Origin of the sequence: Pseudomonas sp. HR96 (genome assembly GCF_034059295.1) — a bacterium.
In the GTDB taxonomy this organism is placed as follows: Bacteria; Pseudomonadota; Gammaproteobacteria; order Pseudomonadales; family Pseudomonadaceae; genus Aquipseudomonas.
Map to the genome: position 1 here is coordinate 57,100 of NZ_CP139142.1, position 56,229 is coordinate 113,328.

Consider the following 56,229-nt stretch of genomic DNA (forward strand, 5'->3'; position numbering starts at 1 on the left):
CGTTTTTCATGTTTCCAATTCTGCCATTTGGCGAGCCAGTTCTTGTTCCAGGTGACGGAATTCAGCGAGACAAGACATATAGCACCTCAGAGGTAGAAGGCTGATTATAAGCGAGAAATCTTTAGAAAAACTGCTGTACAGCTGGTATCAACCTTTGGGCTAATAGATGTAAGAAGCTGGCAGTCAGCCTTTGGATAAGCTCAACAGGTAGGTAACGATGACGAGCGGCGCCATGACCATTGCAACCGTGAAAAGCATGGTGCTCCAGATGGCAATAATCGTTGAGGGAGAACACTCTGAACATCTGCCTATGGGAAACCCATTAAATACTGACCAGGCCGAGCACACGGCAGGAATCAGCATTACAGCAATCAGTGATATCGCAATGCAGACGAAAACTCTCGACCTTCTGACCTGGTGTGCATCCACCACGGCTGCTCTGAATCCCAGACTCGTTGCTGTGAGCAACAATCCCCACTCTATGACCGCCAGCATGGCCAGTGATAGATGCATGAGATATTCCTTCCTAGATAAGAAAATCAGCATTGTATAGCGCCACTACATAGTCATTGCATCCAGGCAGCATGGTTATTCACTTTGTTAACCTAATCTGGCGCTAATTTGCAGCAACCTGTGTAGCTCGCGATTTGGATATTTATTTTCCGGAGTCCAGGCTGGGCACTGCAGCTAGTGCATGAAAGGCCGGCGCACCTGCCACTCTTCTTGGGTTGCTCCACGTTTTCTCCAGCGAATGGTGCCGTTTTCAACCGACCACAGACGCTTCCACCGTTCTAGGGGAAGGTAGGGAATGCTCATTCTCTCACCTACAGGACTTCAATAGGCAGGTGGCTATTCTGCTCCCCTATTTTCAAGCCAGTAAACAAAGTCCAAAACGCATTCCTTTACCGAAGGCATACGGCGTCAGCCCAGTAGCTATCAATTTTTCAAGCCCGCGCGCACGCGCGCACGGTTGAGCCCTAAGAAGGCGATTTATCCGGGTCTTAGAGCCCGCAAGGTGGCCGTAGGCCAAGGCAGGGCGGCTTCATCGCCCTGGGCCGCTTAGACGGGCTTATGCGAGGTTGCACGGCGTAGTGGGTCTGCAGACTTCCAATAGCATTTGAACGATGAAGCTCTTCCAGCTGCTGCCGTTGTACAGCGTCAGTTGGCTGCAGCCTATGCTGCGGAAATTGCCTGTTTACCTGATGCATGCTTTCTATGGCGCGCTCTATGAATTCTTGACGGCCCATAATGTGTAGTCGATCTCGGCTCTTGAGAGCTGCGAGGCCGACAGCCAAATCGAAATTTTCGACATTGCCATAGTCTTCGAACGGCGGAGCTACATGGATCAGGTCGCCGGTATCCCTGACACCCAAGACACCATCGCGCAGGTAATCAATCGTGCCACTTCTTCGGAGAACAGTGGCGTGAGTAGACTCATCGAGGATGGCCGAATCGTCCGCGGTCCCACACAAGATCACCCGATCAGGCTGCTGCGCCGCTCGGCGTTGCTGACGCTTCTCGCGGTACGCAAAACCGCGCAATTGACTGACCGCAGCAACATCGCCGGCCAACGCCTGCTGCTCAACCCAGGCACGGTAAGGAAGCGCCCTGGCCTGGCCTTTGTCCGCGAGATCCTGGCGCTCGTGGCGCAGCTGAATACGCAGCTCTGCCATGGCCTTCATGCGCTCAAACTCAGCAACCCGGTACATGAGCTTGCGCACGTTCGGGTCACGATGCCTCTGACGCACAGAGGCTTTCAATGCCCGATAATGATCGGCAATTTCACGCTGCCGGCGAGCAACATTTAGATCCGGCTTTTCCCAAGCCTCGCGGTAGCGCTGATAGCGCAATTTCAGATCAAGACGGGCCTCTGCCCTCTCCTGCCGGCGCTCGAATCGAACGCCCTTATCCCGTAACTCAAACTGTGGTTTGTACTGCGACTGCATGAGGATATGACTTTCGCTGTCATCAAAATCGAGGGTCGCGAACGAGGGTCGTCCCTGGTATTTACCGATGTGCCGCTCCAGCTTCATCTTGGTTAAAGCCGGGTGGACAGACGAAGCCTTGACGACAGGGCTGGTCTGCGGACGAAGGTAGTCATAGACCACCAGTCCGTCACCCTGCTCACGCAGGCCAAGCCCACGATCGTGCAAGGTACGGTGGGCTTTTTCCCAGGAAATTTCGTTGGTCTCGAGCAGCTTGGAGATCGGGTCTCGCACCTGGTCAACGGCGTAGTGATAGAGACTTTCCGTGTTGGAATACACCTGCAGCGGCACCGCGTCACGCGGCGCACTGGTGAACCGATACGGCGCCCGGACCAGCTGATCGTTGACGCCCCACTCCCAGCTACCGTTGTCCTGGATAAAACCGTATTTGCGCTCAAGGACGCGGCAGCTCTTCTGCAGCTTATCCGCGTCATTCCACAGATTGGCCGCCTTGTAGGTCACAGGATTAACGCGGTTCACTGCCACGTGACAATGCGTATTGTCGGTGTCCTGGTGAACAGCGGTGACGTACTGGTGCCCTTCCATTCCGACCTGTCGAATGCAGTACTGCGCACACTCAAAAATCTGCGCATCGGTCGGCGCCTCGTTCTCTCTCCAGGACAAAATAAAGTGGTAGACCGGATCAACGCAGCGAGGGCTCTGCGCGGCAACCATGTTCATTTCGGCGGCAGCAGTCTCCCAGGAGAAACAATTGGTCTCGCAGGATACGCCACCACTGATGACTCGCTGACGACCGTCAGGAAAGACATCTGTAACCACGACGGCGCGCTCGTCGCCCTCGTTACGATCAACGTAGTCAACCAGTCGGTCGAACATAGCGACCTGAGTACGCGATTGGCTTGAGCGTGCGGTCGAGGTGAGTTCGTCATCATCCCTGGGTTTGTCCGTGCGATCGCTGATGTAGCTCACTAACCTGTTGAAGCTAGAGCCCTTATCACCGCGCTTGGGAGGAATGATGACGTTCATAGAATCTCGACTATTTCACTTGAGTTTGTGAAAGGTCGATCGCGAGAACGGCCTTCTTGATGGCCACCAGGACATCGGCAAACTGCTTGCTCAGCTCGGTAGTCATTCCATCCTGCATCTGATTGAACAGGTGCTTCTGCAGGCCGCCCAGCTGTAGCAACTCACCCATAAGTTTCTTGTCAGTCGGTGTCTTGATCTTGCGGCCCAGGGCAGCTCGGCGCATCAGATCGGAGACTGTCACTTCAGCCGCCTTGGCCTTTTCGCTCAGCTGTGTCTTTTCCTCCAGGGTGCACCGGACTTTGATCCACTGGTCTCTCTGACGCGCTTCGCTTTTTGACATGACTTAACTCTAACTGACGCAACAGGGGTGTCGGGGCGTAGCCCTGATCCGGGTTTTGGGGACATCGACCGCGTGCCGGCGGTGGCCACAAAACATTTCCGGTCAAATCTTTAAGATTCTCTAAAGCTGGATTATACCATCGCCTACCCGAGGGCGGCCTGAGCTCAGAGCGGAAAAGCTGCGGCGTAGGTGTGTGGTTCTGGGCTGTTGCCTGATCCCGATCCAGTGTCGCCGGTCCGCTGGATTGATTTGCCGTCAGCCCAAGATCGCTGGTATCGTCCTGCCATCACTCTGCCCTGTCATATACCTGCGAACATTCGAGATGGCCAAACAAAAGACCTTCACCCAAAAAGACTTGGAAGCAGCGCGCCAGAAACTCGCCGAACTTCCCGACCTCAGCCTCGACAAGCTGAGCCAGGTTGACGTGCTCCAGTCGCTGAAAGAACAGATTGTCGAGCTGTGCAACAAGAAGGGCTACACGCCTGCCGAGATTCGCCAGGCTTTGGCCGACGTCGGCGTGACCGTTAGCGCCAAGGATGTGGCTGATCTCTCGGCCACGCGAAAGCGTGGCCCGTCGCGCTCCAAAGCTGAAACGGCCTGACCAAATTGCAGCCAAAAAAAAGCCCCAGTTATGGGGTCTTTTTGTGGCTCACGCATTTGCGTTTAATCTGCGTAGAGGTAGTCAGCAAGATTAACTTTCTCGGACTTTCCGCCCACCATCCCCGTGACCAGAAACACACGCGCTCTCAGGTTCGCCTTCGGCGATGCGTTCCTTAAAGAAGCGCTGCGCAACCTCCTGGGCGGCGACTTTGTAATCGCCTTCCGATTCGGTGTAGATAGTCCAGGTAACAACGTAGCCGCTCATGATTCATCTTTGGTTAGGTGGATTGTTTGAGACTGGGCGCCATCGGACGCCCAGCCTTGAGGGGTTAAGAAGCTTTCTTGTGGCCGCCCATGGCCTGTGCAAGAACCCACAGCGCGCGATTCAGTTTCACATCCTGGCCAATACCGATGACGGCGCGGCTTGTGGTACGACGGCCCTGCTTGTTGCGGCCTGTCAACCCGCCCCTTGATGGTGTTTTCCTGGACACGGTTAAACGAAGGCTCGCCGCACTAGGACTCGATTTTTTGAATGAAACCGTCTCGCCGTGCGGTTGTGATCAGCGCGGCTATGACGTCATCCGAATCGCCCATTTCAAAGCAGTTATCGAAGGCCCGCTCGCTCAAACCTTCGAAACCGTGACTCCATAGTTCGTAACCGACGATCGCCTCCACCAGGTCATGTTGAAATGCGAGGGTGACGAACTCGACTCGCGCTTTGAACTGGTGGACCTGTCGACTTAGTTTCAGCAGTCGTTTGCAGATCTCGACCTGACCGCTTGTGAAGCGCTTCATCCGCTGTTGCTTTGCTTGACTGTTCGTCTCGCCTCGCTGTCGGCTTTGCCCAGTGCCTTTTGCCGTTGCGCTTTACGGTAGCTCGAGCGCTAAGGCAGAAGGTACTGGGTAAAGCCGGGGTAACACGGGGGAATGGACGCATTGTTTGCCACTTCGACGCGCTGTTTCGGATCTTCTGCATGATCGGCCTTTTCCGCCTCTGTTCTTCCAGCCCTTTTTGCCTGGCTTACCCCATCCTGCAAGCCAAGGGTCGACCCGGATGTCAGGGTACTGATCCTTGACCGCTTTCCAGCTTGCCTCACGCGCTGGAGCGTCGCTTCGACATAGAGCTCCCAGCCGACCTAACTAGTCGCATCCATAAGCTCTATGAACAGCTCACGCGCATCAATCGGTGACTGGAGGCCGTGCTCGTCGACAATACGGAAGTCGCCAAATAATCAGGTCTGCTGGTGCAACTCGACCGCCATGAACACTTCCCAGTCGGTCGTATCTTTATCCGGGCCTGGATAGGACACCCAAGCCTCACCGATCTGCAACGGCCCGTACCGCGTCTGGAACGTCACCGTTACATGGCCACGGGCGTAGTGCACCCGCGGATTGCCGGTGCCGCGCACTTTTTGATGACTGACGCGACGCTCATAGGCGGAAGGTCTTTCTCCGGAGCGTGAGCAAGGTGCTCGAGTAACTCCACAAATCGTCATAGCGGACATCCATCGTCTCAGGTCCATGACGGGTACAGCGATACCTTGGCACCCATTCCTGAGAATGCAAGGGTGATCCGGCCTGAACGCAAACCGTGGAAAAGTTGCATTCCTGGGGGAATGGGAGATCCTGCAGAGGTTCTTCCAACTGTGGATCTCCCCATGCCTGCCATCGCCCGAACTGCTGAAGTCGATGCCCTCCTCTCCCGTGATGCCGTGATCGCCAGTGGCGTCAGCGGCGGCAAAGGCTCGGACGCCTATGCACTGGCAACGGCCGCCTACCTCGACCAGTTCGGCCACCGTGGTCCCCGGCTGATGATTTATGCCGATCTTGGCTGGTGGAGTAGGAGCAGAGCCTCTCCAAGTGCCAGGAACTAGCGAGAGCGATCGGCTGGGAGCTCGTCGTCGTTCACCGAGAGGCGGGCCGGATGATGGAGCGTTGGGAGGGCCGTTGGGAGAACAATGTTCGTCGCTACGACGACTTTTCGTGCGTCAGCCTGATGCTGCCCTGGAGCACCCGTCGATGCGTTTCTCAACGTCACTGGCGTCAGTCGCCAGAAAAGCTCCAGCCGCAGCAAGATGCCGGTATCCAAGGTAGACAGCTTACTCAGCCGGCGAGGCCTGCTGAGCCTGGTGTGGAATTCGATCGTCGAATGGACGTTGCTAGAGGTACTGGGAGAAATCGCGGCCACGGCCGGGAGCTGCATGAGGCCTACACCCGGTACGGCATGAGCCGTGTGAGCTGCTCGTTTTGCATCGTGGCTTCCAAACCTGACCTGGTCTGTTCCGCGACTTGCGTTGGCAATCAGGACACCTATCGAGGGATGGTCGCGTTGGAAGTAGCGTTCTTGTTCGCGTTTCATTCTGGCGCCTGGCTGGGCGACATTGCGCTTCACCTGCTTGACCCCAAAGCGCTGGGGATGCCCCGAAACGCGAAAGAGGTATGCCGCATACGCGAAGCCCCAGAAGCGACAATCCCTAGGCATCTGCACTACGTTTCGGGTTGGCCAACCTGTATTCCAACCGCGCAGTAAGCTTATCTTCTCGCGAACGTACGGCTGATCGTCGCGCGATCGTTGAAACTCTACGTAGAGTACATCACCAGGCCCGAGGTCAGGGCCCGCTACGTAGAGTTGTACGCGTGCAAGCGTGGTGAGGTCGTGGAGATTCCCATTCGACTGACTCATCCAGCTGCATCGCAGATCGAGTTCGAGTTCTGACCGCAACGCCGGGAGTTCACCTGCGCGGCCCAAAACCCAGGCGTGCAGTGATCGTATCGTGGCCATCAGGCCGGCATCGCCGGGTAGTGAAGTTTTGGCGTGGTCCACGTGCCCTGTCTGATCAGCTTAGCTGCGATGTTGATAGCTTTGGCTCTTGGGTGCTTGGCCAGCGCGCCATTCTGCAGGCTTTGAAAAACTTCCTTGGCCAACTGGGGTAGGCGATCACTGGCAACGCCGCTCTTCACAAGCTTTTCCATGATTGAAAAAAGCCACGACGCGTTTTGTGTTTTTTCTTTCGGAAGAGTTATTTCTTGGGGGGCAATTTTGATCCCCCCACTTTTCAGATTTGGCCCCCCCACCGCAGGCACCTGGCTAGCGGCTTCTCGTGGCGCGGCCTGCCCCTTGCGTTGTTGGCTCAGCGCCTCAAGCGCTTTTGGTTTTGTGCCGATGCTTCTGAGGGCAAGTCGCTCGATGGCAGTGAATGAGCGGCCTTCTCTCTGAGCTGCTGCCTGGATGACCATTGCAGCATCTATCTCCGTGTCGCAAGCACATTTTACGTCATCGCAAACGCTTTCTACGTCACCATCAGTAAACACGCCGTCACCGTGGTCTTCGGATGGTGTTGTAATTCGGTCTGAATGTTCTTCGGATGCGGATTGCTCACCCTGGGTAAAAGCAGTGGGCTCCGGCCCGTCCGTTCTAATAAGATCTGTCGGCTTCACACCGATCTCCCCTTCTGCTTGGTTACCTTCCCCGATACTCTCGAAAGTCTCCACTAACCCTCCGAGCGCTTCTCCTCGTTGCTTTCGATCTGGGCAGCTGACGTTCAGCTTGGCTAGGATCACCTCGCTGAGTCTGATGCGAAAGATGTTCGGCAGACTCATGCCGTTTTCTGCTCTTCGTACCTCGACCTCTAGCAGCCCTCGCTCGACCAGTCGCTTGCACAGGCGCTTGGCCGTGTTCTCTGAAAACCCAAAACGCTTCGCGAGGAAAGACCAGGTAATCTCCCGTTCCATGTTCGGATTGCTGCTGCAGAGATCGTAAAGCGATAGCCACATGCCAAAGCTATCAAGGCCAATCTCAGCAACGCGCTGAAGATGCCTCAGGTAGGTGACGGGAATCATAGTGAAGGGCTTCGATCTGCTGTGATGGTAGAGGTCGTTCACTGTGCATAGGGTAGTCATCGTGTTTTTCCTAGGTATAAAAAAACCCGCCTAGTGGCGGGTTTATTTGGCGTACTACCGATTTGGCGGCGCCGATCTATGTGAGGTGGTGGTGGACCTGTCTCTGGCGGAGCGGACGCGTAGCCCGCTGATAGGCGAGGCAGGCCAATCGTGGTTGGTGCTAATCTGCTGTTGGCCAACTCGCTGCAAGCGAAGCCATCCGGCTTGTCGTATGCATACGACAAATCCGAAGGAACCCGATCAGGCACGTGAAGGAGGTTCGAAACTATCGCAAACTTGTCGTATGCATACGACAAATCCTGAGCGACTAAGGTGAACACGGCTGGCTCGTCGAAGCGACCGACCTTTTTGTCGTATGCATACGACAAAACCGACCTGCTAAGATTGATCGCCTCGACTAGGTCCGAAGCGCTGTTGATCTTGCCATATGCATACGACAAATGAAGAGCGGCTAGGGTGAAAATGGCCGGGTTGCCGAAGCGACGGACCGGTTTGTCGTATGCATACGACATGATCGAGCCACCCAGATCAGGCACGCGGCGCTGGTCCGTGGCACTGGCCCTCCTGTCGGATGCATACGACAAAGCTGGAGGTACCGGAACGAGCGCAAGGGGCAGGATCGAGGCCATGAGCAGGCTGTCGTATACACATGATAACTTAGGACAAGCTGAACCAGGCCTTGCTGGAAAGCGATGCTGCGGGGCGAAGCTGTCGTATGCATACGGCTGACTGTTCAGGTCTGGCTTAATCAAGTGAAGATGACTAAGGAAAAAATCGGTTTTGTCGTATGCATACGACAAATTCACAGAGGATGGAGCGAAAGGATTGGTCGCCGCGCTTGAGCCAGCGAGAGGCGCGATGAACGCCTGGTGCTTCAGCGGGAGAGGGCAGAGTGTGGATGTAAGCCGCCCAGTCGCTGAGCGTTTATTCACAGCGCCTGCTGCTGCCCATTCAGCATTGAACCAGCGGTGGACGACGCAACTTATCGGCAAGCTATAAGCACGAAAGGCGAGCAACCTAAAAGGTGCTCGCCCACGTGCAGCGCCGTCCGACGGTCTAGTCTTCACTGACGCCAGCATCTCCTTGTTGCTCGAGCAAAGCAGCAAACCGCTTCGACAACTCATCCAGAGATAGGTCGCTGTTGAGCTTTGAAGACAGAGTAATCTGCACCGACCCCCGCTCCGTGCGACGGATGCTGCCCAACTTCTCACCGCCTTTACCTATGACCTCGATCGCACTGGCGGCGCCTGCAGAACCTTGGTTACTGCGGACTACCCGCTGCAGAACCTTATCGCTCATGGCACCCGAGCTGATCCGTGGGGCCAGCTCTATAAGAGTGCGCTTGTAGCGCTCCCCGTGATTCTCGTCGTTAACCAGAGCCACGATGGCTTTAGCGGTCAAGACACTGACCTTACCCATAGGTCCGATCGCATCGATCAGCTCGCGCGGAATCCGGAAGAAGGTCAGCAGGTTGTTAAGCGTTTGCCGTTGCAGGCCAAGCTCCGCAGCCAGCGACGTCTGATTCTTGTAGACGCCCTGGTCCAGGGCTCGCTGATATGACTTCGCCTTGGCCCAGCTCGACAGATTCGCGCGGTTGTTGTTCTCGTGCTCCATGGCGGCAAAGGCGGACTTGTCGTCAAAGTCCTTCACCACGCACGAGAAGGGGCGTTCGAGATCCTTTGCTACCAGCCAACGTCTTAGGCCGTAGATCAGCTCGTATTGACCTGGCTTCGCAGGATGAGGGCGAACAAGCCCGGGGACGGACTGGCCTGCCGCGCGGATCGCCTGGGTGAGCTGGTCAAGATCGCCCATCTCGTCCTCGGGGCGATCAGCGAAAGACCACGGTTCTATAAGAGACGGATCGATCTGCTGGATGAGGTTTCCCTGCCCTTCGCCATCCGAGCTTTTCTTTTGCTGCGGCGCCTTGGGTTTTTCGGGAAACCGCGCAAGCAGACTGTCACCACCTACGCTCTGAGCTTCAGGGTGAACACGTCGAGGGCCTGCGGCAGCCTGCTTTTGTTTTTCTTCAACAAGCTGGGCGGTGAACAGTCCTGCTACACCGGGCGCTCGAGGCATGTCACTCACTTATCTCTCCCCGCAGCTTGCGCCTGCTGTGCCCAGATAGTTTTCAGATCTTTAAGAATTTCATCGTTGACGCCATCGAGAATTTCGACAGCGCGGCGATAAGAGTCGCGAGTGGATCTCGACGGAACTTGGTCGTACACAGAAGAAAGTTCGGCGTTGGCGCGCTCAATCGCTGCCGTAAGATTGACTACGTTACTCAACACGTAGTCACCATAAAGATGGCGAATACGCTGTTCTATCTTCATCGCCGCTTGAAACTTGGGTCCTGGATGACGGGTGATCATCAGGCGCAAGTAATCAAATTCCTTCTCCGCCGCCTCAAACAGGCTGGCCAGAGCGGAGCAAAGCATCACGAAGGACGCGTAATCATAGGTTCCAGGCGGGATCGGCACAATAAGGCCATTTGCCGCCATCATGGCGTTCAGCGATACGCTCGCCATGTTAGGACCGCAGTCGAGAAGGATGAGGTCATATTCGTCTCTGACAACATCGACCGCGTTACGCAGGCGGAACACCGGGCTGCCTAGATTTTCCGAGTTGTTCATCTCGGGATTAGGCAATTGGATATCCAGCTCCTGCAAACTTAAGTTCGCCGGTATCAGATGAATACCTGGGAAGTAGGATTCGAAAGTGCAGCGCCGAATTGCCTGGGGATCCAACAACAGCGCCTGGTTGATGATATCTTCGCTGCTGAGCTCAATATCCGGGATATATGGGCCGAGGTTGACGGTGCTAGATGCTTGCGGGTCAAGATCGACCACTAGCACTCTAAGGCCTTCGATAGCTGCCTTCTGGGCCAGGTGAACGACAGTGGTGGTCTTGGCGACGCCGCCCTTGAAGTTCGATACGGCGATGATCATCGAGCTGGAGCCGGCGGGTCGGAGGTAGCGTGAGCCGAACCGATCGCGGTAGCGGTTGATGTCGTCCAGGGTAAACGACCACTTACCGCGTTCGTCTTTCGGGATCGGCTTGGCAGACAAATCGCCTGCCTCGAAGGCCGCCACGATTTCAGCCTCGGCTGCGCGTATCGTATTGGGCGACTTGTCGATCAGCTGAGCGGCTTCGGCCAGGGACCAAGTACGGGCACGTTTCTGCTCGTCCGGCTTGATGACGTCGGTGCGCAGCATGGCTAGCTCCGCGTTTCCCTTCTCGGAGAAACTTCGAAGCAAAGCGCCAGCGTTTTTTGCGCCCAACTGACTCGGTACGTGCTCGAACAGCTTATTCATCCCACACTCCGATTTGAATGGTCAACGGCGTAATAATGCTCTTTGAGCGTTCAAACCGCAATAGTGCATTCAGCATCTTTTGCGGGGTGCGGACGGCCGTGCTCTCGTTTTGACAAGGAAGGACGAGCCGCGCGCGGTTGTATAGAGATCATCCCTTTCCAGCCGCAAAATGCTATCAAACGGGCGGAGTGCAGTCTCAGCTATCGAATTGGAGGGGAATATCAATGCCTTAGGGGGCAGGTTCACTCAGGAGCAGAAGGCGGCCACGAGCGGCGGTAGGCTAGCTGCCGTGGCCACCTTCGGTGGCGGCACCGCCGGCGGCCATCTTCTTGCGGTTGGGTCGCTTATACGCAGGATTTGGTGCTTCAGGCGCGGCTCTCTCAGCTTGCTGTAGTGCAGGCCGTGCCTCAGGCCAATTGGCCGGTCGCTATCGGTGCCCAGATCAGCCAGTAGCGCCTCGCTCAGAGGCTTTTCGCCCTGCAGCTTTGGAATGTCGCGCCGTTTGCGGTCGCGGTACACCAGATCATCAGGGATCCCGAACCGGTGAGCCAGCTCGGCGTCCGGGGACAGACCGTGCACCCGCGGCGCTCGCTTCACCGGGGCCAGGCCCTGGCGCAGGCGCATCAGGTAGACTGCACGCCGGCTGATGATCGCGGAAGCGGCCAAAACTATCGACGATTCTGATGCGTTGTAGCTGGAAGGTTCAAGAGCGAGCTATCACCTTTTGTTTTTCCGGCAAAGGTGCGAACCAGTTTTCATCGGCGACTGCCTGGCTGATTCGCGCTACCCTTTCTTGGGTGAGCGTCTTTTTGCTAGTAGTGACCGGTAGATACGGATCGTTTACAAGGAATTGTCCTATAGGGGTCATCTGCATAAGCATGGCGTTGAATCCAGTCATCGCATGTGTAGCCAGGGGCAAATTTTTTACCCAGCACTGAAGGTCGGCCAGCCCGGGTGCCGGAGTATCCTGACCGGGTGGGCGAGGTAATGCCCCCGGCGGCGCCGATAACTCAATACACCCGTTTATATATTTTTATCAAATATGAACGAACTTGATTTGAAGGGATACGATTTCCACCAAGCCCATACGGATGTCTTGCAATAGGGAATACCGCTATTCAAGCACCCCAATCTGTGTGGCTTTGGCGAATTCGTGCCCTCTAAGGATTCTCCGAACAAGTCCCGGGTATTCGAAAATCGCCTGACCACCTGATCCGAGCCTCCCATGAGCGAGATGAGCTTTTCCGACTTCGAGTACGCCGGCAAGCGCAAGCAAACTCGCCGCGAGCGCTTCCTTGCCGAGATGGATCAGGTCGTGCCCTGGACGGGCCTGCTGGGGCTGATCGAGCCTTTCTACCCCAAGACCGGTGGCGGTCGAAAACCTTATCCACTGGAAACCATGTTGCGCATTCACCTGCTGCAAAATTGGTTGTCCCTGAGTGATCCGGGCATGGAGGAACCGCTCTACGAAATCACGCCCATGCGTCAGTTCGCGCGTCTGACACTGAGCGCGCCGATACCGGAAGACACCACGATCATGAACTTTCGACACCTGCTGGAGAGGCATCAGTTGGCGCCTTAGCTAGAGGTCGCATACCAGGCCAGGGCATTGATTCGTGGATCTTTCATCGACAGATAACCGTGCATAAGGACCACGTATGGATTCAATCATCGTTGTCGAAGACGAAGAGCTGATACTCGAGCCGATGGTCGATATCTTGGAAATATACGGGTACAAGGTCAAAGCTTTCCTCAATGCCGGTTCAGCTTGGGATTATATCGATGGCAACAGCAGCGAGCTCAAGCTGCTGATCACCGACTTGCGCATGCCGGGCGACATCAACGGTGTCGGCCTGGTGCAGCGGGTTCATGAAAAATTTCCCCAGATGCCGATTGTCGTTGCTTCGGGTTACCACAGTGAATCAGACTCGCTGCACATCAACCACGTGTTCTGGCTGCCCAAGCACTTTACCCTCGATGAACTGCACTTGACCTGCCAGCAGCTGGCTCCGCTGAAATGATCTACCTTTTCCAGTGAGCCTCTCATGAGCCTTGCTTGACCACCTATTGCAGGGCTCCTGATGCCTCACCCAACCACCAGCGTCGGCAACCAGTTCACCGGCGACATCACCGGCTGCGATCACAACATCTTTTTTGCCGCAGTCGAGACCACGCGCATGCCGATAACGGTGACCGATACCAATCGTCCCGACTATCCAATCATTTTTGCCAATCAGGCTTTTCTTGAAATGACAGGGTATGGGTCCGAAGAGATCATTGGTCCCAATTGCCGATTTCTGCAGGGGCCGGAAACAGATCTCGCAGTGATCAACCGGGTACGCGAGGGTATAGCTTTGCGCACCCAAGTGGCATCGAAAAGGTGACTTCTCCGACGCTTGCGTAATAGGATCATCCTGCTCTTGCGCTGACGGCGCGAGGGTATCCACATATTTTAAGGTACGACAATCGTCTTAGCGCATGGGCCTAGTTAGCTGGCTTCGCTAGTGGCTTACGGCTCAGCGCATCCACCACATTAAATAGATGAGGTCTGAAGGTAGACACTATCAATGTCATAGCAAAAACCTTTCAAAGGTGTATGAGGCCCGGCCGATAGACTAGGTATGAGCCACACGACTGGTCAATAAAACCGGCTCGGAATCCGGCCTGAAGCGGGACCATAGGAGCAAACGACATGCCTTCAACTCACCTGACCCATGTGCAGCAAGACCTTGAAGCGACCGCACTCCATCTGGAGGCATTGCACCGAATGCTGGAAGGTCATGCCGTTTTCCTGAAGCACAAACCTTGTGGTGACCAAACCGAAGAGCTATTGCTCGTAGAGCGCCGACTGGGCGGATTAGCGGTATCGATCCAGGACCTCAGGGGGGCTGCTCTGAACATTTCACGAGCAGCTTGATTGAGAAAACTGAGCGCGACCGTTTTGTGATGTGTAGGCCACGCGGAGCGGTCCTCACGCTGAGCTGCGACACAACGACGGAACAGGCCGGCCAGAGCTTGGAATAGGTTTTCCCTGGATTAGCCCAATGTCCCAAGGCGATAGTCTTTTACAAGCCGCGCGTATTGAGCGGTCTCGCGTAGTATTCGTTCCTGGATCTGGGGCGGTTGGGATGTGTCACGCTCAAACAACAGCGACCTCAATTTCTTGGCATATGCAGCGCCCTCGGTGAGCATCGTAAGCTTGGACGCCAGTTCCGAGACTAAATCCGCGGGGGTATGAGAGGGTGCGAACCATCCATACCAGCCGTTGAGATTTAGCCCTGCAAAACCGCTTTCCTCAAACGTCGCCAGGTTTGGCCAATCGTCCAGGCGCCGAGAATTAGTTATTGCCACAGCGCGTACACCGGCCTTGGCTAGAATGGGAACGTTGCCGTTCACGGCGAATGCAGCACTGATGGTCTGATTAGCCAGATCCTTGAAAAGCGATGTTGCCGCGCTATAGCCTACGGGCTGTACCGCGACACCGCTTTCACGTGCCAGCATCAAACACAGGAGATGGGCCTGAGAGCCGTATAGGGTGAAGCCCACCTCCCGTAGATCAGGATTCTGGCCAATCCAATCCAGGTAGCCGTGTACAGTGGTGATCTCCAGCGGTACGGCGGCACCTAGGACAAGGGAATACCCATATGTGCCCAAGATCGTCAGCGGGACAAAGTCCTTGATGGGATCGTAGGAGAGAGATTTGTAGGTGCTGGGGAAAAGGACGAACGAATAGGATTGCGCCTGCAGCAATGTCCCCCCGTCCGGGACGGCATCCTTTACCGTCTCGATGGCAGCCAAGCTGTTGCGCGCATCGTTGACGACCAGTGAATAATCAAGGTTGTAATCGTAACGCAGCTGGTCGATAGTCAACTGCGCCAAGCGGGTACCGATCGCTCCGCGAGGCGCACCGAAGATCACAGTCCTGACTTGCGGGGTTTCACCCTGGCCAGACGTCTTAGCCATGATTGCAAGACCAGCCAATCCCAACCCAGTGACTACCGTTCTCCTGAACATACCAATCTCCTAGGGGTTCATCCTCCAGAAACTGTAGTTCAATTGTAGTCACGTGCTTCCAGCTGATTCGCGGTTTTGGCTGCGGCAGTGTGCTGGTATTGCCATCACAACGGCTAGGAATCTGCCCGTACACACGACCCCATCGTCTACTCTGCAGGTCGAGTCAGCTCAATGTCTTGCACAAGCTGAGGAAGGTACTCTTTACGCACCTTGCCTGCGCTGCTTGACCCCTTACGGGCATAGATGTCCGCCACCGAAACTCACAGGCACCGAAATCTGAACTGAAATCCAGGATTCGCATCGGATGCACATAGGTCACTGCCAGGGGTAATGATGTCAAAATTGGTTGATTACCGTCAGCTCGAGTGCCAAGTGGTTCAGCAGAAAGCCTTGCTGGATTCACTTCGGGACAATCCGCAGCTGCAAAAAGAGATCGAATTCGAGGAGCGGCTGAGCGCATTGCTCAATGAGTACGGCAAAAGCCTACAGGACGTGATGGCGCTACTTGATCCAGCAGCAGGCCGTGCTGATCCAGCTTCGGTCAAAGGCAAACGCCGCGCTCGCGTCATCAAGACGTACCGAAACCCACTGACGGGCAAAATCGTGCAAACCAAAAGCGGTAACAACCTCTCGTTGCGTGCCTGGAGAGTCCAGTTCGGCGTCGAAGAAGTGGAAAGCTGGGTGCAGTTTTAGTCTTCCCTATGCTAACTCCTGCGTTTCGCTGGCCCAACGATAGACAGGCCTGTGCAAGGGATAGAGCTGCGAGCGGGACATGAGCTCAGCTCCGGCCAAGCAGCACATGGCCTTCAGCTCCTGCAGGGACAGTCCATGCTGCTCGGCAATCAAACTGGCCATGTTGATGCCGCCTTGGGTGCAGACCTGCGCGAACACCTGCTGAGGAGTACACGGAGCCACAAGGCCATCACCGTTTTTAGCCGGAATGCTCAAGGCCGGCTGCTGGTAGCCAAAGTGCTCATCAAGGATCCCGCATAGGTGGTCGTACAGCCTTGGACTGTGGCCAGCAACGCCGTAGGGCCCACGTCCTATACCCGTGTGCGGAAAGACCAGAGTACGATTTTGACCGGTTCGATACAGCCGACGCAGCGCTTCGGTGACCGCTTCAACTTCGCACGGCTGGTCGGAGAAAAGCGCGGCAGTCATTAGTCCTGGTGTTTTGCGCACAGGGAGGCCGTGAGCGTTGGGCTCATCACGAACTTTGGCTTGACCGGACCGGCCTGAGCGATCCAGCGTGTCTTCGTACACGTACACATGATCGGGATTGACCCGCAACAGGTCGACACTCAAGGCCTGGGACACTTGGATATGAAATCGTCGCTGACACACTGGGTGAGCTCGCATGAGGCTGCACATGTCCTCGCAGTATGTGGGATCATCAATTGCAGTGGCAGCCATTATCCGCACATTTAGGATCCTTGCTCAATCAGCAATCTTGGGCTCTGATAAGAGGGGATAGCGTGAAAACTAAGTTATTCACAAAACCTGTGAATCAATGTGTGGATGGACGGACTTAGGCGGGCGCCCAGGCAGCGCATATCAGAGTCGGATAATTTTTAGAGTGCTCTCACGTATACACATAGCTGCCACATTTAGCTGAAGGCCTGAGAACGCACCCATCTTTGTACTCGCTTGACCAGCTATTTCCTGACTCCAGAATGCATGAACCTATGCAGGGCCTTACGCATCCTCGATAGTTCGACAGCAGCGATCTCGTCTCAGCGCGCGGCCATCTGCAGCGGGTCAACCAGCAGCGAGCCGCGTTCACCTCTACTAGCACGGCGGGCCACAGGCCGTCCAGATCAGCATGGCAACGGCGAGGGCGCTCGGCGTATTCATCGCTGAGCTCGGGGTTAATCAACGCATCGCCACAAACATCCCCGGTCTATTCCGTACCTGCGTATCAGGCCCTGCAGCGCGCACCCTCGCGGTTACGCTAGGTCATACACCTCAATAGATCATGGGACTATGAATTCGCTGGAATAGCTTGCGCCATGCTTTAAATGGTGCATCGAAGGATGCATTCGGGCTAATGCGGCAGTCGACTGACACCCCTGCAGCGTTGGAAGCGCTGATAAAATTTAAGGAATGCAATATTCTTGTAAACGAGCATCAAGGAAAATTTTCTTTACACATGGCAAAAAGATGAGCCCTCCACTGCTCTATAGCATTTGTTTTGTCGCGCTGTTTTATATTTTTTATTAACTCGTTCACAGAGTATTCGAGGCAAGAAAAGTTTTGCTCACCTGATAAATAACTCCCTAGTAAAATTATTGACTTTTCAAGCTCATCCATTGCTATTGCACGCAAATAAGGAGAATCGGATAGGCTGTACAATGAGATACAAAAATTTCGATATGCTGATATTGAAACTTCGTATTCCAAACCACCCAAAGAAAAATGTTCCGGAAAAACCTCTTCTGCCAATAAATCAACCCTATTGATTACTCCGCCTATTATGTGGGGCTCAAGTATGATTCTTAGTGCATGAGCCTCTGCAGCCACGTCGTATATATGACCACTGACAATCGTTCCATAAAATCTAGTGGATACTATAAACCCTTCAAGCTCCAATTGCCTCATAGCTTCTCGTACCGGCATTCGGCTGACCCCAAATATTTTCGCCAGATACTCTTGGGGCAATCTAGTTCCGGGAGGCAAGCGGCCAGAATTGATGGCGGCATTTAAGAAATTAAATATATCTTCTCTGTTGTACTTGCACAGATTATAATCCACGTCGAAGGCATTTGAAATATTTAACTTACTGTCTCGCAGATTTAATATCATAAGAATCTCATTTTCAAATAATAAAGTAACCATATATTATAAATACGTCACTGACCATCGGTTAGCTTTGTTGCGGGAATTTCATTTTTTTGCTTTCAGTTTGCCATATCAATCCACATCGCGGCATCTTCTCATCTACAAAAAAAGCGTTGAGTACATGACTGGCTTTCTCCTGAAATTGGCTGAATGAATTCCGCACTGACCGGCTCATGCACGGACTGCGCTTCAGTACGCAGAGAGCCACTTTTGGTGTCGAGCTGCGCATGGCCAGCGAACGAGCTGACTATCGACAAATTTCTCATGGCCTGAGTTAGGCAAACTGTAGTACGAAGGTCACAGCCGATGCGGGTAACCCGTCCAAAAAATCGGGAAAGCCGCAGTGCTTACGCTCTCAAGCCAGCTCCGTCGCCCGGGTCATAGGCGACCATGGCCTTAAGCACCGTTGAAGCTGGCCAGTGGCTGTTGCTGTTGGCAGCCATGAGCAGGGGGGCATCGGATCGCCGGAGCTGACATATACTTCAAGGGATCGCAGAGTAAAATCTCGATGAGTTCAGCGTCCGTTGTTGATCAGGCCAAGCTTTTCCGGGTCGGTGGACTTACCCACAAAAAAAGGGGATAGCCCTGTGGATAAAGCTCCCGACAAGCCGGGTAACCCTTTGCTCAGCGAGGGCACCTGGAAATGGTCAAATATTGATCAGTGTATAGGTGCTGTGGCTTATCTTCACGCGGGCGTCTTCAGCACGGGGTGTAATTCTAGGTACGCATAATGCGTTGCGAGCTCACGCTCAGCGGGCCGGCGAAGGGGCGCCAGTCGGGATGCTGACGCAAGTATTTGGTGGGAGAAACCCAAACCGACGCCGGCTGCGGGTCGGCCGGAATGCGAGGTAGGCCCGTACGTTCATGACGCCGATCTATGACAGCTGCTTGTCGCGGGTGTGCAGGGCCCAAAGCAGGAAGCGCTCGACTTCCTTGCGCATAGCACGGCGGGTCTTGAGGTTGTCGGTGGTCGCCTCGAGCCAAATGGCAGCAGGCTCATAACGATGTCGGATGACCGCTGGGCAGATTGCAGTGGCTAAAAACCGAATGAAGCGTAGCATAATGGCTTTTGGCCATTGTCAGGCCCAGCTTACTCCTGCTGCGAGATTTCTATGTTTGACGCTAGCCTGATTAACCGAGAACTCGAAAAGAAAACCAGCGTCGCAAGTTTCTCTGAGCATCTTGAGCTTCGTTATCAAAGCGATATTCACATCGCTCGTCGACGCCATTTGATACTGTGCATGATATTGGGTGGTTTTACCTTCGGTAGCTTTTCATTCTGGACGATATTTATCAATCCGGATCAGTTCTTATCAGCTAGTCTTCAGATGTTAGGGACCTGTATACCGAGCACTCTATTCGGAGTGTTACTTTTAAGGAGGCTATCAGAGCGCTGGAGAGAATACATCTCCATGGTACCCTCATACACTGGATTTATTGTTGCCTATAATGTTGTAATCAACGGAGAACAACCTGCCTCGGGTGAGCAGTCCCTTTTCATGTTTTGCTGGCCGCTGATGCTGATCTATGTCAATACCTGTATGAAGAGCCCGTTCAAGATTGCGCTGCTTTACAACATATTTTGTCTGGCATTAACAGGCTGGGGTGTACATGCAGCGCCTATCTCCCTTAGCGCTGGGGGGTTAATAATGACCGCTATCGGCTCTTCATCGTTTTTCTCGTTGCTTGGTAACTACTGGTCCAACGCTGAAGCCAGACGAAATTATTTATACTGGCTGCGTGAGGAAACCAGGGCCTTGAGCCTGACCGACGCCAACAGTGATTTACAGCGTCTTTCAGAAACCGATGCATTGACGGGCCTAGCGAATCGTCGGCAAATACAACCGCAGCTCGATGAGCTTACGGCAAAGCACTTGAATGAAGAATCTGAAGGTGCTGTATTATTGATCGATATAGACCACTTTAAACGCTACAATGATCATTATGGACATCTTGTTGGCGATGAATGCCTAAAAACTGTCTCCGCTGCTCTAAGTGGTTGTTTGACCGCGCCTTGTTCAATTGCCCGATTCGGTGGAGAGGAATTTATTGCCGTTTTGCCAGAGACCTCCCATGACGAAGCTCGCAAGATTGCTCACCGCATCTTGCAGACCATACGTGAGCAAGAAATTGCTCACCTGGGACGTACGGACGGCCTGTCCATCATCACCGTCAGCATCGGCTTGGCGCACAGTGCCAGTAGTGAGCTGACTGATGCCACTTCACTTCTGGACCAAGCTGACAAGGCACTGTATCGAGCTAAACGAGCCGGCCGCAATCGCTTGGAGGATACGGGATTCATATTCTCGCTCAACGGCGAGGCTCTGCTCACCCCCGAAGATATACGAGAAGCCTTGGCGACAGAGCAATTCGAACTACACTACCAGCCGCTTTATCAGCTCGAACCGTATCAGCTGATCGGATATGAAAGTCTTATTCGCTGGCGGCATCCGAAGCTCGGAACTGTACCTCCGGACTTGTTCATCGCCATGGCTGAACGCAGCGGATTGATCAACGCCATAGGCGATTGGGTTTTGAATAAAGCATGTCAGCAAGCCAGCCTTTGGCATGATACGGTCCATATATCGGTGAACCTTTCACCCATACAGCTTTTGAATAATAATTTTCCGATGAAGGTAGCAGAGGCATTACTCTATCACGGTCTCGCCGGGCACCGCCTGATACTGGAACTCACCGAGGGCGCTCCCTTGCTTATTGATGACCAGATTGTAAGCACGGTGTTAGGTATCAGGAATCTTGGCGTGCGCTTGGCTTTGGATGATTTCGGCCAGGGCCATGCTAACCTCAGCTATCTTTTGAAGCTTCCATTCCAATCCCTTAAGGTTGATCGGGAGATATTGAGAATGAATGATCAAACCCAACGCGAGCAAGTTCTGGAGGCACTTCTAAAATTAGGGCATGCTCTGGGGCTCAAGGTTTTGGCTGAGGGTGTCGAAACCGCTGAAGATCTAGAATTATTGCACAGACTTGGCTATGACCAAGCTCAAGGTTATTATCTAGGACGTCCTCAACCCGACACATTTTCTTGTAGCGCATTGCCCCCTACGCAGTCGTTGGCTCCTAGTCGTCATCTCCATATGGTGACAATCAAATAACCACTACCCCTAGGGCCGATGTTTTAATGATTAACAGCCGGCCGGCGTCTTGAGAGGCTCACTAACCTGGTTGTGCATCTGGTTCGCTTCGGCATGTAAATAGCGACTCGTGGTGTCGAGCCGCGCATGCCCGGCGAGCGAGCGCACCATGACCAGATCGCCCGTGGCCTGGGCCAGATGACTGAAGCACGAATGCCGCAACCAGTGCGTGGTGGCCTCGCCCAGGCGATCGGCCAGTTCGTACTGCCGCCGTTCCCGGGCCAGCTCCGCCGCTCGGGTCATGATGTCGATCATGGCCTTGAGCACGGTGCTGTGGCTGGCTCGCTTGCCCTTGCTGTTGGCCGCCATCAGCAGGGGCGTCGACTCGCCGGGCAGGATCTCGGCGGGCAGCCCCATGGCCTGCCGGTAATACTGGAGCTCTTTGAAAAGCGCCTCGGAGATCGGCACCTCGCGCCGCTTGTTGCGCTTGCCGTCCACCATCAGCCACAGATGGCCGCTGGCTGAACGGCGCAGCGTGCCCATGTTCGAGGCGGTGGCCTCGAAGGTGCGCAAGCCCGTCATATAAAAGAGGCTCAACATGAAGTGGTCCCGCGCGCGCTTGAGCGGACTTTTGGTCGCCGCAATCGCTTCGAAGGCCAGCGCGATGCCCTCCACCGGCAGCAGCCGCTGGATCATGGGATCAACCGCTGCCTGCGGTTTTTTTACCAGGGCCACTGGATTGCCCTTGAGCCAGCCGGCCTTGACCATCCAGCTGTACAAGCTGCCCAGCTGGACCAGGGCGTAGCGCTGTGAACTGACGCCCAATGGCCCGGCGAACGGGCGCCAGTCCGGGTGTTGCCGCGGGTGTTTGGTGGGGGAGACCCACACCGAGGCCGGCTGCGGGTCGGCCAGGAATGCGAGGTAGGCGCGTACGTCCATGACGCCGATCTGCGACAGCCCCTTGTCGCGCGCGTGCCGAGCCCAAAGCAGGAAGCGCTCGGCTTCCTTGCGCATGGCGCGGCGGGTCTTGGGGTTGTCGGTGGTCGCCTCGAGCCAGATAGCGGCGGCCTCGAAGTCGGAACGGGCCTGGACCAGGTCCGGGACCGCTGGCAGGACGTGATCGCGCTCGGCCGGTTGCGCGCGCTCGATCAAGCCGCTGCGCTGAAAATCCACGGCCATGACCTGAGGCTTTACGACGGCTGTGCTCATCAGAAGCCCTGCCGCGTCTTGCCGGTGAACACGACCCAGTCATCCATCTGCTCAGGGTCGAGCCACAGCGTGTGGCCGTGCGCCGATTCGCACAGGTATTCCTCCTGCGCTTCGCCGTCGCTGCCCACTCCCAAACGGACATCCACCACCAGCAGCACCGCGCCTTCTTGGACGAAGCTGCCGATGTCACTGATGACCGCAAGCTCCGAGCCCAGTCCGACATAGCCCTGGTAACGAAAGCCGTCGGGCAGCGATGCGTACGGCTCGGGCTCCTCCTCGTCCTGCCACGGTGCCGGCAAGGCGACCACGGTGGGCGCCGAAGGGGTCAGCGGATGGTCGGGATGCCCCGGGGGTGAACGCCGGGGACGCGGCGGGCACAGAAACAGGCGCGCGGCCGTCACCGCGGCGCGCTCGCGGCGCAGCAGGGAGGGCAGGGCACGCACCGCGTCATCCCAGCGCGTTTCGCGGCTGGCATCGGCCGCTACGCGGCTGAGGGTTTCGGGGCGCACGTTCCAGCGCAGGGCCACATCGGCCATGCGCCAGCCTTTGCGGCGGATCAGGTGCTTAAATTCCGCCGGCGTAAGGGTGGGAGGGCGAAGGAGCTTCAGGCCGATATTGACTTGATCCATGGCGCATGTTTTACCCATTCAATCGCTTGATCTCCATGATTTCATGTTCCTCGATCTTGGGTAACGCCTGCGGTGAGCTGAGGTAAGTAGTCATACGACTAATTCAGACCGGCTACCGTGCTGCATAACCCTTGGACCTAGCTTCGGTCCGGGTCCTAAAGCTTCGGGGTTGTATCCCAGCAAGAAGCAATCCAAGTAAGCCTAAATAGCCTGCGGTCACGGTGCGTAGAATCACCTGCTCGATCTTCGCCGCAGTGGCCACTCTCAACAGGTGCTGAGCCAGCACAGGAGGGCTGAGTCGGTGCCAGAACCGGGTCACACGAGCTCGGCTGGCACTTGGAAAATACAGCTGCAACGTGGTCAGGCGATTCGGTTTTGATTCACTCATTTCTGCTTATCCTCCGGCACTGCTTTTAGCGTGCTCTCGGCCTTGCGTTGCGCTTGAAAGGTCTTGATCTCCGAAAGGCGGATATCAGTGGGCAGCACGTGACGATGTTTGCTGTGGCCCACGCGCTGGGCGAGATAGATCCCGGTATGGCCGGGACACCAGATAGCTGGCGATGCAAGCAATCGCGGCGAGTGGGGCGATCTCGGGGCCGAACAGCTCCATGGCCATGACGATCGTTGCCAGCGGGGTGTTGGCGGCGCCGGCGAAGACCGCAACGAAGCCGATGCCGGCGAGCATCGAGAACGGCAAGTGCAGCAGCGGTGCAAGTGCATTGCCCAGCGTCGCGCCGATGTAGAACAGCGGCGTGACCTCGCCACCCTTGAACCCTGTACCGAGTGAGGCGACGGTAAACGCAAGCTTGCCGAACCAGTCCCAGGGCGCGACCGGCGTTGCGAAGGATTGAACGATGCTCGGAATGCCCAGGCCGATGTACTGATACGCATCGAGTGCCCACACCGCTGTCGCCACCACAATCCCCCCCACCACAGGGCGCAACGGCGAGTAGGGAATCAGCTTTTTTATCCACGCGCCAAGGGTGTGGGTGGCGGTAGCGAACAGCAGCCCTGCCAGCCCGAACACGATGCCTGCGACGACTACTGCCGTCACCGTCCAGAACTGCACGGGTGCGATCTCGCCGATGACGTAGTGGGTGTGCACGAGGCCCCAGAGCAGCCCAACCTGATCAGCGGCGATGGCGGCGACCATGCAAGGGAATAGCGCGTCGTAGCGCATGCGGCCAATGGCGAGCACCTCAAGGCCGAACAGTGCTCCGGCCAGCGGCGTACCGAAGACCGAAGCGAAGCCTGCGCTGATTCCCGCCATGAGCATGATTCGGCGATCTTCGCGGCGCAGACGGAACAGGTGAGTTATCTGATCGGCCAGTGCGCCACCCATTTGTACGGCAGTGCCTTCGCGTCCGACCGATGCGCCAAACAAATGCGAGATCAGCGTACCCGCAAGCACCAGGGGCACCATTCGCAACGGGATGGTTTTTTTAGGGTCGTGAATCTCGTCGATCAGCAGGTTGTTGCCCGCATCCACCGGCTTGCCGATCAGGTAGTAAATCAGCCCCACCGCAAAGCCTGTCACGGGCAACAGCCATATGGCCCAGCGATGGGTTTCACGCCCTTGGGTCGCGTGATCGAGGGAGAACAGAAACAGCGCGGATGCCAATGCCGCCAGAAGCGCTACGGCACTGGCAAGCACCAACCATTTGCCGATTTAAGGAAGCAGGTCGAGTTGTTCAGGTTTTCTGAGTTTTGACATGGGGGTCAGCCACATAGAGGAAAGTGGGCCTGACCAAGAAGAGAATTTTGCGCCGGACGCCTACAGCCCTGTCTTGACCAGGTTTCTGTAGGCATCATCAGCTGCTATTGGCGCAGCGGTTGGTAAGTGGAGGAATGCCATCTCCAGTGCCAGATCATAGAGATCTCTCCCGGAGATGTAAAATGTTGTCGCTACGATGATGGGTTGCGCTCCTAGAGATCGTTCTGAGCGGCGGTAATATCGACCTGCACCCCATACATGAATCTGAACGGCCGCTTCTGGCGTTAGCTGTCCCTCGCGGGTAGCGGCTGCATTGAATGGGATCTTTATTACAGAGGTAGAGCGCCTGCCAGCCCATTCATGTCCATTGCCAAGGCAAGGTCGGCAGAGCGTTACTTGATCGGCTCACGATTACCCCATACAACAGCAGGCTGTTCTGGAACGCACCCAACCCTGCACTCGCCTGACTACCTCTTTACCCACTCCGAAATGCACAAATCCATGTGGCGCCTCTCGCACCACCCACAGTTCGACGGCAACCATTTCGCCCCAGCGTGCGGCCATCTGCAGCGTGTCATCCAGCAGCGGGTCGCGCTCACCCACCACCATCACTGCAGAAGGCAGGCCGGTCAGATCGGCATACAACGGCGACAACGGGGGCGATGCTTCGACTGCCCGCAGCGCTTCGGCTTTGGGTAAACAGTTCGTTCACGCGGCTGCGCAAAATCACCCGTTCGGCATCAGGGGATCGGCGTTTTCGACAGTATGCGTAGTAGCAAGATCGGGTGACTTCAAATACCGAGCACAACAGATCAACGGGCTCCTCGGAGCGAAGCTGATCGACTAACGCGAGCGCTCGTGTTCCTCGGCCATCAAGAGCGCGGTAGCCTTTTTTAGGATCGACTTTTCCCGTTCCAGGCGATTGATTCGGGCTTCCAATTCTTGGATTTTTTGCTGCTCAGGTGTTAACGCCTTGCTGGTCGGCGTGACGCCGCCACGTTCTTGCTGGAGCTGGTTCACCCAACGACGCAAGGCCGACTCAACCAGGCCAAGCGAACGGGCCGCCTCGGTATGGCTGTAGCCTTGGTCGAGCACAAGGCAGGCAGCCTCGCGCTTGAACTCAGGGGTAAAGGTACGATGTTGCTTGGTCGTCAGACACCTCTCTGTGGCGAGCATTCTCGCCTAAATGGGTGTCCGGTTTCATTAGACCACTACATTGCCACATCCCGTCAGGCGGTGATAAAAGTCCGCGCTAAGGCTGCGAAATGACCGGGTACGTATGCCAGACAACCGATCCAGATCAGCGGCTAGGGAAGACATGATCGCAGCCACCACCTGGTTGGCACGCTTCCATATATTTTCGACCAATGCGTGTGCAGATAAATTTAGCATAAGACACAAGCAACCATGGGTCATGGTGTGATTTATACGCTACAATATCCTATGAAAACGATCAAACAAACCTCTGACTACCGCACCTGGGAAAGCAAGCTGAGACAAGCGGGCTAAAGCCGCTATTGCCGCACGGATATTCCGTGTGGCTACTGGACTGATGGGTGATGTGTCGCCGGTTGGCCAAGGCGTCAGCGAACTCCGTATTCACTACGGACCAGGGTACCGGATCTATTTTCAGCAGCGCGGCGATGAGCTGGTGATTTTGTTGTGCGGTGGGGACAAGGGCACGCAAGCCCGTGATATTGAGGCAGCAAAAATACTCGCCAAAAATTGGAGCGACGATGAATGAAAGAACCTCTATACGATTACGATCCTGCCGCCGCGCTGAGCGATCCTGAAAGCATTGCCATTTTCATGGCTGACGCCTTTGAGACCGGGGACGCCGGGCACATCGCCAAAGCCCTTGGGGTAGTTGCCAGAGCCAAAGGAATGACCGAGATAGCCAAGCAATCGGGACTGTCGCGCGAAATGCTTTACCGATCGTTTAGCGAGCAGGGCAACCCCACGCTAAAAACCATGCTAGCCGTTATGCGAGCGGTTGGCGTCGACATGACTACACGGCAGCACGTTTCCAATTGATCTGCTTTTTAGCGCTTTGGCTTGACTCAAAGCTCTGAAGCGGGGTGCTTGGAGTACTGAGTAGGGCAGCGGGAAATAACTCTTTGGAGCGAGGCCGCGGAGCGGGCACTGGCCGTTATTTCTTCGCCCTAGAGCGCGCACCTGGTGGTGGGTCTGCTTGTCGGCTTCGGTCAGGTGCGGTCCGGCTGCTTAGGATCAAGCGGCTCGCCAGTGATCCGGATTTCCCTTATTCGCATCTCTCACACATGCTACTAGAGGTTTGAGGCCCAGCCTTCTGTCCGCCACGATCGCTTCTTCTTGGGTTTTGTACTCTGCCTGCGCAGCCTTCGCTCCACCTACCAGCTCAAGAATGTATCCGGTGATAGGAGCGCCTTCGGGTCTTCCTTTGGGCTGGGGCTTTACAAACACATTTTCCATGCGATTTCTCCCGCGTTACTAGACGAGATGAATAAGGGATGCGTGCATGAGACCAAGATTCATATTTTCGACCTTACGACGAGGTATTGGGTAACGCATCCGCATTGTTTGCGGCCCCGACCAGTCATGCTACCCGCTTGCTTTGTAACGTAAAACTTACCCACAAAAACCGGGGATAGTCCTGTGGACAGACCCTGGCTTTGCCTGCCAAGGCTCAGCCCGACAGGCACCAAGTACTGCTGATTAATATTTGATCAGTCACATAACAATGACCTGGCTTTGGTCTACCCGCAATAACCGGAAACTCCAGCGTGCGCTTGTATGCGTAGATGCGTTCAAAGTTGACCCGCAGCACATCCGAGCCGACTACTTGATGTCGCTGCGGTTGGCGAACGGCCCTATGCCGAAACTATAAATAGGTCACAATTCCTGACCCTAAGTCGCGGCCAGCGGCCATCTGTGGCTGATGGTCGACGGCAAGCGCAACAAGCGCCGCGATAGAACAAGCTCAGCATGAAGTGATCCTGGGCACACTTGAGCGTGCTCCTGGCTGCCGCTATCGCCTTGAAGGACAGTGCGATGCCTTCCATTGATATCTTTCAAATGCGTTAGGGCTTAAACCCCGTGTCCCATTAAATCAAGCTGCATCAAAGAACGCCACTTTTTGCGTTAGACGATTGGCCAACTCAGACAGTTTCTCACTAGCCGCTGCCACCTGTTGTGAGCCGCTGGCCGACTTGACGGTTGAGCTGTGGATACGTGTGATATTTTGGGCTACGTCCTCGGCCACGGCGTTTTGCTGGACCGAAGCGGTGGCTATCTGGGCATTCATATGGTTAATGGATCCGACCTGCTCGCTGATCTTGGACAAGGCGACTTGAGCGCTACGGGTTTGGGTCACGGTCTGGCGTACCACAGCACAACTCTCGCGCATAGTCTTAGCAGCATTCTCGGTGCCGATCTGCAAGGTGCTAATCATCTCGCGGATCTCCTGAGTCGATTGCTGGGTACGGTTGGCCAGCGAGCGAACCTCATCGGCTACCACTGCGAAGCCGCGGCCGTGCTCACCAGCCCTTGCTGCCTCGATGGCCGCGTTGAGGGCTAACAGGTTAGTTTGAGAGGCGATGGAGTTGATCACTTCGATAACTGTCTCGATTTTCTCGCTGTGTACCGACACCTGCTCTACGATGCTTGTAGTCTGGGTCAAGGTCGCCGCCAACTCCTCGATAGCTTGGGTGGTGTTCGCCACCAGACGATTGCCGCTCTCGACTTCGCTGTCGGCCAGCCGCGAGGCGACCGCTGCCTGGGCTGCATAGCCCGAGACTTCGTTGACAGTTGCCGCCATTTGAGTAATGGCCGTAGCGACTTGCTGGGCTTCGTGAGTTTGGAGGCTAATCTGCTCGTTGTTGGTTGACGAGGTAGCCGTCAGGTGCACGGAAGAACGGTTGACCTCCTGGGCAGCCAAGCGTACCTGGGTGATGGTTTCAGAAAGATGAGTGAGCGCGGTTTTCAGGACGCCCATCACGCTATTAGGGTAACGGGTCACGATGTTCTGATGGAGATCGCCGGCCGCCAGGCGCTGGATAGCCGTGGCCACCTCCGTCGGTTCGCCACCCAGGGTGGATTTAACGAATCGGATAATGACCACCGACAGCATGATGCTCAGCAAAAGCGCCATGCCCGTGGCGATCAGCATCAGGGTGCTGAACTGGCTAGCAGTAGTCTGAACCGCGCCCAACTTAATGTTGATAGACGCCTCCTCATAGTCGATCAGAGCATTGATCCGTTTGAGCCACTCTGTGTAATAGCCGGAAGTTTGCTGAAGCAGCAAGGCCTGGGCCCCGGCCAGATCGCCGGATCGACGCAGGGTGATCAAGAGCTGCGTTGACTTCAAAGTTTGCTGCTCGATGTCCTTGATAGCGTCTAATAAACCGCGCTCATCTGAGGTAATGTTCACGCCTGTGAATAGCTGATCCATGGGGACAGCAGAGTTCACATATGCTTTTTCCAAGCTTGTCATTTCTGCCAGATGGACATCGAGATCCCGGTCATTACTGACCAAGACCGCATCACGGATGGCTATAGCGCGGTTGTGAACGCTGCCACGAAAATTGATCGCGTAGCGTTGCACCTTGGCTGCGTTCTGGCTGACGTCATTGAGCGTTGAATCAATAAAGCCGACACGTTGAATGCCAATACTGGTGATTAATACCAATAATGCCAACATCGCAGCGAAGCTGAGCCCTATACGGGTGGCCAGCGAAATCGGATTTTTCATTTAGTGAACTCATAGGAATGCTGGTCGATCTCAGCAGAGGCAAGATACGGCATATAGCCATCACTCAGTTTTGGGCACATTACTGATTACCAATCAAGAAACCCAATAAATTATCCAAGCACAAGTGATAGAGAGAGCCTATGGCTTTTTGACGTCTTTATTTTGACAAATGTAGTGATCTACTAACTCCGAGCACCTTTGGTGCTCTTGGCGCACTACGATGCTACCGAACGTTTCACCTTCCCCGACGATCACGGCGTGCAGATCTACTTGGCCGACGGCAAGGAGCTGACGGATGTCGGGTAGACAGGGCAATGGTCGAGGGCAGGGAATACGACTAGGCCTAGGACGCGCTGGAGGCGCCGTCGCGTTTTTTTCAGCTTCCCGGCAGCTTATGCGGCCTTACAGTCAGCCGCCGACGTCATTCGAGCTTGATCGTCTTCAACACTCGGGCATGGTACTCCACATAAGCGTTGAGCTGATTTACATACCGGCGAGCGAGCTGAATGCTTCCCTCGCTGGACTTCAGCAGCGCATTGATCTGCAAGACCATTTCCGGATTTTCGAAATCAGCAGGCAGCGCCAATCGTTACTGGATGAACCGCAGATTTTTCTCTGCCTTATCAAGGCCTATTGTTTGCAACTTTTGCGCGTCTTCAGCGGTCAGCGCAGACGTTTTGAAAAATTCCATAGCGCAGCGGTTGATATCAGGGTTGTGGGTAAAGATGTCCGGTTCCCTGTGGTGCAACTGGAGCAAGTACTCCAACTCGCGGTGCAAGGCACGAGCCTCGTCCTGGTAATGCGAGCATCGCTGCACCATGCCTGCCGCTGCCGCTTGCATCTCTGTAGCGAATCTCAGGGTTTCGGCCAGATCCAAATGTTCCATGTTCTGTTCCATCGACAGTGATGACGGGCAAGGCGATCAGCCACGTCTGTTGGATTGTCCCCTGGACAAACAGTGCGCAGCCCGCGGTACTTATTTGATTTTCTGCCTATCAGCTTCGCTCAATCAATAGGTTTTCCGATGAATATCAAATTCATGCTCTCGTTGCAGCGACCGTCGCCGCATGCCTGATAGGTTGCGCCACCCGGCGGAGATTCAACGGCAAAACGACCAGCTGCTGATCAATGCCAACCTGCAGCAGATCCAAGCCAATCAAATAAAGGTGCTGGTCCTGCAGCAGGCTCAGGCAGGGTATCAGCTGCAGGGCAACACGTTATTGAATACCCAAAGCCCAGCTCCAGAAGCAAAGCAATGCCCTGCAGTCGGTTCATATCGAGCAGGGCCATGCCAAAGCGGTGCGGCGTGACTGAACAAAGCCTGGCACTGGCCGTGTCCTCATGTTTTTCTCGAGACGCAAAGGCGATCGCCTGGCCATTCCGGAACTCCTGTCCTGCCATGGCGCGGCGGCTGCATTTGATCCGATCGCGTCCAAGGCCTCACGTCGATGAGGGCAGACGGCTGGAGCAGTGACACGCCAAATAAAACTTGATCCATGGAGCATGTTTTTTCCGATTTGATAGCTCTAGTTTGAGGGTTGCAGCGATTTAAGCTTTTCGCAAGTCTTTGTGCGGCCACTCGGGCACGGTGATGCCTGCGACCGCCGGCCTCAAATACTCGTGATAATAGAACGTAATGACGCTACTTGATCCAGCAGCAGGCCGTGCTGATCCAGCTTCGGTCAAAGGCAAACGCCGCGCTCGCGTCATCAAGACGTACCGAAACCCACTGACGGGCAAAATCGTGCAAACCAAAAGCGGTAACAACCTCTCGTTGCGTGCCTGGAGAGTCCAGTTCGGCGTCGAAGAAGTGGAAAGCTGGGTGCAGTTTTAGTCTTCCCTATGCTAACTCCTGCGTTTCGCTGGCCCAACGATAGACAGGCCTGTGCAAGGGATAGAGCTGCGAGCGGGACATGAGCTCAGCTCCGGCCAAGCAGCACATGGCCTTCAGCTCCTGCAGGGACAGTCCATGCTGCTCGGCAATCAAACTGGCCATGTTGATGCCGCCTTGGGTGCAGACCTGCGCGAACACCTGCTGAGGAGTACACGGAGCCACAAGGCCATCACCGTTTTTAGCCGGAATGCTCAAGGCCGGCTGCTGGTAGCCAAAGTGCTCATCAAGGATCCCGCATAGGTGGTCGTACAGCCTTGGACTGTGGCCAGCAACGCCGTAGGGCCCACGTCCTATACCCGTGTGCGGAAAGACCAGAGTACGATTTTGACCGGTTCGATACAGCCGACGCAGCGCTTCGGTGACCGCTTCAAATTCGCACGGCTGGTCGGAGAAAAGCGCGGCAGTCATTAGTCCTGGTGTTTTGCGCACAGGGAGGCCGTGAGCGTTGGGCTCATCACGAACTTTGGCTTGACCGGACCGGCCTGAGCGATCCAGCGTGTCTTCGTACACGTACACATGATCGGGATTGACCCGCAACAGGTCGACACTCAAGGCCTGGGACACTTGGATATGAAATCGTGGTCGACACATTGGATGAGTTCACCATAGGGCTACAGCTGTTCTCGCAGTATGCAGGATCACCAGTAACAGTGGCAGCAGTGATGTTCACATCCGCGGATTAATCCAGCTCGATCGGCAATCCATAGCGTCTGAAAAGGGCATAGTGAAAAACTTAATTTACCCACAAAAACCGGGGATTAACGTGTGGATAAGCGGCTTGAAGATTACGCTCAGGCAGCGTACATCTGGCTCGGGAGGTTTTGATCACTTTTTGATCGATGCATTCTGGAGTCTTCAACGCGCCAATCACACATAGGTACTTCCAACACCGACCTGACGTGCTCATACATATGCGGAGCCTCGGTTTGCCGGGGGATATGGGGAGCAGGGCCGTTTTCAATGTGCTCGCACAAGAATGTCCGCCCCAGGGGGATTTTGTTTTACCTGGTGGGCGCTAGGCCCCCCTTGACGTACTATAAATGGGCCCGAGGTTTGCGCCCGGTTTATCCCCCTTCCACCGGAGCCGCGCATGTCATTTGCCGATCTTGAGTTCCTGGACACCTCGGGCCTGCCGCGCGGTTTGTCCGAACAGGCTTATGCCACCTGGCGCATGGCCCTGCGCGATTTGTACCGGAGTCAGACCGAGATCCAGGTCGAACATGCGTTCCAGTTCTGTCGTGGTTTCGTGCAGGCCCTGCAGGATATGCAGGTAGTCGAACCGGAGGTGTGTCTGTTTCTCGAAGCCCAGGTGCGAGGGATTTGGATCGAACGCGTTTCTGCCTTCCAGGCACGAGGTCATTAATGCGAGGCGCCATTCAAATGGAGACATTGCACGCGATGCTTGAGAGCGGTGCCGTGCGCGAAATACTGGTAAGTCGTCATCAGGACAAATGTTTTCTGTTGACTGATCTGGGCGGCGTCGGCTCGCGATGGCTGCTATGCGAGGCGCTGCGCAAATAAGCAAGTCCTACAGCAGTGGGATCCTAATATTGTAATGGCCGCTATTCTTCGCCAAAAAATGATATGAATCGTGGCCCCGTGCCTTAGTCTGATACATCGCAGTATCAGCATTTTTGAACAGCATAGCGGTTGAAATTTCAGATCCAGCAACGCTGATCCCGATCGACGCGCCGATCTGAACAATCTCGCCTTGGATCTCAAAGGGCAGGCTTACCACGCCCAGAAGGCGTTCAGCAATTATGCAAGCGGCTGGGCGGTCATCACACCGAGCAGCCGCAACGAATTCATCTCCACCTAAGCGCGCTACTTCTTCTCCCGGTCGCATAGAGTGTTTCAATCGCTCGGCAATTTTCTGCAAAAGTACATCACCTGCTTCATGTCCAAGCGAATCGTTTACAGATTTGAATCCGTTCAAATCAATAAAAAACACTGTCGTATAGCTTCGACCCTCACGCTTTGCAAGCATGCTGCTCACCCGCGCTACGATCCAGGCGCGGTTCGGTAATCCGGTCAGTTCATCAATGGTCGCCAGTTTTTCAAGGCTTTTTATTTTCTCTTTTTCGCGCGTGATGTCGCGAGACACGAGTACCGCCCCGATGCAGTTTCCAGTGGTCGGATCGATCACCGCGCACGCTTTTGTTCCCAGCATCACATGGTGACCCTCGCGATGTCGCTTACGGACTTCTACAACTACCGGTAGTAGCCCGCCGCGTAAAACTGGGCTTAATGCTTCTCCAGCCGGCAAGCGATCATCAGAATGTAGGAAATCTAGCACTGGCCGACCTACTAGCTCTTCTGCAGACCAGCCGATCATCCTACTGTAAGAGGGCGATATCGTTAGGTATTTACCACCTGTGCCGCAATGAGCGATCAGGTCAGTACTGTTTTCTACTAGAAGGCGGTATTGGGCTGCAGTGCGCAGCGCTTCTAATAGTGCCATACGTTGCGCGGTTACATCAAAAACAAAACCTCGATATAGTGAATCAGGGCTACCTGGTTGTTTATACGGAATTCCCGCGATGACAACTTGTCTTTTCTGACCGTCATTAAATATGACCGGCACCTCAATATGAAAAGGCATTACATATTCTAGCGCGGCTGCAAGCTCAGCTGCAATTTGATAATCGTCTTCGGCCTGTACAGATCCCAACCAGGCTCTGAGTGTAGTGCCCCTCATAGGGAAATGAGCCCATTCTGGCTTTCTTGTACAGCAGTGCAGATGTCGTCAGCATCGGCAGACCATATCGCAAAAAACCCGGCTTCGATTGAAGTGTGGATGGCCTTAGAACCCAGCCTTAAGAAAAAAATGGCAGTATCAACGGAGCATATCGGCCTGACAGGTGAAACAAAAACTGCACAAGCATATTATTTTTTCACTACCCTAGCAGACTGCTGCCAGGGATGATGACGTCAAAATGGGCTAAATGTCGTCATGAGGCGCCGCGTGGCGTAGCGGCCAATGAGACGAAGCTGCCCTTTTGACCATTGTGCTCTACGACCTGCCCAGATGCTCCAAAACGTGGTGCTCATCGTCTCAATCATGCCATCAGGCACCATTTGTCTGATTCAACCTCCGCAATGTCATCTTTTTGCCGAATCGGTCGATAAGCAGAGCTGAGGCTATCCGCAAGACAATTTCAGGGCGCACACCCGCTCGAAAAGGCCACTCAAAGGGGAAGGTGAAAAAATGCCAGATTTACATCGCTATAATCCCTATCGTCTTCCCAAGCTGATAACACTTACGGTCCTGACGGTTGGGATACTAGCTGCCTTGTGGGCATTTAAGATGGGCCCCGTGATAATGCACAGCCTCGGATTGCCACAGGATAACTATTCAAACCACCTCGACAGGTGGCGATTTGTGGGTGAAGTTATCGCAATATCAGCAATTTCTTTGATATTGCCAACGGTTATTATGAAGCGCCTTATTCTTAGATCTCGGGCAAGCTACCTTACATTGGAAAAAAAGCACTCTAGGAACGAAACTTTAGCACGATATGACTCGCTGAGCGGATTAATTAATCGTCGCGCATTCATAGAGCAGGCCGAAAATCAACTAGCTTGCTCGGGTGATCTAGCAATAATGCTTATTGATCTCGACAACTTTAAGTTGATTAATGATCAGTACGGGCATTCCTACGGAGACGCAGTGCTTGTTGGAGTTTCTCGACGATTGGAAGAGGCTGCGGAAACCTATGGCGGGATTGCAGTCAGACTAGGAGGTGACGAATTTTGTCTGACTTTTTTAAACTCAAAATCGGAGCAGGATCTAATTAATATCGCTAAATCTGTGATATCTAGCCTATGCGAAATGACGATTGAGTCCGTCAGATTTTTAAATATAAGTGCGACCATTGGCATCTCTCGCTCATGGACAGACGCGCAGAACATATATGAACTATTACATTGCGCAGATACTGCAATGTATAGAGGAAAAAACTCAGGAAGAGCAACTTACGATTTTTATGATGAAGAATACGAAAAACAGAAACGCGCTCAAGACGACCTTGAGGTCTTACTGAAGCAAGCCGTAGACAGTGGAAAAATAGTTCCATTTTTCCAGCCTATCGTCACGCTCCCTTCACAGGAAGTTGCGGGATTCGAGATTCTTGCCCGATGGGTAAAGTCGAACGGCAGCCTAGGTATGCCAGGAGATTTCATTCCTGTATTAGAACGGCTTGGTTTGATTCCAGCCATGACCCGCTCATTGGTCAAACAAGCATGTAGAGCCGCTCAATTTTGGGACAAGCCGTTTAACTTGTCGCTGAATGTAAGCGCCGCTATGATTGTAGATGAGCATTTTCCAATCCAGTTACTGGATCAGCTCGTCCAAGAAAGATTTCCATTTAACAGGTTTGAAGTAGAAATCACCGAAGAAGCCCTTGTTGGAAACCTAGCAGCAGCCCAACGCAATTTGCGTATACTCCATGATCATGGCGTAACAGTTGCTTTAGATGACTTCGGCACGGGCTATTCAGGCCTATATCATTTGACGAGGCTGTCCATCGACAAGATAAAAATTGATCGCTCATTTTTTGAATCGGATCAAGCGGCTCACCTACCAATGGTAGAAGCGATCTTGGGCATGGCACGAAGTCTAAAGATGAAAGTAACCGCTGAAGGTATTGAGGATTTTCATCTTCCTCATCTACCGTCATGGCTATCTGAGAATGGCTGCCACTACGCGCAAGGCTTTTTTTACGGTCGGCCTCAAGGAAGCAAGGAGACTACTATCAGATTTAGCCCCTTAAAAGACCTTGCGCCGATAGACAGTTTGCTATCGCAGGAAAGTTGGCTATATGGTGCCAATAGGCCTACCCCACCTAATCCTTGAGATTTGATTCTTCCAGTACTATATCTTTGCAATGGCCTCATAACCGCATGACTGGCGGCTTAAGAAGGCATTTTTAAAGCGGCACTGACCTGATCATGCAGGTGCTGGGCTTCGGCGTGCAGGTAGCGACTCGTGGTATCCAGCCGCGCATGCCCGGCGAGCGAGCGCACCATGACCAGATCGCCCGTGGCCTGGGCCAGATGACTGAAGCACGAATGCCGCAACCAGTGCGTGGTGGCCTCGCCCAGGCGATCGGCCAGTTCGTACTGCCGCCGTTCCCGGGCCAGCTCCGCCGCTCGGGTCATGATGTCGATCATGGCCTTGAGCACGGTGCTGTGGCTGGCTCGCTTGCCCTTGCTGTTGGCCGCCATCAGCAGGGGCGTCGACTCGCCGGGCAGGATCTCGGCGGGCAGCCCCATGGCCTGCCGGTAATACTGGAGCTCTTTGAAAAGCGCCTCGGAGATCGGCACCTCGCGCCGCTTGTTGCGCTTGCCGTCCACCATCAGCCACAGATGGCCGCTGGCTGAACGGCGCAGCGTGCCCATGTTCGAGGCGGTGGCCTCGAAGGTGCGCAAGCCCGTCATATAAAAGAGGCTCAACATGAAGTGGTCCCGCGCGCGCTTGAGCGGACTTTTGGTCGCCGCAATCGCTTCGAAGGCCAGCGCGATGCCCTCCACCGGCAGCAGCCGCTGGATCATGGGATCAACCGCTGCCTGCGGTTTTTTTACCAGGGCCACTGGATTGCCCTTGAGCCAGCCGGCCTTGACCATCCAGCTGTACAAGCTGCCCAGCTGGACCAGGGCGTAGCGCTGTGAACTGACGCCCAATGGCCCGGCGAACGGGCGCCAGTCCGGGTGTTGCCGCGGGTGTTTGGTGGGGGAGACCCACACCGAGGCCGGCTGCGGGTCGGCCAGGAAGGCGAGGTAGGCGCGTACGTCCATGACGCCGATCTGCGACAGCCCCTTGTCGCGCGCGTGCCGAGCCCAAAGCAGGAAGCGCTCGGCTTACTTGCGCATGGCGCGGCGGGTCTTGGGGTTGTCGGTGGTCGCCTCGAGCCAGATGGCGGCGGCCTCGAAGTCGGAGCGGGCCTGGACCAGGTCCGGGACGGCGGGCAGGGTGTTAGCCTGCTCGGCCGGGAGCATCCGCTCGAGCGGAACGCCGCGCTGGAAATCCACCGTCTGTACCTGATATTCCATATAGATCTCAGTCCAACCTGATCGTCTTCAACACTCTGGCGTGGTACTGAATGTAAGCGTTGAGCTGGTGGACGTGACGCCTGGCTAGCCGGATGTTTTGCTCGCAGGACGTCAACAAGGCGTCGATCTGCCGAACCTGCTCGAGATTATCAAAGTCTTCTGGATGCGCCAGACGTTCTCTTACCCGGTGCAGGTTGCGCTCGGCATTATCCAATCCGAGGGACCGAACCTTTTCAGCGTCCTGAGCAATCAGCGTCGAGGCCTTGAAGAAACCCACCGCGCATTTGTTGATCTCAGGGTTGAGGTTGAAAATGCCAGGCTCCTTGTGGTGCAGCTGGAGCAGATACTCCAACTCGCGGTGCAGCACCCGGGTTGTCTCCTGATAACCCGAGCAACGCTCTACCATTCCTGCAGATGCGGCTTCGATTTCTGTAGCAATCATCAGGGTTTCGGTGAGGTCCATGTGTTCGTGTCTCTTCACATCAGCGTGAGTGCTTAGCGGCAGAGTTCTTAGCGGCAGGGTAGCTTGGGTATTTGATCCTTTTTTTCGCGACCGGTGCCCTTGCTCGATCGTTTATTTCCAAACCTCAAGGTCATCGACACTTGATCCGAGCTGTCGCACTCGTCGGTAAAACTTCCAAAACGTCTGTCCAGGGAAACCTTTTCACCTCGGCTTGTCACAGCTTCATGAGGCAAATGAGGGAGTTACCATGTCGGGTGCTAACAATTTGCGTGCAGAAAGTTTGCCTGCTGGTCATGAGAATGATCTGGCTCACGCGCTTGAGGCGTGGGAAGTTGCCTTAAAGGCGCTTCATGCGTTGCCTCAAGATGCTGCCCTGCCTTTACGCGTGAGTGCTCTCAAGCGTGTTGAACGTACTCAGCTAGGGGTCGCATACCAGGCTAGGGCATTAATCCGTGGATCTTTCACCGACAGATAATCGTGCACAAGGGCACCACGTATGGACTCAATCATCGTTGTCGAAGACGAGCAGCAGATACTCGAACTGATGGTCGATATCCTGGAAATGTACGGCTACAAGGTCAAAGCGTTCCCTAGTGCCGATTCGGCGTGGAATTACATTGATACAAGCAGCAGTGAGCTCCGGCTCCTGATCACCGACCTGCGCATGCCGGGCGACATCGATGGCGTTGGGCTGGTGCAGCGCGTTCATGAAAAATTCCCCAAGATGCCCATTGTCGTTGCCTCCGGCTATCACCGTGAATCAGACTCGCTGCACATCGATCAGGTGTTCTGGCTGTCCAAACCTTTCACGCTCGACGAGTTGCATATGGCCTGTCAGCAGTTGGCCCCGCTGAAATGATCTACCTTTTTCGGTAAGCCTCTGACGAGTCTTGCTTGACCCATCACTGCAGGGCTTTTGGATGCCTCATCAAACCACCAGCGTCGGCGACCAATTCACGGGCGACATCACCGGCTCCGATCACAACATCTTCTTTGCTGCGGTCGAGACCACTCGCATGCCGATGATCGTGACCGACCCCAATCGGCCCGACAATCCAATCATCTTTGCCAACCAGGCATTCATCGAGATGACGGGATACGCGAGCGAGGAGATCGTCGGTACCAATTGCCGTTTTCTGCAGGGGCCAGAGACTGACCGGGCCACCATTACCCAGGTGCGCGAAGCGATCGCGTCCGAGCAGCAGATTGCCGTGGAGGTGGTGAACTACAAGAAGGATGGCACCACCTTCTGGAATGCCCTGTATATCTCGCCGGTGTACAACGATTCGGGCAAGCTGATCTATTTCTTTGCCTCGCAGCTGGATGTCAGTCGCCGCCGCGATGCCGAGGACGGACTGCGCCAGGCGCAGAAGATGGAGGCCCTGGGGCAACTCACCGGGGGTATTGCGCACGACTTCAACAACCTGCTGCAGGTGATGATCGGCTACCTGGACATGATCGAGCGCGGTACCGAAAGACAAGAGCCAGATATGCAGCGGCTGCAGCGCAATACAGCCAGTGCTCGCCAGGCTGCCGAGCGGGCCAAGACCCTGACCCAGCAGCTGCTGGCCTTCTCGCGCAAGCAGAAACTGCAGGGCCGTGTCATCAACCTCAATGCCTTGGTCAATTCCTGCCATGATCTCGCCGAGCGTACCTTGCTCGACACCGAGATCCGTTATCGCCTGGCGGAGGATCTGTGGAATTGCCGAGTCGATCCCACCCAAACCGAGGTGGCATTGCTGAATATCTTCATCAACGCGCGCGATGCCATGCAGCACCGCTCGCAGCGGCTGTTGACCATTGGTACACGCAACATCCACGTCAAGGAGGCCATGGTCTACGACGGCTTGATGCCGGGCCGCTATGTGAACATCGCCATCACCGACAATGGCTGCGGTATGCCGGCAGCGATTCTGACGCGGGTCATGGACCCTTTTTTCACCACCAAGGAAGAGGGTCAAGGCTCGGGTCTCGGCTTGTCGATGGTCTACGGCTTTTTGAAGCAGTCTGGCGGCACGGTGCGGATCTACTCGGAGGAAGGCGTCGGCACGACCTTGCGCCTGTACTTTCCGGCGGATGACAGCCAGCTGAATCAGGCTTCGGCCGAGCATGTGGTGCAGGCTCAATCCGGCGACGAGCGAATCCTGATTGTCGAGGATCGACCGGACGTGGCTGAGCTGGCCAAGGTGGTGCTCGAGGAGTACGGCTATGACTGCAAGCTGGCTCTGGGGGCCGAGCAGGCGCTGAAGAAACTCGCCAAATATGAATTCGATCTATTGTTCACGGACCTGATCATGCCAGGTGGCATGAATGGTGTGATGCTGGCCCGGGAAGCCATGCGTGTTCAGCCGTCGATCAAGGTGCTGCTGACGACTGGGTATTCGGAAAACTCGATCGAGCGCACCGACTCCGGGGGCAACGACTTTGAAGTGATTTCCAAGCCCTACGTGCCGACCGAGTTGGCCAAGAAGATCAGGAGGCTGCTGGACGGGCCGAACGGCATCAGCTAAACCATAAGAGCACCCCGACAGGTGCGCATTTTTGACATGCATGCGTTACCTTCAGCCCTTGCTCACCCCGAGGGCTTTTTCGAACCACGATGCCATCAAGCTTGCCTTTACGAAGGTAAAAGCTACCTAGGGAGCTGCTGACGACTTGCCGTTGCGCCACAATAAAAAGGGTTTTTATGCCAGATATTTACGCGGCCCTCAATCGTCTGAAGTCGCCAACCCATTATCGGCTGGACCAGGAGGGGGAGCTGTTCACCTTCACGCTGAGCGACAGCAAGCTGGGCATTCAGTCGGTCAGGCTTATCAGCGTGCACGAGTACCTTAATCCCGGAGAGTTTCGTGTGAGCGTTCTGCATGCTGTCGAAGAGCTGCGCGGCAAGGGATCGCTTGTGGAGCTTTCAAATCAGCCTTACGTACTTTAGATGAGTCCTGATTTGTACTTGCCTGCCAAGAGTCCACTGTTGGCCAGCTTCACAATAACGATTGAATGGTCTGAATCATGGCTTTTACATCAAAAGGCTTGGTGACGATTTTCGTGAACAGTCCTGATGTCGCTTGAGCCTGGTCGGCCGCTCCGCCCGTCATCAAGACAATGGGCAGTTGATGGAAGACGGGGTGCGCTCGGATGGCGATGGCCAGTTCCACCCCGTTCATTACCGGCATCATGAAGTCAGTGATGACCAGGTCAGGCCGAACACAATCCAGCACTTTCAAGGCGTTCACGGCACTCACCGTCTTGACTACGGTGTAGCCTTCGTCCTCGAAAATGCATTCCAGAATCTCGGTGATCACGTATTCATCGTCAACGATCAGAAGGGTGGCCATTCTGGTTAGTCCGTCAGTCTCTGTCCTCAGGTAATAGCGGCGCAAATTGGAGTGCTTTGAGCACCTTAGGTCATGACTGACCCGCCGCCATCCATTAAGAATGGATGAGAACGTTTGAGTTCCGGACTGCTTGATGACGAGATATTCGAAAACGGGACCGGACGCGTCGGCGTCAACAGCTTGGGATGTCGCTAGGATTCTGGAAGCTCAATAGCGCGAGCGAGCCTTGAATACCTGATGACGCTGGACGATCCTGATGGAGTCGGCTACACCTGTAGATACACCTTCATGGTGTATTTTGACTAGCAGAACTTGCCTTCACGCCCTCAACACCCCCGAGGGCTTTTTTCTGATTCAGCAATGGCCCTTGTCGCTCAGCTCCACTGCGAGTTTGGCCGCCTCGACGTCGTCCACACAGTAATACTCCACGCCATCCTCATCCGTCACTCGGAACACTTCCGACACGCCGGGCTCCCGGTATTGGGCTGGAATCTCTTCGCCTTTGAGTTTCTTTACGGCGATGGCCATTTTTTTCCAAATCCCTTTGTGAAACGCGTTATGCCCTGGGGGCATTGGAACCGGGCTGGTTGTAGTCAGCTACCGAGACCAGAAGACTGCTTAGAAACCCAAATTCACTGGCAGGCAGTGCCAGTGGTTTGAAGTCCAGATCCAGCAGCGTGATGCCATCCATCATCGGCTCGTTGCAGGGCGTTGCGCCAAAAGCGTTGGCCAGAGAAGAATCGTCAGGCCCGAAATAGACGATGGTTTCGGCGGTCAGCGTGTCCACAGCCAGACGGTAAGGATCTTGTCCGATAAGACAGGCCTGGTAACGCATGATCCTCAAACGTTTGAGCTCCTTGAACACCTGCTCGCCGTGCCCCAACCGTCTGCAAAACCAACTGCTCATCATTTCAACCCATCTGTTCTTTGAAGGTAGACACTTCTGTCACGCAGATCGTTTCAAAGTGCCATCATTATTCATTGATGACTCTGATCTTTGGGCGTTCGAGGCCCTCATTTGGTACCCTGACAGACTGTTTCGCTGATTCCCAAGCCTGGGCACATCGCCGTCAGGAGGCCCCTTGTCCGAACATCCTATTTCCAGTGTGCATCCTTCGCTTCAGCAGGCGCTCGACAATTGTGCCCAGGAGCCTATCCGCACTCCCGGCAGTGTTCAGCCTCAGGGTTTTCTGTTGGCTATCGAAGAACCCGGCATGGCCGTTCTCCAGGTCAGTGCAAACCTGCCTCAGTGGTTAGGTATCGACGTCGAAGAGCTCCTGGGCCAGAGGCTCAGCCAGTTGGTCGAGCATGGCGAGGCCCTGGTCGATCCGCTCGAGGAACTGGAAGAGGACGAGTCCCATCCCTACCACGTCGCTGATGTGAAATTCCTGGTCGGTCAGCATCGCGATCTGCCAGTGGCCATGATGCTGCACCGTCATGATGGGTTGTTGATCGCCGAATTCTACCGCCCCAATGATCAAGTGGTCACTCACAGCCGTCTGTATCCCATGGTGAGATCGTTCATCAGCCGCTCCTCTGACATCGAGAGTGTCGACCAGGTTTGTGAACGCGCCGCTCGGATCATCAAACGTCTGACCGGCTTTGGCCGGGTCAAATCCTATCGTTTCGATGAGGCGGGTAACGGCCTGGTCAACGCCGAGGTGCTGGATGATGGCTACCCAAGCTATCATGGTCTGTGCTTCCCGGCCTCAGACATTCCGGCCCAGGCCCGAGCGCTGTACTGCACCAATCGTATCCGCGTCATCGAGGATGCCAACTATGTGCCGGCCAGGCTGGTTCCTGCTCTGAATCCGAAAACCAGTGAGGCGCTGGATCTGAGCTATGCCACGCTGCGCAGCGTATCGCCGGTGCATCTGCAATACATGCGCAATATGGAAACCCTGGCGTCGATGTCGATTTCCATCGTGGTGGAAGGCAAGCTGTGGGGGCTGATTTCCTGCCACCATGCCTCTGTGCACCCGGTCAGTTTTGAAACTCGGACATCCTGCGAGCTTCTGGGGCGGGTTCTTTCCCTCCAAATCGAAACCCGGGAAGCCCATGCGCGAAGTGCTAGGATGCTGGATATCCGCCATCGCATTGTGCAGTTGCTGTCGGCGATCGCGGATCATGACAGCGTGCTATTGGGGCTCAGATCTATTCAGAGCACGTTCATCGATTTTGTCGAAGCGTCAGGGGCTGCAGTGGTGTCCGGCGCTGGCTGCGACATCTACGGGCAGACTCCTTCCAAGCTGCAGGTGCAGGCCCTCACTGAATGGCTGGCCCGTCGCGAACGACCTGAATTTTTTCAAACTGATAATGCCAGCGTCGACATCGCGGAGCTGCCGGCCATTGCCAACGCTTCCAGCGGCGTCCTGGCGGTATCTATTTCGGAGCTGCACCCGCATTACCTGATCTGGTTCAAACCTGAACAAGCGAAAGTCGTGCACTGGGCAGGCAAGCCTGACAAGACAGTGAGTGATACCGGCTCGCTCAACCCAAGGCAGAGTTTTGAACAGTGGCAGCAGGTGGTTGAAGGGTTTTCGACACCCTGGAGTGCCAGCGAGGCTGAAGGGGTCCAGGAGCTGCGCCTGGCCGTGCTCGGCATCGTGCTGCGCAAGGCTGAAGAAATGGCGCAGATGTCCGAAGATCTGGAAAAGACCAACAAGGAGCTCGAGGCCTTCTCCTACAGCGTGTCGCACGACCTGCGCGCGCCGCTGCGTCACATCGCGGGCTATGCCGAACTGCTGAATGACATGGAGTCGTCGACCATGACCGAACGCGGGCAGCGGTTTCTGGGCACCATCGAGACTGCGGCCAAGTTCGCCGGCAACCTGGTGGACAACCTGCTCAGCTTCTCGCAGATGGGTCGTTCCGCGATGCACGTCACGCAGGTGAATCTCACAGCGCTGGTAAACTCGATTCGCACCGAGTTGAAGCCTGACTTCGAGCAGCGCGAGGTGCGCTGGAATTATGCCAACCTGCCGACCGTCATCGCCGACCCGGCGTTTCTGCACCTGGCGTTGCGCAATTTGATCTCGAATGCGCTGAAATACTCACAGAACCGAGCAATCGCCACAATTGACATTGCGAGCGAGGAGCGAGCTGACGACTTCGTCATCAGCATCAAGGACAATGGCGTCGGCTTCGACATGAAGTACGTGGGCAAGCTGTTTGGCGTGTTCCAGCGCTTGCACCGCATCGAGGAATTTGAAGGAACGGGCATAGGGTTGGCCAACGTCCGTCGCATCATCGAACGCCATGACGGCTCGGTGTGGGCTCAGGGCGCGCTGGATGAGGGTGCCACGTTTTTCTTTACACTTCCTAAAAAATCACTCTATCCGGTCGCCGCGGTGGCCAGGGATTTGTCATGCTGAAACCGATCCTGCTGGTGGAAGACAATCCCCATGACTTGGAGCTGGCCCTTGTTGCCCTGGAGCGCACCCAGCTGGCCAATGAAGTGGTGGTAGTACGCGATGGTGTAGAAGCGTTGGATTACCTGTACTGCCGCGGCGAACATGCCGAACGGGAAAAGGGCAATCCGGCGGTGCTGCTGCTTGACCTCAAGCTACCCAGAATCGATGGCCTGGAGGTACTCGAGACCCTCAAGCGCGACGAGTCGCTGCGCAGCATCCCTGTGGTGATGCTGACTACCTCTCGTGAAGAAACGGATCTTCATCGCGCCTATCAATTAGGAGTGAATGCTTACGTGGTCAAACCGGTCGTATTCAAGGAGTTCGTTGGAGCCATCAGCGGCTTGGGCGTTTTCTGGGCCATTTTGAACGAGCCTCCTCCAGGGTCAATTCGGCGTACGCCGATCAAACCGGTTTAAACACCTATCTTCTGAGTGCCTGGTTTTCATGCTGCAAACGCCCATCAAATTGTTGCTCATCGAGGACAGCGTCAACGACGTAGAGCTGACGCTGTTGACCTTGGAAGCTAATGGATTGGTGATTAAGCCTGTGGTGGTGCACGATCATCACGGGGCAAAAATGGCGCTCGAGCGCCAGAAGTTCGATGCCATTTTGTGCGATTACCTCTTGCCGTCTTCATCGGGCATGGAGGTCTTCGATGTCGCCCAGGAAATGGCGCCGGCGACACCTTTCATCTTCCTCTCGGGTATGTTGGGCGACCAGCCGGCGGCCGAGGCGCTTCGCCGCGGGGCAAGTGACTACGTACTCAAGCAGAACCTGAAGCTGCTGCCCAAGACCCTCAGGCGTGCGGTAACTGAAGTCCAGGAACGAGAGCGTCGAGTCAAAGCTGAACTGGCTTTGGAAGAGGTGGAAGCCCGGGCGCGTCTGGCCATCGAAGCGGCCGACATGGGGGTGTGGGAGCTCAACCTGACAACGATGCAAGTGATCTGGGATGAACGTAGCAAGGCGCTGTACGAACTGCCCCCGAACACTGCGCTGGATCTTGAACAGGCACTTGACCGAACCCATCCCGATGATCTCAAAGCCCTCAGCGCTAAGGTTGACCGAGCGCTTCAGGCCGAGTCCAGCTTTACCGCTGAATATCGAATCGTGCTGCCTGGCGACCGGACCAAATGGATTTACTCCAATGGCCGATCTATGTTCAAGGACGGCCGATGTATCCGCTTTTCTGGTGTTATCCAGGACGTCACTGAACGCAAGCAGGCTAGTCGGGCCTTGGAAATGCACAACGAGGCCTTGGGTGAGCGAGTCGAGCAAAGAACCCGTGAGCGCGATCGTACCTGGGAGTTGTCCAAGGAGCTGCTGGCCGTCCTGCGTTTTGACATGACGCCTGTGGCGTTCAACCCCGCTTGGAAGGCCACCTTGGGCTGGTCTAGGGCAGAGATGGAACGCATGCGTCTGTGGGAGCTGATCCACCCTGAAGACCTAGACGCCACCATCCGCGAAACTCACGGTCTTGCCCAGGGCAACGTTTCCACACGTTTCGTGAATCGGCTGCGACACGTCAATGGACAATACCGCTGGCTCTCCTGGACGATCGTTCCCGAGGCCGAGTTGATGTATGCCGCAGTGCGGGACATCACCGAAGAGCGTCAGGCCTCGCAGGCCATGCAGGCGCTCAACGAGCGCTTGCTGGAGCAGATTCGCGAGCGTGAGCAGATCGAGGCAACACTTCAGCAGATGCAGAGACTGGAGGTGGTGGGCCAGTTGACTGCCGGCATCGCTCACGACTTCAACAACTTGTTGACGGTGATTCTTAGCGGCACCACGCTGGCCAGAAAAGCCTGCGAGCGCGGAGACCTGGCCAAGGTTGCATCTCGCCTGGATAACATCCAGGGCGCTGGAGAGCGCGGTGCCAGACTCACAGCACAGCTGTTGTCGTTTTCTCGCAAACAGCGCCTTGATCCGGTGCCAGTGGACCTCAATCAAACCCTGACCGGGATGCAAGGCTTGCTGGTCAAGGCCTTGGGACCCAGTGTGTGGCTTGAGACGGTTCTGGCAGAGGATCTGTGGACCGCATCAGCCGACCCCACGCAGACTGAAATGATCATTCTCAACCTGGCCATCAATGCCCGCGATGCCATGGGGTCGGGGGGAATGCTCACCGTCGCCACCCGTAACGAAGTGGTCGAGGCTTCGCCTGTACGTACGGAAAATCCGGAGCCTGGCAGCTACGTGGCGGTCAGTGTCACTGATACCGGAAGCGGCATGCCGCCTGAGGTTCTCAAAAAGGTCTTCGAGCCGTTCTTTACCACCAAGGCTGTGGGCAAGGGCTCAGGCCTGGGACTGGCTCAGGTGTTTGGCTTCGCCAAACAGTCAGGTGGTGGGGTGGCTATCGAATCGACCGTCGGCGAAGGCACAACGGTCACCGTTTATCTGCCTCGCATAACCAGTAACCAAAGCCTAACGGATGAGCTTCCCACAAATGCTCAACCGGCACCGTCACGCGATCTGACCATTCTCTTGGTGGACGATGATGATGCAGTTCGGGCGTTGAGTGCCCTGACGCTGGAGTCGCTGGGCCACACGGTGATTCAGGCCAGCAGCGGCGCAGACGCGATCAGGATGCTGAGTTTCGAGATCGATCTGGTAATTACTGACTATGCGATGCCAGGCATGTCCGGTACAGAAATGGTCAAGGCGTTCGAGCCGGTTTTCCCCCACCTGCCGGTGCTGTTCATCACGGGATATGCCGACGTCACGGCGCTGGGCGTGGCCAACGCCGTCGTGATCCAAAAACCGTTCAGCGAGCAGGAGTTGCAGGCGAAAATCAGCTACATGATGGCTCAGGTCGTTGCGGTGTAACGGCAGGAAGACGAAAAAATCAGCCATTGGGAAATATTTTGACCTTTTTCATAAGCTCCAGGGTCATCTATTTACCATTGCTGCGTCACGGGAATGGGTGCGTCTGTTTGCCTCCTTCAAGCCCCCGCTCAGGCGGGGTTTTTTTCGTCTATTCATTTGGCCACAATAGAGATTATTGTCGACGGTTACCGGACGTCGTCCGCATGTGCAACCAAATGTGCTGAAGCTGCAAAAGCATGAACCGGCACAGCCGCGGATCAATTACCTGGGCGTCCTGCAGCGCCTGCACATAGCCGATGCAGAATTGGTAATGCTGCTCGCTGGCGGCGAACGAGGGGCTATCACGCAAGGCTAGAACACTTGCAACCCAAGAAGCGTATACGGCATCCGGCAGTCCTGAGGGCAACCCCGTGCTGGAGTCGAAGGGAGACGGGATCAAGCGGCGGTGGGCCATGGTCAGCTCCATGCAGTGGCTTCTCGTGACCTCTCTCAAGAGGATCTGCAAAGGTGGACCCTGCTCTAGAACAAGGGTTTCCACGGGGTGACGAGTTGTTGTGCAGCGATATATAGGCTGCGCACATGTATGGAGTTGCTTTGGAAAGGCAGAACGCCGATTCTGCGGGTGGGCCAGGAACCTATAACCGCTGCCAATGATCGCCATCGATCGCTGCAGGCTCTACTCGCCAGCGGACGAGCTGCAGCCTTGACCCCTTAAGCGACCTCACCCCAGCCCCTGCTTCCCCAGGGGTTTTTTTAAGTCTCAGCCTGTGCCGATCGCCGATCGCTACTCCGGGGCGGGGGCTTTTTCGCGCTTAGCCTCTTGGTTTTGCCCGATCAACGCGATCAAAGCGTCTTGCCGCGGAGGCGAAAGCTGACGAAACTGCTGCAGCAGCTCGAGCTCGTTGAGCGACAGCGCCGCCTTGTCAGGTGCGATCAGTGCATCACCCGATACGCCTTCCTGAGCCATGCTACGGTCCAGCCGACTGACGATCGCCCAGTTCATGCTGTGGCCATCGTTCTCCGCCACCTCGGCAATGCGCTCGCGCATGTTATCCGGTAGCCGCAGGACGAATTTGTCGGCTGATCTGGCGGGAATTCCCAAACGTTTAAACATCCGTGTCTCCACATGTCTGTTGATTGTCGCAAAGCACCGTCTGATATTCGTCAGCCTGTGCCATCGCCTTCTGGTTGAGCCAGTGGCAACTCTGCTCCGTAATCAGGCCACAGTTGAGCAGGCTCTGAAAGTAGCCCAAAGCGCCCAGCAGGGCCTGATCACGCGCATTGCGGCTCGTTGAGACTTCTATTCGGTCCAGGTGCTCCTGCGCGTGTCGGAGGGCTTCGATTTCTTTGGCAGGAGGGGTGTAATTGTCAGAGCTCATCGTTTCGGTCCTGTCAGGCCTGTGGGCCATGGCTATTGGATCGTTGCGAATGTTGAGTACGCCGGGAAGGGCAATGTGTGTAGAAGTGGGGCTGCAAGCTAACGACAAGCTATAGGCTCAATGGTGTCTATTTGCCATCATATACCGTCTGGCGAGCCGTATCGAACTACGCCATCCGGATGCTGAGCTGATATACGCCCCAACCTTGGTCTATGCACCAGTGCTGACACAGATGATCGAGGGAGAGGGGTATGCCCAGTCGAACCATAAAAACCCTATGCCTAGCGTGCCTGATAGCCGACATCAGTGATTCCGAACCTGCTGGCAGTCTGCTTATCCATCTTCTCTGACCTGTCGCGTGCTGATTTCGGAATCCTTGCGACGCCTACATCGCAGGCCGCCCAATGCCAAGCATCAGACTCGGTCAATGGCTGGTCAGCATGAATGGGGAATTCCTTGGGTTGGCCATGCAGTTGGTACGAAATGATGTACAGCTTTTTGCTCATAGTCGGCTTCCTGGCGGCCTCGCTCTCAAATATTGTACGATTTTTATTTCTTGTACAACATCTGTATAGGCCACCACCACCGGTGCAGGTTCCCTTGAGTGCTTGCCTGCTCGCTAAGGCCGTCCAATATCCGGTGAGCGCAGCTCATCTGGAAGGAATGCGGACTTCTAGTTCATGACCTGAGGCGACTGAGATCCGATCAGTGTCCTTCCAGGTCGATGGAGCGGGGGTGATCGATGGCTCAACTGAGAGGGCTGGAGAAATTAGAAGCTGCAGCTTGCGTCAATCCAGATAGGTCCACGAGTGAGCTCCGTCGAATAATCTGATTGGGCAGTTACGGATCAGCCGCAGATCGAAATTATTCATATTGACTCCAAACCTTGGCCTTACCTCAGGCTTGAGAGCCTGCCAGTGGGTGGTACAGCCACATACTCTGCATCGCAGCGTTTCAATTGTCCTGTTCCCCCACACGTATGAAGAGATATCTTCAGGAAGCCCTTCAACGTCTAATTGAGATGCATCGTAGTGAGCCCACAAGGCGCTGAGCCGAACACAGATAGAGCAATTGCACCTGATGACATGGGTTGGCAGCTTATGGAGCGTCAATCGGATACGTCCGCAATGGCATGCACCTTCTAGCATTGGATCTTTAATTTTTAATCACCTCATAGGTTCGAGAATGGCCCTGCCAACGAAACAGGTGCAAATGATCTCCCATATGGGCCTCATTATGACGCTCGGAGGTGCCTACGAAACCAGGCGCGATTCACAGTTGAGGAACCTGGTGCGGCGACTCGAGCTCGCTAAGAGAAGCGCCTTTTAGTTAGGTGCCGTCAGCGAAGCGACTGGTGCACCGTCTTGAATCAGGCTGCGGTCCAGCCGACTGACAATTGCCCAGTTCATGATGTGGCAGCTGAGAGGGCAATATGGCAGAACGCTGTCCCGCGCAGTTCGCGCGACCATGTTCAATGCCAAACTCGAGAGCGCACCCACTCCTGTACCCGTTTGATCACATCCTTACCGACGCCAAAATGCACAAATCCATGCGGAGCCTCTCGAACCACCCATAGGTCGACGTCCGTAATCTCGCCCCAGCGCGCGGCCATCTCCAATGTGTCATCCAACAGCGGATCGCGTTCACCCACTATTAGCACCGCAGGCGGCAGGCCGTCCAAATCAGCATACAGCGGCGACAACCTAGGCGCTCTGCGTTGTTCATCGCTGAGCCCTGGAGTCAATCGGCGCATCGCCGCGACCATTCCCGGCCCATCTAGTACCAGCGTATTGGGCCCTGCAGTTCGCACGCTTGGGGTGCCGGTGAGGTCATACACACCGTAATAAAGCACGGCACCCTGGATGCGCTGCAACAGCTCGGGCCACGCTTTAAGCGCGAGCAGGCAAGCCGCCGCCAAATGGCCGCCGGCGGACTCACCCACCATGATCACTGGTAATCCGGCAAACAGGAGGTTGCCGGGGTCGAGTAGCCAGCGCGCGGCGACGAGACAGTCTTGGATCTGGCACTCAAGGGATGCGCCGGGGGCCAGACGGTAGTCGACCGAGACCACTGCAGCGTCGCAGGCACTGATAAACCCTAGGTTCAGGGCGTCATTCATGCGCGGATGACCAATCACCCAGCCGCCGCCGTGGATGTCGAGCACCACGACCTTGGGGGTGCCCACAGGGTGCAGGATGCGAACAGATGCCGCCGCACCTTCAACGCTGACCGTTTGATGCTCAGTCCCTACTCCATGCCCAGTGAGTTTGGCAGAGGGCAAGGGGGCCAGCTTGATCAAGCCTTGAAGGCCCTGGAGGATCAACTCGGGGGGGAGCCGAAAGCGCGGCAGCCGCGCTAGGACCTTGTTAAGCCGACGCATTTGCGCCAGTTCATGATCGGATTCACCAACGGTTATGCGGGTCAACATAGAGTGAGTCCAGGCAGGGCAGATAGTTCATTGACCGCTGCCCGGCCCGGACAGTTGCGCATTAATTGACTCGGTGTTGGCTGGTTTGTCTGGGTGTGCACCGTACCATGAGCTTTTCAAGCCGGGCGCCAAGTCTGCAGCACAGGTCATGATGACGATCATGGCTTTGAGCACGGTACTTTCACAGACTCGCTTCCCTTGCTGTTGACCGCCACCAGCAGGGGCGTCAAAACGCCAGGCAAGATCTCGATAGCAGCCCCACGGCACGCCGGTAATGCCGCAACCCTTGGTAAACCGCAATCCGAGATGGACACCTCGCGGCGCTTGTTGCACTTGCCTTCCACCGTCAGTCACAGATGACCACTGGCCGAGCGATACAGCGTGGCCGTGTTCCATGCGGTGGCGTCGAAGAGGCGCAGCCCTGTCATATTCATGAAGTGATCCCCGGACGCGCTTGAGCGGTCTCTTGATCGCCTCGAAGGCCAGCGCGATGCCCACCACCGCCAGCCGCCGTCGAATCATGGAGTCAACCGGCGATTGGGGTTCCTTGACCAAGTGGACCAGATTGGCCGCTAGCCATCCGGCCTTGACCAAGCGATTCATTGCGCTGGAAGTGCACCGCCGGCACATGAAACGCCCTGACGAATTGGGTCATCAGAAGCCCTGCCGCGTCTTGCCGGTGGACACCAATCAGTCGTTCATCTCGTCGGAGACAATTCACTGAACTGTTCTCTATCGAGGTCTTCTACTATCAGATCCCTTTGTGAAGCTATAACAATCAGCCATTTTTTGGAGTGCTTGATCATGACTGATCAACCAGCGAACGACACTGCATCCAACCAACCCCGTCCCGCCAGCCGCGTAAGCGAAGGTCTGCCGTACCCACTGGGCGCGACTTGGGATGGTTCGGGGGTCAACTTTGCGATTTTTTCCGCCAATGCCACCAAGGTCGAACTCTGCCTGTTCGACGCTGAAGGCAAGGAAGAGATCGAGCGCATCGCGCTCCCCGAATTCACCAACGAAATCTGGCACGGCTACCTGCCCGATGCCCGTCCCGGCACCCTTTATGGGTATCGCGTGCACGGCCCTTACGACCCGGCCAACGGCCACCGCTTCAACCCCAACAAACTGCTGATCGACCCCTATGCCAAGCAGATCTGGGGCGAGCTGCAGTGGGACGACGCCTTGTTCGGCTACACCGTGGGCCACGAAGACGGCGACCTCTCGTTCGACGAGCGCGACAGCGCGCCGTTCATGCCGCGCTGCCGGGTGATCGACCCGGCGTTCACTTGGGGCAACACGCCCAAGCCGAACGTGCCGTGGGAGAACACCGTGTTCTACGAGACCCACGTGCGCGGCTTCACCATGCGTCACCCCTCGGTACGTGAAGCGGAGCGGGGCACCTTTGCCGCCTTCCACGAGAACGACGTGGTCGAGTACATCCGCTCGCTCGGCGTGACCTCGGTGGAACTGATGCCGGTGCATTACTTCCTCGACGACAACCACCTGCTGGAAAAAGGCCTGCGCAACTTCTGGGGCTACAACACCCTGGGCTTCTTCGCGCCCCATGGCCGCTACCTGGCTGGGCAGTCGATCGGCGAATTCAAAGTGATGGTCTCGCGCTTTCACAAGGCTGGTCTGGAAGTCATCCTCGACGTGGTCTACAACCACACCGCCGAAGGCAACGAGATGGGTCCGACCCTCTCGCTCAAAGGCATCGACAACGCCAGCTACTACCGCCTGATGCCCGACGATGCACGCTACTACATCAACGACACCGGCACCGGCAACACCCTGAACATGAGCCACCCGTGCGTGCTGCAGATGGTCACCGACTCGCTGCGCTACTGGAGTTCGGAGATGGGCGTGGACGGTTTCCGCTTCGACCTGGCGACCATTCTCGGCCGCGAGGCCCATGGTTTCAGCGAAGGCGGGGGCTTCCTCGACGCCTGCCGCCAGGACCCGGTGCTGGCCAAGGTCAAGCTGGTGGCCGAGCCCTGGGACTGTGGCCCCGGTGGCTACCAGGTGGGCAACTTCCCGCCGGGCTGGATGGAATGGAACGACAAGTTCCGCGACATCTCCCGGGCCTTCTGGAAAGGCGACGACGAGATGCTCGGCGACTTTGCGAAGATCTTCCTGGGCTCGGGCGACCAGTTCAACCGTCGCGGCCGCAAGCCGGCGTCCTCGGTGAATTTCATCACCGCCCACGACGGTTTCACCCTCAACGACCTGGTTTCCTACAACGACAAGCACAACGAAGCCAACGGTGAAGACAACCGTGACGGCCACTCGGACAACAAGTCGTGGAACTGCGGCGTCGAAGGCCCGACCGAAGACCCGGAAATCCTCGCGCTGCGCTACCGGCAGATGCGCAACCTGCTGGCCACCTTGTTCCTCGCCCAGGGCACGCCGATGCTGCTCGCCGGTGACGAGTTCGCTCGCACCCAAGGCGGCAGCAACAACGCCTACTGCCAGGACAGCGAAATCGGCTGGGTCGATTGGAACGTCAGCGAGCAGAGCGCCGAGCTGCAGGATTTCGTGCGCTACCTGATCGAGCTGCGCGCACGCTACCCGCTGCTGCGCCGCAACCGTTTCTTCACCGGCGAGTATGACGAAGGCATGGGCGTGAAAGACGTCAGCTGGATTCAACCCAACGGTTCGGAAATGGGCACCGAGCAGTGGCAGGACGGCAACAACCGCTGCATGGGCATCCTGCTCGACGGTCGCACCAAGGCCAGTGGTATCCAGCGCGAAGGCGTCGACAACTCGCTGCTGATCATCGTCAACTCGCACCACGACGTTGTTTCGTTCACCTTGCCTGAGGTACCGCAGGGCGCCAAGTGGGTGTTGCAACTGGACACCAACCAACCTGATCTGGATCTCGGCGAAACCTTCGAGTTCGGCGCCGAGTACCAGGTCACCGGTCGTTCGGTGCTGATGTTCGAGCTGAAAAAACCTAGCTCGCGCAAACGCACACAAAGATAGTTGCATAGAAAGTCAGTCAAAAAGCTTTAATTGCCCGCCGATAAGGAAAACAACCCTCGGCGGGCATTGCTGGACTCCAACTTGGCACTACCATAGCTTGGGAGGATCATAGAGAGAGGAAGCTTTCGGCCAAAAATGGGCCCCGCATCTCTCGAACAAACGGACTCCATTGGTAACACCGAACGCAGCTATATCTTGCATCTATTCAACCGAAACGCCCAAGCCTGGCCCTCATTTTTATCTCTCCCTGGAATGAACTTACCCACAAAAGCCGGGGATAGCCCTGTGGACAACAATCCTGAGAAGCTCTGTAAGCCACGGCTCGGCTGGGCCGAAACGCACAGGTCAAAAATTGATCATTTACATCAGGGGCGATACTGACCCAGTCAGCGTGGTGTCCTCAGTATCGCACTGACCTGCTCATGCAGGTGCTGGGCTTCGGCGTGCAGGTAGCGACTCGTGGTGTCCAGCCGCGCATGGCCGGCGAGCGAGCGCACCATGACCAGATCGCCCGTGGCCTGGGCCAGATGACTGAAGCACGAATGCCGCAACCAGTGCGTGGTGGCCTCGCCCAGGCGATCGGCCAGTTCGTACTGCCGCCGTTCCCGGGCCAGCTCCGCCGCTCGGGTCATGATGTCGATCATGGCCTTGAGCACGGTGCTGTGGCTGGCTCGCTTGCCCTTGCTGTTGGCCGCCATCAGCAGGGGCGTCGACTCGCCGGGCAGGATCTCGGCGGGCAGCCCCATGGCCTGCCGGTAATACTGGAGCTCTTTGAAAAGCGCCTCGGAGATCGGCACCTCGCGCCGCTTGTTGCGCTTGCCGTCCACCATCAGCCACAGATGGCCGCTGGCTGAACGGCGCAGCGTGCCCATGTTCGAGGCGGTGGCCTCGAAGGTGCGCAAGCCCGTCATATAAAAGAGGCTCAACATGAAGTGGTCTCGCGCGCGCTTGAGCGGACTTTTGGTCGCCGCAATCGCTTCGAAGGCCAGCGCGATGCCCTCCACCGGCAGCAGCCGCTGGATCATGGGATCAACCGCTGCCTGCGGTTTTTTTACCAGGGCCACTGGATTGCCCTTGAGCCAGCCGGCCTTGACCATCCAGCTGTACAAGCTGCCCAGCTGGACCAGGGCGTAGCGCTGTGAACTGACGCCCAATGGCCCGGCGAACGGGCGCCAGTCCGGGTGTTGCCGCGGGTGTTTGGTGGGGGAGACCCACACCGAGGCCGGCTGCGGGTCGGCCAGGAATGCGAGGTAGGCGCGTACGTCCATGACGCCGATCTGCGACAGCCCCTTGTCGCGCGCGTGCCGAGCCCAAAGCAGGAAGCGCTCGGCTTCCTTGCGCATGGCGCGGCGGGTCTTGGGGTTGTCGGTGGTCGCCTCGAGCCAGATAGCGGCGGCCTCGAAGTCGGAACGGGCCTGGACCAGGTCCGGGACCGCTGGCAGGACGTGATCGCGCTCGGCCGGTTGCGCGCGCTCGATCAAGCCGCTGCGCTGAAAATTCACCGCTGAAAGCTGAGACTTCCTGATGCTTGTGCTCATCAGAAGCCCTGCCGCGTCTTGCCGGTGAAGACGACCCAGTCATCCATCTGCTCAGGGTCGAGCCACAGCGTGTGGCCGTGCGCCGATTCGCACAGGTATTCCTCCTGCGCTTCGCCGTCGCTGCCCACCCCCAGGCGCACGTCGACCACCAGCAGCACTGCGCCTTCTTGGGCGAAGCTGCCGATGTCACTGATGACCGCAAGCTCCGAGCCCAGTCCGACATAGCCCTGGTAACGAAAGCCGTCGGGCAGCGAAGCGTAGGGCTCGGGCTCCTCCTCGTCCTGCCACGGTGCCGGCAAGGCGACCACGGTGGGCGCCGCAGGGGTCAGCGGATGATCGGGATGCCCCGGGGGTGAACGTCGAGGGCGTGGGGGGTGCAGAAACAGGCGCGCGGCCGTCACCGCGGCGCGCTCGCGGCGCAGCAGGGAGGGCAGGGCACGCACCGCGTCATCCCAGCGCGTTTCGCGGCTGGCATCGGCCGCTACGCGGCTGAGGGTTTCGGGGCGCACGTTCCAGCGCAGGGCCACATCGGCCATGCGCCAGCCTTTGCGGCGGATCAGGTGCTTGAA

The 56,229-nt window shown here is 56.0% G+C and carries 51 protein-coding genes, 8 pseudogenes and 1 riboswitch (2 of these 60 cut by a window edge); of the genes and pseudogenes, 22 read left to right on the forward strand and 37 right to left on the reverse strand.

Annotation, left to right across the window (positions count from 1 at the left end; all coding sequences use genetic code 11):
• A pseudogene (locus SFA35_RS25315) lies at positions 1-78 on the reverse strand (histone-like nucleoid-structuring protein, MvaT/MvaU family); it reaches 289 nt to the left of the window's first position.
• 154 nt (positions 79-232) lie between these two features.
• Between SFA35_RS25315 and SFA35_RS25320 the strand changes: the two are divergent.
• Positions 233-553 carry a hypothetical protein gene (locus tag SFA35_RS25320; protein WP_320579575.1) on the forward strand — a complete coding sequence of 107 codons (321 nt, stop codon included), beginning with the start codon at positions 233-235 and terminating at the stop codon, positions 551-553.
• Between the two features lie 448 nt (positions 554-1,001).
• Here the strand turns inward: SFA35_RS25320 and traI are convergent, their stop codons facing one another.
• On the reverse strand, positions 1,002-2,972 hold the full coding sequence (traI, locus tag SFA35_RS25325; protein ID WP_320579577.1) for a TraI/MobA(P) family conjugative relaxase: 1,971 nt from the start codon (positions 2,970-2,972) through the stop codon (positions 1,002-1,004).
• Positions 2,973-2,982: 10 nt separating this feature from the next.
• Complete coding sequence (gene mobA, locus SFA35_RS25330) at positions 2,983-3,312, reverse strand: plasmid mobilization protein MobA (RefSeq protein WP_320579579.1); 330 nt, start codon at positions 3,310-3,312, stop codon at positions 2,983-2,985.
• A gap of 322 nt (positions 3,313-3,634) precedes the next feature.
• Between mobA and SFA35_RS25335 the strand changes: the two genes are divergently transcribed.
• Complete coding sequence (locus SFA35_RS25335) at positions 3,635-3,913, forward strand: mobilization protein (protein WP_320579581.1); 279 nt, start codon at positions 3,635-3,637, stop codon at positions 3,911-3,913.
• A 90-nt stretch (positions 3,914-4,003) separates the two neighbouring features.
• Here the strand turns inward: SFA35_RS25335 and SFA35_RS25340 are convergent, their stop codons facing one another.
• The 3 genes and pseudogenes from SFA35_RS25340 to SFA35_RS25350 form a co-directional block, all read right to left on the reverse strand.
• A complete protein-coding gene (locus tag SFA35_RS25340; RefSeq protein ID WP_320579583.1) occupies positions 4,004-4,177 on the reverse strand; it encodes a hypothetical protein in 174 nt (57 codons plus the stop codon).
• A gap of 64 nt (positions 4,178-4,241) precedes the next feature.
• Positions 4,242-4,413, reverse strand: a pseudogene (locus SFA35_RS25345) (DUF945 domain-containing protein); the annotation flags it as partial.
• A 12-nt stretch (positions 4,414-4,425) separates the two neighbouring features.
• On the reverse strand, positions 4,426-4,707 hold the full coding sequence (locus SFA35_RS25350; protein ID WP_414058577.1) for a hypothetical protein: 282 nt from the start codon (positions 4,705-4,707) through the stop codon (positions 4,426-4,428).
• Between the two features lie 863 nt (positions 4,708-5,570).
• Between SFA35_RS25350 and SFA35_RS25355 the strand changes: the two genes are divergently transcribed.
• Positions 5,571-5,786 (forward strand): hypothetical protein, encoded by a 216-nt coding sequence (locus tag SFA35_RS25355; protein ID WP_320579585.1) that lies wholly within the window; start codon positions 5,571-5,573, stop codon positions 5,784-5,786.
• A gap of 907 nt (positions 5,787-6,693) precedes the next feature.
• Here SFA35_RS25355 and SFA35_RS25360 read toward each other — a convergent pair.
• The 4 genes from SFA35_RS25360 to SFA35_RS25375 all read right to left on the reverse strand — a co-directional run bounded on the left by SFA35_RS25360 (position 6,694) and on the right by SFA35_RS25375 (position 11,747).
• Positions 6,694-7,812 carry a hypothetical protein gene (locus SFA35_RS25360; protein WP_320579587.1) on the reverse strand — a complete coding sequence of 373 codons (1,119 nt, stop codon included), beginning with the start codon at positions 7,810-7,812 and terminating at the stop codon, positions 6,694-6,696.
• Positions 7,813-8,868: 1,056 nt separating this feature from the next.
• Positions 8,869-9,888 (reverse strand): ParB/RepB/Spo0J family partition protein, encoded by a 1,020-nt coding sequence (locus SFA35_RS25365; protein ID WP_320579626.1) that lies wholly within the window; start codon positions 9,886-9,888, stop codon positions 8,869-8,871.
• 5 nt (positions 9,889-9,893) lie between these two features.
• Positions 9,894-11,123, reverse strand: a complete 1,230-nt coding sequence (locus SFA35_RS25370; RefSeq protein ID WP_320579589.1) for an AAA family ATPase — start codon at positions 11,121-11,123, stop codon at positions 9,894-9,896.
• A gap of 246 nt (positions 11,124-11,369) precedes the next feature.
• A complete protein-coding gene (locus SFA35_RS25375; RefSeq protein WP_320579591.1) occupies positions 11,370-11,747 on the reverse strand; it encodes a hypothetical protein in 378 nt (125 codons plus the stop codon).
• Positions 11,748-12,348: 601 nt separating this feature from the next.
• Here SFA35_RS25375 and SFA35_RS25380 point away from each other — a divergent pair.
• From SFA35_RS25380 to SFA35_RS25395, 4 genes and pseudogenes are all read left to right on the forward strand, one after another.
• Positions 12,349-12,699 (forward strand): annotated as a pseudogene (locus SFA35_RS25380) (transposase); the annotation flags it as partial.
• An 82-nt stretch (positions 12,700-12,781) separates the two neighbouring features.
• Positions 12,782-13,144, forward strand: a complete 363-nt coding sequence (locus SFA35_RS25385; protein ID WP_320579593.1) for a response regulator — start codon at positions 12,782-12,784, stop codon at positions 13,142-13,144.
• Between the two features lie 60 nt (positions 13,145-13,204).
• A pseudogene (locus tag SFA35_RS25390) lies at positions 13,205-13,501 on the forward strand (PAS domain-containing protein); the annotation flags it as partial.
• A gap of 314 nt (positions 13,502-13,815) precedes the next feature.
• Positions 13,816-14,040, forward strand: a complete 225-nt coding sequence (locus tag SFA35_RS25395; protein WP_320579595.1) for a hypothetical protein — start codon at positions 13,816-13,818, stop codon at positions 14,038-14,040.
• A gap of 119 nt (positions 14,041-14,159) precedes the next feature.
• Here SFA35_RS25395 and SFA35_RS25400 read toward each other — a convergent pair whose 3' ends face one another.
• Positions 14,160-15,137, reverse strand: a complete 978-nt coding sequence (locus SFA35_RS25400) for a tripartite tricarboxylate transporter substrate-binding protein (RefSeq protein ID WP_320579596.1) — start codon at positions 15,135-15,137, stop codon at positions 14,160-14,162.
• Positions 15,138-15,470: 333 nt separating this feature from the next.
• Between SFA35_RS25400 and SFA35_RS25405 the strand changes: the two genes are divergently transcribed.
• Positions 15,471-15,830, forward strand: coding sequence for a histone-like nucleoid-structuring protein, MvaT/MvaU family (locus SFA35_RS25405; protein WP_320579597.1), 360 nt, complete (start codon positions 15,471-15,473; stop codon positions 15,828-15,830).
• Between the two features lie 6 nt (positions 15,831-15,836).
• On the opposite strand, the gene SFA35_RS25410 is transcribed toward SFA35_RS25405, so the two are convergent.
• Positions 15,837-16,442, reverse strand: a complete 606-nt coding sequence (locus SFA35_RS25410) for a hypothetical protein (protein WP_320579599.1) — start codon at positions 16,440-16,442, stop codon at positions 15,837-15,839.
• Between the two features lie 822 nt (positions 16,443-17,264).
• Positions 17,265-17,939 (reverse strand): GntR family transcriptional regulator, encoded by a 675-nt coding sequence (locus SFA35_RS25415; RefSeq protein ID WP_320579601.1) that lies wholly within the window; start codon positions 17,937-17,939, stop codon positions 17,265-17,267.
• Positions 17,940-19,087: 1,148 nt separating this feature from the next.
• Between SFA35_RS25415 and SFA35_RS25420 the strand changes: the two genes are divergently transcribed.
• Positions 19,088-21,091: a bifunctional diguanylate cyclase/phosphodiesterase gene (locus tag SFA35_RS25420; protein ID WP_320579603.1), complete on the forward strand. Its 2,004-nt coding sequence runs from the start codon at positions 19,088-19,090 to the stop codon at positions 21,089-21,091.
• A gap of 30 nt (positions 21,092-21,121) precedes the next feature.
• Here the strand turns inward: SFA35_RS25420 and SFA35_RS25425 are convergent, their stop codons facing one another.
• The 5 genes and pseudogenes from SFA35_RS25425 to SFA35_RS25450 all read right to left on the reverse strand — a co-directional run.
• On the reverse strand, positions 21,122-22,279 hold the full coding sequence (locus SFA35_RS25425; RefSeq protein WP_320579606.1) for a tyrosine-type recombinase/integrase: 1,158 nt from the start codon (positions 22,277-22,279) through the stop codon (positions 21,122-21,124).
• Positions 22,279-22,908 (reverse strand): hypothetical protein, encoded by a 630-nt coding sequence (locus SFA35_RS25430; protein WP_320579607.1) that lies wholly within the window; start codon positions 22,906-22,908, stop codon positions 22,279-22,281. Before SFA35_RS25430 ends, SFA35_RS25425 begins: the two co-directional genes overlap by 1 nt.
• Before the next feature lie 384 nt (positions 22,909-23,292).
• A pseudogene (locus tag SFA35_RS25440) lies at positions 23,293-24,577 on the reverse strand (voltage-gated chloride channel family protein).
• Between the two features lie 126 nt (positions 24,578-24,703).
• A riboswitch (Fluoride riboswitch) is annotated at positions 24,704-24,776 on the reverse strand.
• 257 nt (positions 24,777-25,033) lie between these two features.
• Positions 25,034-25,231 (reverse strand): hypothetical protein, encoded by a 198-nt coding sequence (locus SFA35_RS25445; RefSeq protein WP_320579628.1) that lies wholly within the window; start codon positions 25,229-25,231, stop codon positions 25,034-25,036.
• 52 nt (positions 25,232-25,283) lie between these two features.
• Positions 25,284-25,798, reverse strand: a pseudogene (locus tag SFA35_RS25450) (transposase); the annotation flags it as partial.
• 267 nt (positions 25,799-26,065) lie between these two features.
• Here SFA35_RS25450 and SFA35_RS25455 point away from each other — a divergent pair.
• Both SFA35_RS25455 and SFA35_RS25460 read left to right on the forward strand, forming a co-directional pair.
• Positions 26,066-26,366, forward strand: a pseudogene (locus tag SFA35_RS25455) (type II toxin-antitoxin system RelE/ParE family toxin).
• The gene (locus SFA35_RS25460; protein WP_320579609.1) at positions 26,363-26,656 is read left to right on the forward strand and encodes an addiction module antidote protein; all 294 of its coding nucleotides are present in this window, start codon (positions 26,363-26,365) and stop codon (positions 26,654-26,656) included. The pseudogene SFA35_RS25455 and the gene SFA35_RS25460 overlap by 4 nt, the downstream one beginning before the upstream one ends.
• 1,054 nt (positions 26,657-27,710) lie before the next feature.
• On the opposite strand, the gene SFA35_RS26890 is transcribed toward SFA35_RS25460, so the two are convergent.
• The 3 genes and pseudogenes from SFA35_RS26890 to SFA35_RS25470 all read right to left on the reverse strand — a co-directional run bounded on the left by SFA35_RS26890 (position 27,711) and on the right by SFA35_RS25470 (position 30,237).
• Positions 27,711-28,769: a methyl-accepting chemotaxis protein gene (locus SFA35_RS26890; RefSeq protein ID WP_414058574.1), complete on the reverse strand. Its 1,059-nt coding sequence runs from the start codon at positions 28,767-28,769 to the stop codon at positions 27,711-27,713.
• Positions 28,770-28,889: 120 nt separating this feature from the next.
• Positions 28,890-29,351, reverse strand: a pseudogene (locus SFA35_RS26895) (methyl-accepting chemotaxis protein); the annotation flags it as partial.
• A 589-nt stretch (positions 29,352-29,940) separates the two neighbouring features.
• Positions 29,941-30,237, reverse strand: coding sequence for a hypothetical protein (locus SFA35_RS25470; protein ID WP_320579613.1), 297 nt, complete (start codon positions 30,235-30,237; stop codon positions 29,941-29,943).
• Between the two features lie 181 nt (positions 30,238-30,418).
• On the opposite strand from SFA35_RS25470, the gene SFA35_RS25475 reads away from it, so the two are divergent.
• Together SFA35_RS25475 and SFA35_RS25480 are read left to right on the forward strand one after the other, a co-directional pair.
• Positions 30,419-30,661 carry a hypothetical protein gene (locus SFA35_RS25475; protein WP_320579614.1) on the forward strand — a complete coding sequence of 81 codons (243 nt, stop codon included), beginning with the start codon at positions 30,419-30,421 and terminating at the stop codon, positions 30,659-30,661.
• Between the two features lie 326 nt (positions 30,662-30,987).
• Positions 30,988-31,185 (forward strand): hypothetical protein, encoded by a 198-nt coding sequence (locus tag SFA35_RS25480; RefSeq protein ID WP_320579616.1) that lies wholly within the window; start codon positions 30,988-30,990, stop codon positions 31,183-31,185.
• Positions 31,186-31,191: 6 nt separating this feature from the next.
• Here the strand turns inward: SFA35_RS25480 and SFA35_RS25485 are convergent, their stop codons facing one another.
• Positions 31,192-31,797: a hypothetical protein gene (locus SFA35_RS25485; RefSeq protein WP_320579618.1), complete on the reverse strand. Its 606-nt coding sequence runs from the start codon at positions 31,795-31,797 to the stop codon at positions 31,192-31,194.
• A 538-nt stretch (positions 31,798-32,335) separates the two neighbouring features.
• On the opposite strand from SFA35_RS25485, the gene SFA35_RS25490 reads away from it, so the two are divergent.
• A complete protein-coding gene (locus SFA35_RS25490; RefSeq protein ID WP_320579619.1) occupies positions 32,336-32,608 on the forward strand; it encodes a hypothetical protein in 273 nt (90 codons plus the stop codon).
• A gap of 165 nt (positions 32,609-32,773) precedes the next feature.
• Here the strand turns inward: SFA35_RS25490 and SFA35_RS25495 are convergent, their stop codons facing one another.
• Entirely contained in the window at positions 32,774-33,916 is a 1,143-nt protein-coding gene (locus tag SFA35_RS25495) for a diguanylate cyclase domain-containing protein (protein WP_320579622.1), read from the reverse strand.
• 711 nt (positions 33,917-34,627) lie between these two features.
• On the opposite strand from SFA35_RS25495, the gene SFA35_RS25500 reads away from it, so the two are divergent.
• A complete protein-coding gene (locus tag SFA35_RS25500) occupies positions 34,628-36,100 on the forward strand; it encodes a putative bifunctional diguanylate cyclase/phosphodiesterase (protein ID WP_320579312.1) in 1,473 nt (490 codons plus the stop codon).
• Positions 36,101-36,159: 59 nt separating this feature from the next.
• On the opposite strand, the gene SFA35_RS25505 is transcribed toward SFA35_RS25500, so the two are convergent.
• From SFA35_RS25505 to SFA35_RS25515, 3 genes are all read right to left on the reverse strand, one after another.
• Positions 36,160-37,041, reverse strand: a complete 882-nt coding sequence (locus SFA35_RS25505) for a tyrosine-type recombinase/integrase (RefSeq protein ID WP_320579314.1) — start codon at positions 37,039-37,041, stop codon at positions 36,160-36,162.
• Positions 37,042-37,104: 63 nt separating this feature from the next.
• Positions 37,105-37,296 carry a hypothetical protein gene (locus tag SFA35_RS25510; RefSeq protein WP_320579316.1) on the reverse strand — a complete coding sequence of 64 codons (192 nt, stop codon included), beginning with the start codon at positions 37,294-37,296 and terminating at the stop codon, positions 37,105-37,107.
• 7 nt (positions 37,297-37,303) lie between these two features.
• Entirely contained in the window at positions 37,304-37,759 is a 456-nt protein-coding gene (locus SFA35_RS25515; protein ID WP_320579318.1) for a hypothetical protein, read from the reverse strand.
• 496 nt (positions 37,760-38,255) lie between these two features.
• Here SFA35_RS25515 and SFA35_RS25520 point away from each other — a divergent pair, with 496 nt between their 5' ends.
• The 3 genes from SFA35_RS25520 to SFA35_RS25530 all read left to right on the forward strand — a co-directional run bounded on the left by SFA35_RS25520 (position 38,256) and on the right by SFA35_RS25530 (position 40,691).
• On the forward strand, positions 38,256-38,618 hold the full coding sequence (locus SFA35_RS25520) for a response regulator (protein WP_320579320.1): 363 nt from the start codon (positions 38,256-38,258) through the stop codon (positions 38,616-38,618).
• A 61-nt stretch (positions 38,619-38,679) separates the two neighbouring features.
• Entirely contained in the window at positions 38,680-40,269 is a 1,590-nt protein-coding gene (locus SFA35_RS25525) for a histidine kinase famiy protein (RefSeq protein ID WP_320579322.1), read from the forward strand.
• A 176-nt stretch (positions 40,270-40,445) separates the two neighbouring features.
• Positions 40,446-40,691 carry a hypothetical protein gene (locus SFA35_RS25530; protein WP_320579324.1) on the forward strand — a complete coding sequence of 82 codons (246 nt, stop codon included), beginning with the start codon at positions 40,446-40,448 and terminating at the stop codon, positions 40,689-40,691.
• A 49-nt stretch (positions 40,692-40,740) separates the two neighbouring features.
• Here SFA35_RS25530 and SFA35_RS25535 read toward each other — a convergent pair whose 3' ends face one another.
• The 3 genes from SFA35_RS25535 to SFA35_RS25545 all read right to left on the reverse strand — a co-directional run bounded on the left by SFA35_RS25535 (position 40,741) and on the right by SFA35_RS25545 (position 42,001).
• Positions 40,741-41,094: a response regulator gene (locus SFA35_RS25535; protein WP_320579329.1), complete on the reverse strand. Its 354-nt coding sequence runs from the start codon at positions 41,092-41,094 to the stop codon at positions 40,741-40,743.
• Between the two features lie 354 nt (positions 41,095-41,448).
• Positions 41,449-41,622, reverse strand: coding sequence for a hypothetical protein (locus tag SFA35_RS25540; protein ID WP_320579331.1), 174 nt, complete (start codon positions 41,620-41,622; stop codon positions 41,449-41,451).
• Positions 41,623-41,650: 28 nt separating this feature from the next.
• Positions 41,651-42,001: a hypothetical protein gene (locus SFA35_RS25545; RefSeq protein WP_320579333.1), complete on the reverse strand. Its 351-nt coding sequence runs from the start codon at positions 41,999-42,001 to the stop codon at positions 41,651-41,653.
• Positions 42,002-42,176: 175 nt separating this feature from the next.
• Between SFA35_RS25545 and SFA35_RS25550 the strand changes: the two genes are divergently transcribed.
• From SFA35_RS25550 to SFA35_RS25560, 3 genes are read left to right on the forward strand one after another with little or no spacing between them, the layout of a single operon-like run.
• A complete protein-coding gene (locus SFA35_RS25550) occupies positions 42,177-44,468 on the forward strand; it encodes an ATP-binding protein (protein WP_320579334.1) in 2,292 nt (763 codons plus the stop codon).
• A complete protein-coding gene (locus tag SFA35_RS25555) occupies positions 44,462-44,923 on the forward strand; it encodes a response regulator (protein ID WP_320579336.1) in 462 nt (153 codons plus the stop codon). Before SFA35_RS25550 ends, SFA35_RS25555 begins: the two co-directional genes overlap by 7 nt.
• Before the next feature lie 28 nt (positions 44,924-44,951).
• On the forward strand, positions 44,952-47,330 hold the full coding sequence (locus SFA35_RS25560; protein WP_320579338.1) for a response regulator: 2,379 nt from the start codon (positions 44,952-44,954) through the stop codon (positions 47,328-47,330).
• Between the two features lie 172 nt (positions 47,331-47,502).
• On the opposite strand, the gene SFA35_RS25565 is transcribed toward SFA35_RS25560, so the two are convergent.
• The 6 genes from SFA35_RS25565 to SFA35_RS25590 form a co-directional block, all read right to left on the reverse strand.
• Positions 47,503-47,796 carry a hypothetical protein gene (locus tag SFA35_RS25565; RefSeq protein WP_320579341.1) on the reverse strand — a complete coding sequence of 98 codons (294 nt, stop codon included), beginning with the start codon at positions 47,794-47,796 and terminating at the stop codon, positions 47,503-47,505.
• Positions 47,797-48,114: 318 nt separating this feature from the next.
• Complete coding sequence (locus tag SFA35_RS25570) at positions 48,115-48,444, reverse strand: Arc family DNA-binding protein (protein WP_320579343.1); 330 nt, start codon at positions 48,442-48,444, stop codon at positions 48,115-48,117.
• Positions 48,437-48,709 (reverse strand): hypothetical protein, encoded by a 273-nt coding sequence (locus SFA35_RS25575; RefSeq protein WP_320579345.1) that lies wholly within the window; start codon positions 48,707-48,709, stop codon positions 48,437-48,439. The genes SFA35_RS25570 and SFA35_RS25575 overlap by 8 nt, the downstream gene beginning before the upstream one ends.
• Before the next feature lie 281 nt (positions 48,710-48,990).
• Entirely contained in the window at positions 48,991-49,215 is a 225-nt protein-coding gene (locus SFA35_RS25580; protein WP_320579347.1) for a DUF6555 family protein, read from the reverse strand.
• A 965-nt stretch (positions 49,216-50,180) separates the two neighbouring features.
• Positions 50,181-51,137, reverse strand: a complete 957-nt coding sequence (locus SFA35_RS25585) for an alpha/beta fold hydrolase (protein WP_320579348.1) — start codon at positions 51,135-51,137, stop codon at positions 50,181-50,183.
• Between the two features lie 27 nt (positions 51,138-51,164).
• Positions 51,165-51,740 (reverse strand): hypothetical protein, encoded by a 576-nt coding sequence (locus SFA35_RS25590; protein WP_320579350.1) that lies wholly within the window; start codon positions 51,738-51,740, stop codon positions 51,165-51,167.
• Positions 51,741-51,941: 201 nt separating this feature from the next.
• Here SFA35_RS25590 and glgX point away from each other — a divergent pair, with 201 nt between their 5' ends.
• Positions 51,942-54,122 carry a glycogen debranching protein GlgX gene (gene glgX, locus SFA35_RS25595; RefSeq protein ID WP_320579352.1) on the forward strand — a complete coding sequence of 727 codons (2,181 nt, stop codon included), beginning with the start codon at positions 51,942-51,944 and terminating at the stop codon, positions 54,120-54,122.
• 386 nt (positions 54,123-54,508) lie between these two features.
• Here glgX and SFA35_RS25600 read toward each other — a convergent pair whose 3' ends face one another.
• The gene (locus SFA35_RS25600) at positions 54,509-55,660 is read right to left on the reverse strand and encodes a tyrosine-type recombinase/integrase (RefSeq protein WP_320579354.1); all 1,152 of its coding nucleotides are present in this window, start codon (positions 55,658-55,660) and stop codon (positions 54,509-54,511) included.
• Positions 55,660-56,229: the 3' portion of a hypothetical protein gene (locus SFA35_RS25605; protein ID WP_320579356.1), read on the reverse strand. It continues 60 nt past the right edge of the window; the window shows 570 of its 630 coding nt (coding positions 61-630); its start codon lies beyond the right edge, outside the window; it ends in the stop codon at positions 55,660-55,662. The genes SFA35_RS25600 and SFA35_RS25605 overlap by 1 nt, the downstream gene beginning before the upstream one ends.

Bases quoted from the DNA above. Each gene is read 5' to 3' on its own strand.
- SFA35_RS25360 (WP_320579587.1), bottom strand. From the start codon at position 7,812: ATGACTACCCTATGCACAGTGAACGACCTCTACCATCACAGCAGATCG.
- SFA35_RS25420 (WP_320579603.1), top strand. From the start codon at position 19,088: ATGTTTGACGCTAGCCTGATTAACCGAGAACTCGAAAAGAAAACCAGC.
- SFA35_RS25355 (WP_320579585.1), top strand. From the start codon at position 5,571: ATGCCTGCCATCGCCCGAACTGCTGAAGTCGATGCCCTCCTCTCCCGT.
- SFA35_RS25530 (WP_320579324.1), top strand. From the start codon at position 40,446: ATGCCAGATATTTACGCGGCCCTCAATCGTCTGAAGTCGCCAACCCAT.
- SFA35_RS25580 (WP_320579347.1), bottom strand. From the start codon at position 49,215: ATGAGCAAAAAGCTGTACATCATTTCGTACCAACTGCATGGCCAACCC.
- SFA35_RS25520 (WP_320579320.1), top strand. From the start codon at position 38,256: ATGGACTCAATCATCGTTGTCGAAGACGAGCAGCAGATACTCGAACTG.
- SFA35_RS25590 (WP_320579350.1), bottom strand. From the start codon at position 51,740: ATGAATCGCTTGGTCAAGGCCGGATGGCTAGCGGCCAATCTGGTCCAC.
- SFA35_RS25570 (WP_320579343.1), bottom strand. From the start codon at position 48,444: ATGTTTAAACGTTTGGGAATTCCCGCCAGATCAGCCGACAAATTCGTC.
- SFA35_RS25470 (WP_320579613.1), bottom strand. From the start codon at position 30,237: ATGGAACATTTGGATCTGGCCGAAACCCTGAGATTCGCTACAGAGATG.
- SFA35_RS25575 (WP_320579345.1), bottom strand. From the start codon at position 48,709: ATGAGCTCTGACAATTACACCCCTCCTGCCAAAGAAATCGAAGCCCTC.
- SFA35_RS25340 (WP_320579583.1), bottom strand. From the start codon at position 4,177: ATGAGCGGCTACGTTGTTACCTGGACTATCTACACCGAATCGGAAGGC.
- SFA35_RS25560 (WP_320579338.1), top strand. From the start codon at position 44,952: ATGCTGCAAACGCCCATCAAATTGTTGCTCATCGAGGACAGCGTCAAC.
- SFA35_RS25375 (WP_320579591.1), bottom strand. From the start codon at position 11,747: ATGCGCCTGCGCCAGGGCCTGGCCCCGGTGAAGCGAGCGCCGCGGGTG.
- SFA35_RS25585 (WP_320579348.1), bottom strand. From the start codon at position 51,137: ATGTTGACCCGCATAACCGTTGGTGAATCCGATCATGAACTGGCGCAA.
- SFA35_RS25320 (WP_320579575.1), top strand. From the start codon at position 233: ATGACCATTGCAACCGTGAAAAGCATGGTGCTCCAGATGGCAATAATC.
- SFA35_RS25490 (WP_320579619.1), top strand. From the start codon at position 32,336: ATGTCATTTGCCGATCTTGAGTTCCTGGACACCTCGGGCCTGCCGCGC.
- SFA35_RS25350 (WP_414058577.1), bottom strand. From the start codon at position 4,707: ATGAAGCGCTTCACAAGCGGTCAGGTCGAGATCTGCAAACGACTGCTG.
- SFA35_RS25510 (WP_320579316.1), bottom strand. From the start codon at position 37,296: ATGGAATATCAGGTACAGACGGTGGATTTCCAGCGCGGCGTTCCGCTC.
- mobA (WP_320579579.1), bottom strand. From the start codon at position 3,312: ATGTCAAAAAGCGAAGCGCGTCAGAGAGACCAGTGGATCAAAGTCCGG.
- SFA35_RS25385 (WP_320579593.1), top strand. From the start codon at position 12,782: ATGGATTCAATCATCGTTGTCGAAGACGAAGAGCTGATACTCGAGCCG.
- SFA35_RS25515 (WP_320579318.1), bottom strand. From the start codon at position 37,759: ATGGACCTCACCGAAACCCTGATGATTGCTACAGAAATCGAAGCCGCA.
- SFA35_RS25535 (WP_320579329.1), bottom strand. From the start codon at position 41,094: ATGGCCACCCTTCTGATCGTTGACGATGAATACGTGATCACCGAGATT.
- SFA35_RS25395 (WP_320579595.1), top strand. From the start codon at position 13,816: ATGCCTTCAACTCACCTGACCCATGTGCAGCAAGACCTTGAAGCGACC.
- SFA35_RS25400 (WP_320579596.1), bottom strand. From the start codon at position 15,137: ATGTTCAGGAGAACGGTAGTCACTGGGTTGGGATTGGCTGGTCTTGCA.
- glgX (WP_320579352.1), top strand. From the start codon at position 51,942: ATGACTGATCAACCAGCGAACGACACTGCATCCAACCAACCCCGTCCC.
- SFA35_RS25540 (WP_320579331.1), bottom strand. From the start codon at position 41,622: ATGGCCATCGCCGTAAAGAAACTCAAAGGCGAAGAGATTCCAGCCCAA.
- SFA35_RS25415 (WP_320579601.1), bottom strand. From the start codon at position 17,939: ATGATATTAAATCTGCGAGACAGTAAGTTAAATATTTCAAATGCCTTC.
- SFA35_RS25555 (WP_320579336.1), top strand. From the start codon at position 44,462: ATGCTGAAACCGATCCTGCTGGTGGAAGACAATCCCCATGACTTGGAG.
- SFA35_RS25525 (WP_320579322.1), top strand. From the start codon at position 38,680: ATGCCTCATCAAACCACCAGCGTCGGCGACCAATTCACGGGCGACATC.
- SFA35_RS25565 (WP_320579341.1), bottom strand. From the start codon at position 47,796: ATGGAGCTGACCATGGCCCACCGCCGCTTGATCCCGTCTCCCTTCGAC.
- SFA35_RS25425 (WP_320579606.1), bottom strand. From the start codon at position 22,279: ATGAGCACAGCCGTCGTAAAGCCTCAGGTCATGGCCGTGGATTTTCAG.
- SFA35_RS25445 (WP_320579628.1), bottom strand. From the start codon at position 25,231: ATGGTGGTGGGTGAGCGCGACCCGCTGCTGGATGACACGCTGCAGATG.
- SFA35_RS25475 (WP_320579614.1), top strand. From the start codon at position 30,419: ATGCCTGATAGGTTGCGCCACCCGGCGGAGATTCAACGGCAAAACGAC.
- traI (WP_320579577.1), bottom strand. From the start codon at position 2,972: ATGAACGTCATCATTCCTCCCAAGCGCGGTGATAAGGGCTCTAGCTTC.
- SFA35_RS25335 (WP_320579581.1), top strand. From the start codon at position 3,635: ATGGCCAAACAAAAGACCTTCACCCAAAAAGACTTGGAAGCAGCGCGC.
- SFA35_RS25545 (WP_320579333.1), bottom strand. From the start codon at position 42,001: ATGAGCAGTTGGTTTTGCAGACGGTTGGGGCACGGCGAGCAGGTGTTC.
- SFA35_RS25480 (WP_320579616.1), top strand. From the start codon at position 30,988: ATGACGCTACTTGATCCAGCAGCAGGCCGTGCTGATCCAGCTTCGGTC.
- SFA35_RS25365 (WP_320579626.1), bottom strand. From the start codon at position 9,888: ATGCCTCGAGCGCCCGGTGTAGCAGGACTGTTCACCGCCCAGCTTGTT.
- SFA35_RS25405 (WP_320579597.1), top strand. From the start codon at position 15,471: ATGTCAAAATTGGTTGATTACCGTCAGCTCGAGTGCCAAGTGGTTCAG.
- SFA35_RS25430 (WP_320579607.1), bottom strand. From the start codon at position 22,908: ATGGATCAAGTCAATATCGGCCTGAAGCTCCTTCGCCCTCCCACCCTT.
- SFA35_RS25370 (WP_320579589.1), bottom strand. From the start codon at position 11,123: ATGAATAAGCTGTTCGAGCACGTACCGAGTCAGTTGGGCGCAAAAAAC.
- SFA35_RS25460 (WP_320579609.1), top strand. From the start codon at position 26,363: ATGAAAGAACCTCTATACGATTACGATCCTGCCGCCGCGCTGAGCGAT.
- SFA35_RS25600 (WP_320579354.1), bottom strand. From the start codon at position 55,660: ATGAGCACAAGCATCAGGAAGTCTCAGCTTTCAGCGGTGAATTTTCAG.
- SFA35_RS25505 (WP_320579314.1), bottom strand. From the start codon at position 37,041: ATGGACGTACGCGCCTACCTCGCCTTCCTGGCCGACCCGCAGCCGGCC.
- SFA35_RS26890 (WP_414058574.1), bottom strand. From the start codon at position 28,769: ATGCTGATCGCCACGGGCATGGCGCTTTTGCTGAGCATCATGCTGTCG.